32 protein-coding genes and 1 pseudogene (1 of these 33 cut by a window edge) are annotated in these 42,342 nt (G+C 65.3%); 24 read left to right on the top strand and 9 right to left on the bottom strand.

What is annotated here, in order from left to right:
• Nucleotides 1–42: 42 nt before the first annotated feature.
• Complete coding sequence (gene gbdR / locus ACKLLE_RS10505; protein WP_009396911.1) at nt 43–1,146, bottom strand: choline metabolism transcriptional regulator GbdR; 1,104 nt, start codon at nt 1,144–1,146, stop codon at nt 43–45.
• A gap of 398 nt (nt 1,147–1,544) precedes the next feature.
• Nucleotides 1,545–2,921, bottom strand: a complete 1,377-nt coding sequence (locus ACKLLE_RS10500; RefSeq protein ID WP_064301218.1) for an L-serine ammonia-lyase — start codon at nt 2,919–2,921, stop codon at nt 1,545–1,547.
• Between the two features lie 446 nt (nt 2,922–3,367).
• Here ACKLLE_RS10500 and ACKLLE_RS10495 point away from each other — a divergent pair, with 446 nt between their 5' ends.
• From ACKLLE_RS10495 to ACKLLE_RS10480, 4 genes are all read left to right on the top strand, one after another.
• On the top strand, nt 3,368–4,315 hold the full coding sequence (locus ACKLLE_RS10495) for a choline ABC transporter substrate-binding protein (protein WP_009396909.1): 948 nt from the start codon (nt 3,368–3,370) through the stop codon (nt 4,313–4,315).
• Between the two features lie 66 nt (nt 4,316–4,381).
• A complete protein-coding gene (gene choW, locus ACKLLE_RS10490) occupies nt 4,382–5,230 on the top strand; it encodes a choline ABC transporter permease subunit (RefSeq protein ID WP_170395228.1) in 849 nt (282 codons plus the stop codon).
• Nucleotides 5,227–6,402: a choline ABC transporter ATP-binding protein gene (gene choV, locus ACKLLE_RS10485; RefSeq protein WP_009396907.1), complete on the top strand. Its 1,176-nt coding sequence runs from the start codon at nt 5,227–5,229 to the stop codon at nt 6,400–6,402. The genes choW and choV overlap by 4 nt, the downstream gene beginning before the upstream one ends.
• Before the next feature lie 160 nt (nt 6,403–6,562).
• On the top strand, nt 6,563–8,122 hold the full coding sequence (locus ACKLLE_RS10480; RefSeq protein ID WP_420057864.1) for a sensor domain-containing diguanylate cyclase: 1,560 nt from the start codon (nt 6,563–6,565) through the stop codon (nt 8,120–8,122).
• On the opposite strand, the gene ACKLLE_RS10475 is transcribed toward ACKLLE_RS10480, so the two are convergent.
• From ACKLLE_RS10475 to ACKLLE_RS10455, 5 genes are all read right to left on the bottom strand, one after another.
• Nucleotides 8,115–9,197, bottom strand: coding sequence for a M14 family metallopeptidase (locus ACKLLE_RS10475; RefSeq protein WP_420057863.1), 1,083 nt, complete (start codon nt 9,195–9,197; stop codon nt 8,115–8,117). The genes ACKLLE_RS10480 and ACKLLE_RS10475 overlap by 8 nt on opposite strands.
• A 98-nt stretch (nt 9,198–9,295) precedes the next feature.
• Nucleotides 9,296–10,573, bottom strand: coding sequence for an MFS transporter (locus tag ACKLLE_RS10470; protein ID WP_279899097.1), 1,278 nt, complete (start codon nt 10,571–10,573; stop codon nt 9,296–9,298).
• Nucleotides 10,574–10,651: 78 nt separating this feature from the next.
• Nucleotides 10,652–11,572 carry a LysR substrate-binding domain-containing protein gene (locus tag ACKLLE_RS10465; RefSeq protein ID WP_009396902.1) on the bottom strand — a complete coding sequence of 307 codons (921 nt, stop codon included), beginning with the start codon at nt 11,570–11,572 and terminating at the stop codon, nt 10,652–10,654.
• Nucleotides 11,573–11,655: 83 nt separating this feature from the next.
• Nucleotides 11,656–13,017: a DUF1329 domain-containing protein gene (locus ACKLLE_RS10460; RefSeq protein ID WP_064301215.1), complete on the bottom strand. Its 1,362-nt coding sequence runs from the start codon at nt 13,015–13,017 to the stop codon at nt 11,656–11,658.
• Between the two features lie 24 nt (nt 13,018–13,041).
• Complete coding sequence (locus ACKLLE_RS10455) at nt 13,042–14,904, bottom strand: DUF1302 domain-containing protein (protein WP_420057862.1); 1,863 nt, start codon at nt 14,902–14,904, stop codon at nt 13,042–13,044.
• Between the two features lie 252 nt (nt 14,905–15,156).
• Between ACKLLE_RS10455 and ACKLLE_RS10450 the strand changes: the two genes are divergently transcribed.
• Nucleotides 15,157–16,479, top strand: a complete 1,323-nt coding sequence (locus ACKLLE_RS10450) for a CapA family protein (RefSeq protein WP_420057861.1) — start codon at nt 15,157–15,159, stop codon at nt 16,477–16,479.
• A 143-nt stretch (nt 16,480–16,622) separates the two neighbouring features.
• On the opposite strand, the gene ACKLLE_RS10445 is transcribed toward ACKLLE_RS10450, so the two are convergent.
• A complete protein-coding gene (locus ACKLLE_RS10445; RefSeq protein WP_240500589.1) occupies nt 16,623–18,569 on the bottom strand; it encodes a BCCT family transporter in 1,947 nt (648 codons plus the stop codon).
• Nucleotides 18,570–19,052: 483 nt separating this feature from the next.
• Here ACKLLE_RS10445 and betI point away from each other — a divergent pair, with 483 nt between their 5' ends.
• The 7 genes and pseudogenes from betI to trxC all read left to right on the top strand — a co-directional run bounded on the left by betI (nt 19,053) and on the right by trxC (nt 31,146).
• Nucleotides 19,053–19,718 (top strand): transcriptional regulator BetI, encoded by a 666-nt coding sequence (gene betI, locus ACKLLE_RS10440; RefSeq protein ID WP_009396897.1) that lies wholly within the window; start codon nt 19,053–19,055, stop codon nt 19,716–19,718.
• Between the two features lie 29 nt (nt 19,719–19,747).
• Nucleotides 19,748–21,220: a betaine-aldehyde dehydrogenase gene (gene betB / locus ACKLLE_RS10435; RefSeq protein WP_064301210.1), complete on the top strand. Its 1,473-nt coding sequence runs from the start codon at nt 19,748–19,750 to the stop codon at nt 21,218–21,220.
• An 83-nt stretch (nt 21,221–21,303) separates the two neighbouring features.
• Entirely contained in the window at nt 21,304–23,004 is a 1,701-nt protein-coding gene (betA, locus tag ACKLLE_RS10430; protein ID WP_064301209.1) for a choline dehydrogenase, read from the top strand.
• Between the two features lie 275 nt (nt 23,005–23,279).
• The gene (locus ACKLLE_RS10425; protein ID WP_009396890.1) at nt 23,280–25,022 is read left to right on the top strand and encodes a potassium/proton antiporter; all 1,743 of its coding nucleotides are present in this window, start codon (nt 23,280–23,282) and stop codon (nt 25,020–25,022) included.
• Between the two features lie 38 nt (nt 25,023–25,060).
• A complete protein-coding gene (mscK, locus tag ACKLLE_RS10420; protein ID WP_009396888.1) occupies nt 25,061–28,378 on the top strand; it encodes a mechanosensitive channel MscK in 3,318 nt (1,105 codons plus the stop codon).
• A 12-nt stretch (nt 28,379–28,390) separates the two neighbouring features.
• Nucleotides 28,391–29,851 carry a protein adenylyltransferase SelO gene (selO, locus tag ACKLLE_RS10415; protein ID WP_420057860.1) on the top strand — a complete coding sequence of 487 codons (1,461 nt, stop codon included), beginning with the start codon at nt 28,391–28,393 and terminating at the stop codon, nt 29,849–29,851.
• Between the two features lie 861 nt (nt 29,852–30,712).
• Nucleotides 30,713–31,146: pseudogene (gene trxC, locus ACKLLE_RS10410) on the top strand (thioredoxin TrxC).
• Here the strand turns inward: trxC and ACKLLE_RS10405 are convergent.
• Nucleotides 31,143–31,916, bottom strand: a complete 774-nt coding sequence (locus ACKLLE_RS10405; RefSeq protein ID WP_009396882.1) for a ParA family protein — start codon at nt 31,914–31,916, stop codon at nt 31,143–31,145. The pseudogene trxC and the gene ACKLLE_RS10405 sit on opposite strands and share 4 nt — an antisense overlap.
• A 315-nt stretch (nt 31,917–32,231) precedes the next feature.
• On the opposite strand from ACKLLE_RS10405, the gene ACKLLE_RS10400 reads away from it, so the two are divergent.
• The 12 genes in view from ACKLLE_RS10400 to ACKLLE_RS10345 are tightly spaced (at most 10 nt apart) and all read left to right on the top strand, a layout consistent with a single transcriptional unit that may run on beyond the window.
• Nucleotides 32,232–32,945 carry a beta-ketoacyl synthase chain length factor gene (locus ACKLLE_RS10400; RefSeq protein WP_420057858.1) on the top strand — a complete coding sequence of 238 codons (714 nt, stop codon included), beginning with the start codon at nt 32,232–32,234 and terminating at the stop codon, nt 32,943–32,945.
• On the top strand, nt 32,921–33,736 hold the full coding sequence (locus ACKLLE_RS10395; RefSeq protein ID WP_064301204.1) for a lysophospholipid acyltransferase family protein: 816 nt from the start codon (nt 32,921–32,923) through the stop codon (nt 33,734–33,736). The genes ACKLLE_RS10400 and ACKLLE_RS10395 overlap by 25 nt, the downstream gene beginning before the upstream one ends.
• The gene (locus ACKLLE_RS10390; RefSeq protein ID WP_009396876.1) at nt 33,711–33,977 is read left to right on the top strand and encodes a phosphopantetheine-binding protein; all 267 of its coding nucleotides are present in this window, start codon (nt 33,711–33,713) and stop codon (nt 33,975–33,977) included. Before ACKLLE_RS10395 ends, ACKLLE_RS10390 begins: the two co-directional genes overlap by 26 nt.
• 10 nt (nt 33,978–33,987) lie before the next feature.
• On the top strand, nt 33,988–34,242 hold the full coding sequence (locus tag ACKLLE_RS10385) for an acyl carrier protein (RefSeq protein ID WP_009396874.1): 255 nt from the start codon (nt 33,988–33,990) through the stop codon (nt 34,240–34,242).
• Entirely contained in the window at nt 34,239–34,784 is a 546-nt protein-coding gene (locus ACKLLE_RS10380) for a COG4648 family protein (protein ID WP_064301203.1), read from the top strand. Before ACKLLE_RS10385 ends, ACKLLE_RS10380 begins: the two co-directional genes overlap by 4 nt.
• A complete protein-coding gene (locus ACKLLE_RS10375) occupies nt 34,781–36,451 on the top strand; it encodes an ApeI family dehydratase (protein WP_420057856.1) in 1,671 nt (556 codons plus the stop codon). Before ACKLLE_RS10380 ends, ACKLLE_RS10375 begins: the two co-directional genes overlap by 4 nt.
• Entirely contained in the window at nt 36,448–37,182 is a 735-nt protein-coding gene (locus ACKLLE_RS10370) for a glycosyltransferase family 2 protein (RefSeq protein WP_420057854.1), read from the top strand. The genes ACKLLE_RS10375 and ACKLLE_RS10370 overlap by 4 nt, the downstream gene beginning before the upstream one ends.
• Nucleotides 37,179–38,117, top strand: coding sequence for an LpxL/LpxP family acyltransferase (locus ACKLLE_RS10365; protein WP_009396864.1), 939 nt, complete (start codon nt 37,179–37,181; stop codon nt 38,115–38,117). The genes ACKLLE_RS10370 and ACKLLE_RS10365 overlap by 4 nt, the downstream gene beginning before the upstream one ends.
• The gene (locus tag ACKLLE_RS10360) at nt 38,098–39,642 is read left to right on the top strand and encodes an HAL/PAL/TAL family ammonia-lyase (RefSeq protein WP_420057852.1); all 1,545 of its coding nucleotides are present in this window, start codon (nt 38,098–38,100) and stop codon (nt 39,640–39,642) included. Before ACKLLE_RS10365 ends, ACKLLE_RS10360 begins: the two co-directional genes overlap by 20 nt.
• Nucleotides 39,635–40,060, top strand: a complete 426-nt coding sequence (locus ACKLLE_RS10355; RefSeq protein WP_420057850.1) for an acyl-CoA thioesterase — start codon at nt 39,635–39,637, stop codon at nt 40,058–40,060. The genes ACKLLE_RS10360 and ACKLLE_RS10355 overlap by 8 nt, the downstream gene beginning before the upstream one ends.
• A complete protein-coding gene (locus ACKLLE_RS10350) occupies nt 40,057–40,653 on the top strand; it encodes an outer membrane lipoprotein carrier protein LolA (protein WP_420057849.1) in 597 nt (198 codons plus the stop codon). Before ACKLLE_RS10355 ends, ACKLLE_RS10350 begins: the two co-directional genes overlap by 4 nt.
• A protein-coding gene (locus ACKLLE_RS10345) for an MMPL family transporter (protein WP_420057848.1) crosses the window boundary here: on the top strand, nt 40,643–42,342 show its 5' portion. The gene runs 619 nt beyond the window's last position; 1,700 of the gene's 2,319 nt are visible here — the first part of the coding sequence; its start codon is at nt 40,643–40,645; its stop codon lies off the right edge, out of view. Before ACKLLE_RS10350 ends, ACKLLE_RS10345 begins: the two co-directional genes overlap by 11 nt.

Here is a 42,342-nt window from a genome sequence, read left to right as displayed (position 1 = left end):
GTTGCCGGCGATGAGGCCCTCACATCCAGCACAAACCCCCGATCACAACCTCACACTGGCAAACGTCGATTCGTTGCGCGCCTGGCTCAATGCCGCCATCGGCCCTGCCATCGGCGACAGCACCAGGGCCTGCGGAATCGGCATCATCGCCACCTGCTGCGCGGTATTCGAGCCGACACGCTCATCCCGCGGCGGAATGCCGAAGTACTCGCGGTAGCACTTGGAGAAGTGCGGGGTCGAAACGAAGCCACACACCGAGGCCACTTCGATGATCGACATCGGCGTCTGCTTGAGCAGTTGCCGCGCACGGATCAGGCGCAGCTTCAGGTAGTAGCGCGACGGCGAGCAGTGCAGGTACTTCTGGAACAGCCGTTCGAGCTGCCGGCGCGAAACCGACACGTAGACCGCCAGTTCGTCCAGGTCGATCGGCTCTTCCAGGTTGGCTTCCATCAGCGCGACGATTTCCTGCAGCTTCGGCTGGTTGGTACCGAGCATGTGCTTGAGCGGCACGCGCTGGTGGTCCTGCTCGTTGCGGATGCGCTCGTAGACGAACATTTCCGAGATCGCCGCCGACAGCTCGCGACCGTGGTCGCGGCTGATCAGGTGCAGCATCATGTCCAGCGGCGCGGTGCCGCCAGAACTGGTGAAGCGGTTGCGGTCGAGGGTGAACAGGCGGGTGCTCATGCTCACCCGCGGGAAAGCTTCCTGCATCGCCGCCAGGCATTCCCAGTGGACGCTGCAATCGAAACCATCGAGCAGCCCGGCACAGGCCAGTGCCCAGCTGCCGGTGCACACCGCGCCAAGACGCCGCGACTGACGGGCCTGGCCCTGCAGCCAGGTCACATGTTCACGGGTCACGGTGCGCTGGATGCCGATGCCGCCGCAGACGATCACGGTATCCATCGGTGGCGCCTTGTGCATGGCTGCGTCCGGGGTGATCTGCAGGCCATCGCTGGCCCAGACCTGGCCGCCGTCCACGCTCAGGGTGTGCCAGCGGTACAGCTCGCGGCCGGACAGCTGGTTGGCCATGCGCAGCGGCTCCACGGCGGAGGCGAGGGAGATAAGGGTGAAGTTGTCCAGCAGCAGGAAGCCGATGGATTGGGGTGCGCGGGTCTGGGATTGGGTCCCGGCATTGTAAGACGTCATCGCGATCTCTCCTCACACAAAGCAGGTTGCGCCCCAGGCGTGGGCTCATTGTTGTTATGCACCCTGTCGACTCGATTGCAGGGCATGGCTCTGCTCTCGCAAATGCCGTGCCTGAAATTGAATGGCTATTCAATAAATCCTGAAAGCGACCTCGCGACCTGTCTAAAAAGCGGTTTGTATCAATATGAAATCTGCGCGGAAAGGCGCGGGCCAAAGCATGTCGGAATGTTTCGTGAGCAGTTCGGTAGCACCCTGATACGGGATGCCCAGAAACGACACCCGGTAGTGTCACCGCAAGTAGTGTGGGAAATGGTGACAGACGGTATGAGAAGCGTCTGAGCCCACGCGCCAAAAAGCGGCGTGGGCTCGAAGGGATGTGCGAAAAGTGCGCAGCGGAATCAGCACTCGATGGCGCTGACCGCCAGGCCGCCGCGGGAGGTTTCCTTGTACTTGTCGTGCATGTCGGCGCCGGTGTCGCGCATGGTGCGGATCACCCGGTCCAGCGAGATGAAGTGATCGCCGTCGCCACGCAGGGCCATCTGCGCCGCATTGATCGCCTTGACCGCAGCGATCGCGTTGCGCTCGATGCACGGCACCTGGACCAGCCCGCCGACCGGGTCGCAGGTCAGCCCGAGGTTGTGCTCCAGGCCGATTTCCGCAGCGTTTTCCAACTGCTCCGGCGTCGCCCCAAGCACCTCGGCCAGCCCTGCCGCGGCCATGGCGCAGGCCGAACCGACCTCGCCCTGGCAGCCCACTTCGGCACCGGAGATGGACGCATTCTTCTTGCACAGGATGCCCACCGCCGCCGCCCCGAGGAAGAAGTCGACCACGCAGGCTTCACTGACCTTGTCGCTGAAGCGCATGTAGTAGTGCAGCACTGCCGGAATGATCCCGGCCGCGCCATTGGTGGGAGCGGTGACCATGCGCCCGCCGGCGGCGTTCTCTTCGTTGACCGCCAGGGCATAAAGGTTGACCCACTCCATGGCGCTCAGGGTCGAGCCGATCACATTGGGCTTGCCCAGCTCCAGCAGGCTGCGGTGCAGCTTGGCGGCGCGGCGCTTGACATTGAGCCCGCCGGGCAGCGTGCCCTCATATTTCAGGCCGTTCTCGACGCAGTCTTGCATGGCGCGCCAGAGCTTCATCAGGCCGGCGCGGATTTCCGCTTCGCTGCGCCAGACCTTTTCGTTTTCCATCATTAATTGCGACACGCGCATGTCGTTTTGCTTGCAGCGCTCGAGCAGTTCCGCCGCGCTGTTGAAATCGTAGGGCAGCACAGTGTTGTCGCTGTCCAGCACACCGCTCGCCGCCTGCGCCGCATCGACCACGAAGCCGCCGCCGACCGAGTAGTAGGTGTCGCTGTGCAGTTCGCCTTCGGCGTGCTCGGCAACCAGCGTCATGGCATTGGGATGGTAGGGCAGGTTCTCGTCCAGCAGGCGCATGTCGCGGCTCCAGACGAATTCGACCGGGTACCGGCTATCGAGCTGCAAGGTGTCTGTTTCGCGCAGTTCGGCGATGCGCTGGCCGATGGTCGAGGGGTCGATCGAATCGGGCCATTCGCCCATCAGACCCATGATTACCGCGTTGTCGCTGCCGTGGCCGACGCCGGTGGCGGACAGCGAGCCATAAAGCCGTACTTCGATGCGCCGCACCCGCTCCAGCTCGCCCCGTTCACGCAGGCCCTGGACGAACAGGGCGGCGGCGCGCATGGGCCCGACGGTATGGGAACTGGACGGGCCGACGCCGATCTTGAACAGGTCGAACACACTGATGGCCATGGCCACGAACCTCCTGGTTGGGCAGGTGTGCGCCCGCCAGGACACGGGCGCCACAGCTGCTACGCTGACGGGGCGGCAATCCGCCGATTTCGCGCATCATCCGGCTTTTGGCGGCGCCCCTGTCGTCTGCAACCGACCCACTCTTGTCCAGCAACGCCGCCCCCCGGCGGCTGCCGAAAAGCGCCGTTTTTCGCGTCGCTCACGGGCTGAACGGGGGTTTCGCCGGGCCGAATAATCCATAAACGACCTCACCGGCACTGGAAGCGACCCTGCCTGTACTGGTTACGACCCACCCTGTAGGCGTTTGTTTTTCGCTGGTAGATGATCGTTATCGACTCGATTGCACGGCACTCGTCCCGCTGTCGTCCGGCAGCCGGCCCGACCGATGCACCAATAAAGCATGGCGGTCCATGGGACATCCGACAAAAACACTCAGGAGTCCGTAAATGAAAGGTTCACCCTCGCTGTTACTGGCCGCGTTACTGAGCATTCCGGCGCTGGCCCAGGCCGTGGAGCCTGAACAATGTCACACGGTCAACTTTTCCGATGTCGGCTGGACCGACATCACCGTCACCACCGCGGTGACCAGCGCAGTCCTCGAATCCCTCGGCTACAAAACCCGCACCACCATGATCTCCGTCCCGGTGACCTACAAGTCGCTGGCCGACGGCAAGAACATGGACGTGTTCCTCGGCAACTGGATGCCGACCATGGAAAACGACATCAAGCAGTACCGCGATGCCGGCACCGTGGAAACCGTCCGCGCCAACCTGGAGAACGCCAAGTACACCCTCGCGGTGCCGCAGTCGCTCTATGACAAGGGCCTGCACGACTTCGCCGATATCGCCAAATTCAAGAAGGAACTGGACGGCAAGATCTACGGCATCGAGCCCGGCAACGACGGCAACCGCACCATCCAGAGCATGATCGACAAGAACGCCTTCGGCCTGAAGGACGCCGGCTTCAAGGTGGTGGAGTCGAGCGAGGCCGGCATGCTGGCCCAGGTCAGCCGGGCGGAAAAACGTGAAGGCAACATCGTGTTCCTCGGCTGGGAACCGCACCCGATGAATACCCGTTTCAAAATGAAGTACCTCACCGGTGGCGACGACTACTTCGGCCCCGATTTCGGCAAGGCCACCGTCCTCACCAACACCCGCAAGGGCTACGTGCAGGAATGCGCCAACGTCGGCCAGTTGCTGAAGAACCTGTCCTTCACCCTGGACATGGAAAGCACGCTGATGGGCAACGTGCTCGACGACAAGATGAAAGCCGACGCCGCGGCGAAAGCCTGGCTGAAGAAAAATCCTCAGGTGCTCGACACCTGGCTGGCCGGTGTTACCACCGTGGACGGCAAACCCGGCCTGGAAGCCGCCAAGGCCAAACTCACGCAGTAAGCACGTCCCCGCGACGGCCATGACCGGCGCGGGGAGTTTTCGAATCCTTGCAGGTGGACGCTCGCTATCATGCTGATCGATCAAAAAATACCCTTGGGCCAGCACATCGCGGCCTTCGTTGAATGGCTGACCCAACACGGGGCCAATTACTTCGATGCCTTTGCCGCGGCGCTGGAATGGATGATCCACGGCGTGACCGGGGCCCTGACCTGGTTCAATCCCTTCGTCCTGATCGGGCTGATCGCGGTGGGCGCGCACCTGATCCAGCGCAAGTGGGCACTGACTGCCTTCTGCGTCGCGTCCTTCCTGCTGATCCTCAACCTGGGGTACTGGCAGGAAACCATGGAAACCCTGGCCCAGGTGCTGTTCGCCACCCTGGTCTGCGTGGCCATCGGCGTACCGCTGGGCATCCTCGCCGCGCACAAGCCGATGTTCTACACCGCCATGCGCCCGGTCCTCGACCTGATGCAGACGGTCCCCACCTTCGTTTACCTGATCCCGACCCTGACCCTGTTCGGGCTGGGCGTGGTCCCCGGGCTGATCTCCACGGTGGTGTTTGCCATCGCCGCGCCGATCCGCCTCACCTACCTGGGCATCTGCGACGTGCCCCAGGAACTGCTCGACGCCGGCAAGGCCTTCGGCTGCTCGCGCCGGCAACTGCTGTCCCGTATCGAACTGCCCCATGCGATGCCAAGCATCGCGGCCGGTGTCACCCAGTGCATCATGCTGTCGTTGTCGATGGTGGTGATCGCCGCGCTGGTGGGTGCCGACGGCCTGGGCAAACCCGTGGTCAACGCACTGAACACCGCCGATATCGCCCTGGGCTTCGAAGCCGGGCTGGCGATCGTCCTGCTGGCAATCATGCTCGACCGTATCTGCAAACAACCCGATGTACAGGTAAGGGGTGAGGCATGAGCATCATTCGCTTCGAAGACGTAGACGTCATTTTCTCCAATCGACCGCGCGAGGCTCTCAGCCTGCTTGACCAGGGCCTTTCGCGGGAGCAGATCCTCAAGAAAACCGGGCTGGTGGTCGGCGTGGAAAAGGCCAACCTGGATATCAACAAGGGCGAGATCTGCGTGCTGATGGGCCTGTCCGGCTCGGGCAAGTCGAGCCTGCTGCGCTGCATCAACGGCCTCAACACCGTCAGCCGCGGCAAGCTGTTCGTCGAGCATGAAGGCTCGCATATCGATATCGCCCACTGCACCCCGGCAGAACTGAAGATGATGCGCACCAAGCGCATCGCCATGGTGTTCCAGAAGTTCGCCTTGATGCCCTGGCTGACGGTGCGCGAGAACATCAGCTTCGGCCTGGAAATGCAGGGCCGCCCGGAGAAGGAGCGGCGCAAGCTGGTAGACGAGAAGCTGGAGCTGGTGGGCCTGGCGCAGTGGCGCAACAAGAAGCCCGACGAGCTGTCCGGCGGCATGCAGCAGCGCGTCGGCCTGGCCCGTGCGCTGGCCATGGACGCCGACATCCTGCTGATGGACGAACCCTTCTCGGCCCTCGACCCGCTGATCCGCCAGGGCCTGCAGGACGAGTTGCTGGAATTGCAGACCAAACTGAGCAAGACCATCGTCTTCGTCAGCCACGACCTCGACGAAGCGCTGAAACTGGGCAGCCGCATCGCCATCATGAAAGACGGCAAGATCATCCAGTACAGCAAGCCGGAAGAGATCGTGCTCAACCCGGCCGACGACTACGTGCGCACCTTCGTCGCCCACACCAACCCGCTCAACGTGCTCTGCGGCCGCAGCCTGATGCGCAGCCTCGACCAGTGCAAGCGGGTCAACGGCTCGGTATGCATCGACCCGGGCGTGGACTCCTGGCTCGACCTCGCCGACGGCGTGATCAAGGGCGCGCGCCAGGGCGCCAACGGCCTCGACCTGCAGAACTGGGCGCCGGGGCAATCGGTAGAAGCGCTGGGGCGCAAACCGACCCTGGTGCATGCCAACATCGGCATGCGCGATGCCCTGCAGATTCGCTACCAGACCGGCAACAAGCTGGTGCTGCAGGATGACAACAAGGTGGTCGGTATCCTCGGCGACAGCGAGCTGTATCACGCGCTGCTGGGCAAGAACCACGGCTAAAAGAACGCTACGGACCCTGTGGGAGCGGGTTCACCCGCGATTGCAATGGTGAATCCACTACCGTAATCGCGGGTAAACCCGCTCCCACAGGGACCGCGTACATTTCCCCAATCTTGCCTATCCTCAATCGCGTGCCCCCACCCAGGACAACCCGCACGCGATGAACAAACCCACCACCCGGCGTCTCGACCTGCGCTTCCTGATGCTGGCCTTCGCCATCTTCTCGGCCCTCGCCACCCTCGCCAACAGCCTGGTAGTGGCCTACGGCGTGCAACGTGACGCGCTGATCCATGCCACCCTGGAAGCCAACCATGCCTATGCGGCAAAGGTTGCCTCCAGCATCGGCGCCTTCCTCAAGTCGGCCCATGCGCACCTTGGCTACAGCGCCCTGCAACTGGCCGAAGACTTCGACAACCCACGCCTGCTTCACGCCGAAGCCCGCCGCCTGCAAGCCCAGGACGAAGACTTCAATACCGTGGTCATCACCGATGCCGGCGGCAAGGTCCTGCATACCCATCCCGAGAACGTACTGGCCACCGGCAGCAACCTCGACTCCGAGGAGATCCGCCGCGCAGTGGAGCAGCACCGGCCGCTGATCAGCCACGCCTACGTCTCCGCTACCGGCAATCTCATGGTGTTCATCTCGCACCCGGTATTCGCCGCCGACGGCAGCTTCCTCGGCGTGGTCGGCGGCGCCGTGTACATCCGCAAGGACAGCGCCCTGAGCACGGTGGTTTCGCAGCACTTCCACCACGACGGCACCTTCGCCTTCGTCGCCGACAAGCACCGCCGGCTGCTCCATCACCCCACCACCGAACGCATCGGCGAAGTGCTCAAGAGCAGCGCCACGGTGGATGCCGCACTACGCAGCGAGAGCGGCAGCATGGCCGTGGACAACTACCTGGGCGTGCCGATGCTGGCGGGCTACGCACCGGTCGCCAACGCCGATTGGGCGGTAGTGGCCCAGCAGCCCCGGGCCATCGCCCTGTCCACCCTTGGCAAGCTGATGCAGTCGATGTTCCTCGACCTGCTGCCGGCCAGCATCATCGGCCTGCTGCTGTTGTGGATCGGCGCGCGCTGGATCACCCGGCCACTGCAACAGTTGGCAGACAACGCTACCCATCTGTCGCAGCCGCAGACCATCGACGAACTGGGGCGGATCAAGGCCTGGTACAAGGAGCCGGCGGCCATTCGCCAGGCGCTGATCACCAGCGTGCAGCTACTGCACCGCAAGATCGGCCGGCTCAGCGAGGAGGCCCAGAGCGACCCGATGACCGGCCTGGCCAATCGCCGGGCCATGGATGCGGCACTGGACTTGCTGGACCAGTCCGGGCAGCCCTATGCGGCCCTGGCCCTGGATATCGATTTCTTCAAGCGAGTCAACGATACCTATGGTCACGACGCCGGCGACATCGCCTTGAAGCAGGTGGCCGCAATCATCGCCGGGCATTCCCGCTCCGGCGACCTGGCCTGCCGCGCGGGCGGCGAGGAGTTCGTGCTGTTGCTGCCGGAAACCAGCCTCGCCGAGGCCGGTACCATCGCCGAGCGCATCCGCGCCCAGGTCGAAGCCAGCGAAGTCCCTGGCGTCGGCTTTATCACCCTGTCCATCGGCGTTGCCTGTCGCAGCCCGCAGGCCGACAGCGCCGCCGAAGTGCTCAAGCAGGCCGACGACAATCTCTACCGGGCCAAGGAGAGCGGGCGCAACCGGGTGGTCAGCTAGCCAGCCCCGCCAGGGCCTGCCGTGCCACTTCGCGGCCCTGGCGCAATACATCCTCCTTCCATTGCGGCTCATCGACATAGAAGGCATCCCGCAGTTGCTGCTTGATCTCGCGCCGCTGCGCCGCGCCGGCCTGGGGATTGTTGTGCAGCCATTGCTCGGCGCGCAGGGCGTCGAGTACCTGCTCGCCGGGCAGGGTGCCGTACTCCAGGGTCAGCCCGGTGAACTCGGCGGGCGCGCATTCCTCCAGGGCGCTATAGACCATCAGCCCGGTCAGCGGCACCGAAACCGACTGGCCGTCCTGCGACGAGCGCACCGCATCGCCCCACCAGCGCCGCGCCCGTGCCAGCATCGGCGAGTCGCCCGGGCCGGAGTAGATCCGCTCGCCATAACCCTTGGGCCCCAGCCCGGTGTGGATATCCAGCCACACCAGGTGCGCGCAGGCACGACCATGGCGGCGCAGGATTTCGCGCAGGGTGCGGTTGCTCCAGGTGGGCGCGGTGCCGGTGTAGAACAGCCCATCCGGGTGACTGGATTGCCCGCCGGAAATGGCCTTCTGCAAATGCTTGCGCCCCCGCCTCGCCAGCTTCGACAGCAGGCGCAGACGGTTGCCCAGCGACGGCGGCCACTGCCGGGGGATCATCACCGGGTGCAGCGCCGCGTAGTCCGGGTTGGGCGCGCAGGGCTGGCTGAAATCGCGGAAGTTGCGGTTCAGGTCGACGTTTTCGTGGGTCCAGCGGCGCAGCCAGGAAAAGCCCCAGGGATTGGCCGCATGCACGAAGACCACGGCGCAGCGCGCCTCGCCGGCCAGGCGCAGGAAGTCGCGGTCTCGCAGCAGATCGATCTGCACGGCGGAGCCGCAAAAGCCTTCGACCCCGTGGCAGCCGCTGGTTATCAGCAGTACATGTTCTGCATCGGCCGGGCCACTGCGGGCCACATCGACCGCCAGTTCCTCGCCGGCACTGCCGGGCAGCGGATGGGTATAGGACTCCACGGGCAGGTCGAGGGCGGCACAGGCCTGGAGGAAGGTTTGGCGTGCCTGGGCGTAGGTCTGGGAGAAACAGTCAGCGGAGGTCATCGCGGCTCCTGGGGCTTTTCGCGGGATGAGTCTGGCCCGCAGGCCGCCCGTGAAGGCCGGCCCGCAAGCGGGGAAATGGAATCGGGAAAGGCTGGGGATCAGTTCGGCTGCAACGCGGCCTCGATCCGGAGCTCGTTCGCCTGCAACTGCTCGCGGGTGCGTTGCGGCCGCACCAGCCAGAACGCCAGCGCCGTGGACGCGAGAATCGCCACGCCGATCAGCACCAGGGACAGCTCGAAGCCACGGGCAATATCGTCGCCCTGCCCCGCCACCATCTGCCCCACCAGCCAGGGCGCGAGCATGCCGGCGCTGGTCAGGCCGCCGATATGGATCGACAGCATCGAGCCGCGCCGGGCATCAGGGGCGATAAAGGCGACGATGGTGTTGGCAAAGGTCGGCAGCACGTTGATCAGCACCGCCCCGGTGGCATACAGCGCCAGGGTCGCGGGCAGATGGCCGTGGGCCTGGGTCAGGGCAACGAAGGCCAGCCCGGCGCCGAGGCAACACGCCAGCGGCAAGGCCACCATCGCCCGCTGCACCGAGGCGCCCCGGGCCAGCGCGCGCTGGGACAGGGCCGACACCAGCAGGTTGCAGAGGATCACGGCGAGGGTCACCGACATGACCGTGTAGCCCGACTGCATCGGCGCCATGCCCAAGCCCTTTTGCAGGTACAGCGGCACCCAGCTGTAGATCAGCGCATTGGGTAGGTAGCCGACGAAGCCGAGCAGGGTGATGCCGAGGAAGGTGCGGTTCAGCAGCAGCCGCCGATAACCGGGAAGCGGCCCGCTTGCCGGTTGCCGAGCGGCATCGGCATGGCTGCCTTCGCGCCCGAACGCCAGCCACAGCAGCATCCAGGCGAACCCCAGCACCGCCAGGCCGGCATAGGCCAGGCGCCAGCCGACCTGGGCGATCAGGAACGGCAGGCTGACCGCCGCGAAGATCGCGCCGAGCATGATCGACACCTGGATCAGCGAGGCCGGCATTACCCGCTCGGTCGGGCCGAACCATTTGAAACAGGCATGCTGGGTCACCGCCGTACCCGGTCCGGTGCCGGCACCGAGCATCAGGCGGCTGATCACCAGGGCCATGAAGCTGCTGCTGACGCTGACCAGCAGCTGCGACACCATCCACACCAGCGACATGCCCACGAGGATCCAGCGGCTGGGAAAGCGGTTGGCCAGGAAGCCCACGGCTACGCCGGACACCGAATAGAGAAAGAAGAACGCACTGCCGATGAAGCCGAACTCGGCCGGGGTCAGTTTCAGTTCGTCGATAATCTGCGCGCCGGCGAAGGCGAAGATGCTTTTGTCCAGCACGCTGATGACCATCACGCTCATCAGCAGGACCAGCACCAGGTTACGTCGGGAGAACAGCATGCACGGGTTCCTCCATGGGTCAGGCGGGCAGGATGCCGCAGGCGCCGGGCGACGGATAATCATCTATCGGCATGCTTATCAGGGTTGGTTATCGAGGGGCGAGCGCAGGGTGCTCGGGTGCTTGAAGGCGTAGAGGATGTCATCGACCATCATCTGGGTTTCCCGGGTCATCAGTTCCGGCGGGCGGCACACCAGGGAAATGTCGGTGCCCGGCACCCGTTCGGCGATCGACAGCATGTCGAGGTTGCCCGAGACCACCGGCAGGTCGAACACCCGCCGCGACCAGGAACTGACGGCATCGGTGGTGGCCGCCAGCTCGGCGTAAAGCACCACCGAAGCGCACACCAGGATGCGCTGCGGCGGGGTCACCCCGCACTCCTCGAACATGCGCCCGGCCAGCGAGCTTTCCAGGGTATCGGGTAGCAGCCATTCCAGATCCAGCAGCTCGGCCAGCGACCTGGCCTTCGATAACGGATGCCCCTTGCGTACAGCCAGGGTGGTGGGCTGGGCATACAGCTCGTGCCACTCGAAGCCCTCGACACTGCGCGACGGCGGGTGCGACGTCAGGGCCAGGTCAAGCAGGCCCTCGCGCAGCCCTTCGAGGAGCTTGGCCGGACGCAGCTCATGGATCTGCAACTGCACCTTCGGGTAGCGCTTGCGGTAGCTGAGGATGCAGGCAGCGAATTGCTGGCTGGGCGTCACCGGCGACACGCCGATGGTCACCTGGCCGTCCATGGTGCCCTTGAGGGTCTCGATCTCGTCCCGGGCACGGCGCACTTCCTCCACCACCAGGCGCGCGCGGCGCACCAGGTGCTCGCCATAGGACGTGGCGGTAATACCGCGGTTGGAGCGCACCAGCAGCGGTACGCCGAGCTCCGACTCCAGTTCCTTGATGCTCTTGGACAGGGCCGGCTGGGAAATATGCAGCAGGCGCGAGGCCTCCTGGATGCTGCCACTTTCGCAAATGGCGACGATGGCACGCAGTTGATGCAACTTCATAGGCATTCACCAACAACGGAAAAAGGCGCCATACAACAGCGTTCGCGGCGCAAAGCCAAGCCCCGCCGCGATCACCGGTCGCCTTAGCGAATCCCTGTAGCGCGCAGCGCGTTCGGGGTGAAGTCCTTGCTCGACGCGTTCTGCGAAAAGTCGTAGCTGCCCTTCTTCTCCTCGTTCCGCAGCCCCGACACCGTGTAGCGCCCGCTGAGCACGTCGTAGTGGGTTTCGGCGGTCAGCCAGGGGAACTGCTGGTCATAGAAGAACCGCGCATGCCCTTCGGAAACCCGCCACAGGTTGCCACGGCCGTCATAGGCGTCCGCCTCGGCAATCTGCCAACTGTCCTCGTCGATATACAGGTCGCGCTTGCTGTAGATATGCCGGCTGCCGGGCTTGAGGGTGGCAACCACATGCCAGACCCGGTGCAGCTCGTAGCGGGTGTGGTCGGGGTTCAGGTGGCCCGGGCGGATGATGTCGTCGTACTTGAGCTTCGGCGAGTCGAGGGCGTAGCTGTTGTAGGGAATGTAGATTTCCTTCTTGCCCACCAGTTGCCAGTCATAGCGGTCCGGCGCGCCGTTGAACATGTCGAAGTCGTCGTAGGTGCGCATGCCTTCGGCGCCGGGGCTGTCGTAGCCGACCTGCGGGGCACGCCGCACGCGACGCTGGCCGGCGTTGTACATCCAGGCCATGCGCGGCTCGGCGACCTGGTCGAGGGTCTCCAGGACCAGCATCACGCTGCCCGCCCGGCGCGGCGGCGAAAGCACCTCCTGGCGGAAGTAGAACAGGATGTTCTGCATCTTCTGCGGGTCGTAGTCCGTCAGGCCGAAGGGGAAGGCGAACTGTTCCTTCATCATGCTGACGGTGTAGGCACCGTTGTCCTGCGGGTTCATCTGCGCGGTATTGCGCAGGATCGACACACCGCGGTAGCGGGTGATGTGGTTCCAGATCACCTCCAGGCCGTTCTGCGGGATCGGGAACGGGATCGCCATGTTGAAGTCCTTCAAACCGTTGCCGCCCTCGGCCAGGGTGGTACGGGTGGCATTGGCGCGCACCGCCTCGAACACCTTCGGCGGCAAGGTGACGCTGCGGTGCGTGGTGTACACCGGGATGCGGTAGGTGTCGGGGAAGCGCTTGAGCATCGCCAACTGGCCCGGTGTCAGGCGCGCCTGGTACTGCGCGGCATTCTGCGCGGTGATAACGAACAGCGGTTTTTCATTGGCATAGGGGTCGGGGACAAAACCGCCGGCATCCACCGCGCCGGTGCTGGCGGGCAGGCCGCCGCTCCAGGCCGGGATGCTGCCGTCGGCATTGCCGGCCTTCTCGGCCCCGATGGGCGTGAGGTCCTTGCCCAGGCGCGCGGCATCCTGCTCGGACACTGCGGCCATCACCTGGCTGGCCAGCAGGCCCAGGGCCAGGCAACTGCTGCGGATCAACGCTTTGCGATTCATGCTGTGCTCCAGAAACAGGGGGCGTCAGAAGCTGACGCCGAGGCTGACGGCGAGGAAATCGCGGTCGGTATTGGTGTTGAAGTCGCCGCCGAAGTAGTCGGTGTAACTGACGCTCAGGTTGTAGCGGGTCAGGTACTCGGCATCGAGGCCGACGCTGACCGACTTGTCGCCTTCGTTGAAGGTCGGGCCGAAGCCCTCGACGTCATGGGCGAAGGACAGGTTCGGGCGCAGCACCACGCCACCGATCAGGTCGGCATATTCCAGACCGGCGCGCAGGCGGTAGCCCCAGGAGTTGGCGGTGTAGAAGCCCTTGCTGGTGCATTGGTCGGGGTTGACCGGGTTGGCCGTGCGCGTGCACAGGGCATTGCCGGAGATCCCGCCGAGCAGCGGCGCCGTGCCGGCATTGGCCAGTTGGCCATTGCCGTAGACGCTGCTGCGGCCGAAACGCAGGTCGGAACCATCGGTGGGGCCGAGATCGGCGATATGGCTGTAGCCGATCTCGCCGACCAGGGTCAGGCGGTCGGCGCCGATGAAGGTCAACTGGTCGATAGTGCGGGTGAAGGTCACCTGGGCCTGGGTGAACGGCTTGCGCACGTAGCCGTTGATCTGCGAACCATAGACGGAACTGGCGAAGCCGCTGTCGAAGATCGGCAGGCCGGCGTTGACCAGCGGGTTGGTGGCCGCTGCGCCGAGGGTCGCGGCCGCCGATACGTCGCTGGCGTTGAGCGACATCGGCATGTTCGGCCGGTAGCTGATTTCCCCGGCCACCGCCGTGGCGCCCAGCGTGGTGCTGAAGCTCAGGCCGTAAAGGCGGATGTCTTCCGGGTATTCCAGGTAATAGCGCGCAGTGCTGGCACCGCCGCGCCCGGCCAGCCCGCCTACCGGATCGGCCAGCGCACCGCGCCCGACGGTCCAGGTGCTGGTCGGGGTGCGGCTGTGGTAGTTCATGGCGTAGAAGCCGAACTCGGTGTCGTTCAGCTCCGGCACCATCCAGCGCAGGGCCACGCCGAACTGACCACCATCGCGCGCATCCTTGTCGGACAGGCGCGGCACGTAGCCGTAGCCGCCGAGCACACCCGTCCCATCGATATCGCGATCGAAGTCGCTGCCATTGATCGCCATGTTGATATCGCAGCCCTTGGCCGCCACATCGCTGCTGAAGAAGGTGCCGCAGTTGTCGGCGACGCTCTTCTCCCACTTCAACTGATAGAAGGCCTCGATCGACAGGCCATCGGTCAGGCCCTGGTTGAAATACAGCATGCTCACCGGAATCAGCGCTTCCTTGACCTCGGAGCCCGGGCGGCGCAGCGCCGAGACGTCCACCGGATTGATGCTGTTGATGCCGTTCTGGATGAACGTGCTTTCGCCCCAACTCACCACCTGGCGGCCGGCCCGGGCCGTGCCGGGCAGGTCGCCGATGCTGTAGTTGTGGTAGACGAAGGCATCCAGCAACTGCACGCCCGAGGACTTGGCAGCGTTGTCGGTGTGGCTGTCGTCGATATCGTACAGCGGGCGGTGTTCGTCCTTGAGCTCGAAGTCGTACCAGTACTTGCCGCGCAGGAACACGCCGCTGTCGCCGTACTTGAGTTCCAGGTCGTGGATGCCCTTGAAGATCTTCGAGAAGGTTTCGCCCTTCTTGAAATTCAGCCGGCCGTCGTCCGAGGTCTGGGTGGAAGCGCTGCCGCCGTTGCGGCTGCCGATGAAGGCGCGGTCTGGATTGGCCATGGCCCAACTGGCGCCGATGGACAGGGTCGAATCGAAACGACCCTCGATTTCCCCGATGTTGAACGTGGCGGCCTGGGCGCTTGCGGCGCCGAGTGCCAGGCTGACGGCCAAGGGCACTGCACGGGGCCGGATGCCGGCGATGGTGTCTGTTGTTCTTTTCATGGTGCTCTGCGCCTTGAACTGCTGTTCATGTGAAAGCCATCCTCCGGACGCCGCACTGCCTGGCGCCGGGCGGGATGCATGGTAAGCAGCGAGTCACACCCGCGACCTCTGAAAAAAAGTGATGCCCATAGCCAAATGCGCGGGTGATCCGGCATCGATAACCGCAGGCTATGGGGATGCAGAGGATTCAGTACGGAGCAGCGCAGGGCCTGGCCTAGAGTCGGCAGGTTCGTTCCCCATCGAGATTTCCCCATGAAGATTGCCCTGACCGGCGACAGCATCCTGCAGCGCCGCCTGCACAGCCATGCCGACCAGACCCTGAGCCCGCTGTTCGACCTGATCCGCGCGGCCGACGTCAGCTTCACCAACCTGGAAGTGCTGCCCAACGACTTCGCCGGCGACCCGGCGCTGGAAAGCGGCGGCTCGCATTTCGGTGCGCCGGCCTGGGTGTTGGACGAACTGGTCGAGGGCGGCTTCGACCTGTTTTCCACCGCCAACAACCACAGCCTCGACTACGGCATCAGCGGGTTGCACGCGGCCCACGAGCAGTTGCACAAGCGCGAGTTGCTGTTCGCCGGGACCGGGCGCAACCTCGAAGAGGCGCGACGCCCGGTGTACTGCACCAGGCCAGCCGGCACCGTGGCCTTGCTGGCGTGCAGTTCCACCTACGGCAAGGGCCAGGAAGCCAGCGACCAGAGCCGCGACATGCCCGGGCGACCAGGCCTCAACCCGCTGGGCTACGAAACCCTGCACGAGGTGAGCACCGAGCAGATGGAACAGGTGCGCCGGCTGGTCGCCGACCTGGGCCTGGACAAGCTCTACCAAGGCGCGGTGGACCTGGGTTTTGCCCATCCCCTGCCGGATCCGTCGCTGCAGGTCTTCGGCCCGTTCACCCCGCTGCTGTTCCGCGAAGGCGCACGCACCCGCCTTCGCACGCTGGCGCGGAAAAAGGATGTGGACGGCATCCTGCGCTGGGTCGAGGAAGCGCGGCTGACCTCGGATATCGTCATGGTCAGCCTGCACGCCCATGAGCTGGGCTACAACGAACAAGGCGAATGGGACCTGGAAACCCCGGCGGAATTCATCCAGCCGGTGGCGCGCCGGCTGATCGATGCCGGCGTGGACATCGTGGTCGGGCACGGCCCGCATCTGCTGCGGGGCATGGAGCTGTACCAGGGCAAGCCGATCTTCTACAGCCTGGGCAATTTCATCGGGCAGAACGAGCTGGTGGAGCGCTTGCCGGTGGACAGTTATGACCAGTTCCGGGTGGATCGGCAGCAGACGCCGTCGAAGGTGTTTCTCCAGCGCACGCGGAATGACAGCCGGAGTTTTCCGTCGGATGCGCGGTTCTGGGAGACGGTGGTGCCGGTGTGTACGTTCGAAGGGCGGACGCTGACCGGGATCGAGTTGCATCCGGTGAGCCTGGGGCTCGGCGAGGCGATCCACCGCCGGGGACGGCCGCGGCTGGCGCAGGGGGAGCAGGCGCGGGGGATCCTGGAGCGGTTTGCGGCGTTGTCCCGTGGCTATGAAACCCGCCTGGAGATTCAGGGAGACATCGCTCGAGTACAAATCTAAAGAGCGCCGCAGACCCTGTGGGAGCGGGTTTACCCGCGATTGCGATAGTGAATTCACTGACGCAATCGCGGGTGAACCCGCTCCCACAGGGTCTGCGGCGCGGCTGAAAAAAGGCCCTGTCATTACGACAGGGCCTTCCTTGTTCAGCTATACACCCGCCCCAACAACTGCCGGTGGCTCTCGAACTGATCCAGCACATCCCGGGTGATCTGGTCCGGGGTGAAGCCCATCAGGTCGTATTCCTGGCTGCCGTTGTGCAGGTAGACCTCGGCGCGGTAGAAGCGCTGGCGCACTTCGCTTTCACCTTCCACCGGCGCCTCGCTCGGCGCGGCCAGGTAGCCGTCCAGGCTGACTTCATAGACGAACGGATTGCCTTCTTCCATCTCGATGCGCAGGCCCATGGCCGAGCGCGATTGACCGAGGCGGGTCTGCACGTCCAGGCCCATGGCCTTGAGCTGCTCGGCGGCTTCCCTGAGCGCCGGGCTGACCTGCTTGTCCATGAAGCGCTGGACGATCGACTGGGTCGGTTGCAGGTCCAGCTGGCTCAGGCGCTCGCTGAAACCACGCCGGCCGCGGGCGGCCAGCTCGGCCTGCTCCTGCTCGATCTGGCTGTCCTGCTTCATCGCCTTGTACAGGCCGACCATGAACACCACCAGCACCACCGAGAACGGCAGGCCGGCCAGCACCACCATGGTCTGCATGGCTTCGAAGTTGCCGGCGAACAGCAGGCCGATGGTGACCAGGGTGATGATCGCGGACCACAGGATGCGCAACCAGTGCGGTGCGTCTTCATCGACGCTGCCGCCTTTGCACGAGAGGTTGGCCATCATCACCGCGCCCGAGTCGGCCGGGGTGAGGAACAGCACGAAGCCGACGAAGACTGCCACGCCCACGACGATCTTCGCCGCCGGGAAGTGCTCCAGCAGTTGGTAGATCGACATCGACGGCTGTTCCAGAGCCGTGCGGCCGAGTTCCACGGCGCCCTGGTTGATTACCAGGTCCAGCGCGGTGTTACCGAAGATCGACAGCCAGGCCAGGGTGAAGCCCAGCGGAATCAGGAGCACGCCGGCGACCAGCTCGCTGACGGTGCGGCCGCGGGAAATCCGCGCAATGAACATGCCGACGAACGGGCCCCAGGAGATCCACCAGGCCCAATAGAACACGGTCCACAGGCCCAGCCAGCGCTCGGACTTGGCGCCGTCGCCTTCGTAGACATAGAGGTCGAAGGTCTTGAGGACCACGCCGTTGAGGTAGTCACCGATGTTCTGCACGAAGCCGTTGAGCAGGTGCAGGGTCGGGCCGTTGAGCAGAACGAACAGCAGCAGGCCGCTGAACAGGATGATGTTCAGGTTGGACAGGCGGCGAATGCCGTTTTCCACACCGGATACCGCGGCGATGGTGGCCACGGTGCTCATCACCAGGATCACGATCAGCAGGTTGGTGTTGTTGTGCTCCATCCCGAACAGGTATTCCAGCCCGGAGGACACCTGCATCGAACCGATACCGAGGTTGGTCACCAGGCCCAGCAGGGTCACGAACATGCCGAAGATGTCCACCGTGTGGCCGGCGGCACCCTTGACCCAGCGCTCGCCCAGCAGCGGGTAAAGCGCCGAGCGCAGGGCCAGCGGCTGGTTGTGGCGGTAGGCGAAGTAAGCCACGGCCAGGCCGACCAGGGCGTAGATCGCCCAGCCATGCAGGCCCCAGTGCAGGAAGGTCAGCTGCAGGCCTTCGCGGGCCGATTGCAGGCTGGCCGGCGCGCCTTCAGGCGGATTGAAGTAATGGTCCAGCGGTTCGGAGGCGCCGAAGTACAGCAGCGAGATACCGATGCCCGAGGAAAACAGCATGCCGGCCCAGGCGCCGTAGCTGAAGTCCGGCTTGTCGTCCTTGCCGCCGAGCTTGAGCTTGCCGTAGCGGGAAAAGGCGATGGCGATGACGAACAGCAGGTAACCGCCGATCACCAGCATGTAGTACCAGCCAAAGCTGCGCGACAACCAGGCCTGGGCCTGGCCGAGCACGCTACCGGCGGTTTCCGGGGCAGCGATAAGCAAGGCGGTCAAGCAAAGGATCAGCAGCGTCGAGGTGAAAAACACCACGCTGTTGACCCGGACCCTCTCGGCGGGGGTCTTGATCAGGGAGGCAGAACTCATTGCACGGATGCTCCAAGGCGGTGCGTAGGAAAAAGGGACAACGACCCGTCACCCGGGCAATTGGTGCAATAGCCCCATCGCCGCAGGTGATATAAAAGCACCTTGAAAAACCGTGATCCCAATACGAATGCGCTGGAAACCCGCTGCAAAACCCCGGCTCGAGGGTTGTGCCTCCTGGCTTGCTCGGCCTGGGGCGAAGCGGTCCAACGGTGCGTCTGTGCGCGTGAAACACCTTGTTTTGCGGGGGTACACGTCTTTTCGGGGGTGCCAATTCGCAACTTCTGACCGGCCCTAAACCCTGTCAATGGTACGAATTGTCGCAGAGCTTATTCTTTGTTGATTGAACGTTCAATCAAAACAAAATAGACTGGCCTTCGCCGAGTCAGCCGCCTGTCGTCTGCTCGCAGGCCTGAGGAGATTTGCCAGATGCCCAAGGTCGGTATGCAACCCATTCGCCGCCAGCAGTTGATCGATGCCACGTTGACGGCTATCGACCAGGCCGGCATGGGTGATGCCAGCATTGCGCTGATCGCCCGTTTGGCCGGTGTGTCGAATGGCATCATCAGTCACTACTTTCGGGACAAGAACGGCCTGATCGCAGCGACCATGCAGCACTTGATGACGGTATTGAGCGAGGGCGTCGCCGCCCGTCGCCAGGCACTTACGGACAACAGCCCGCGCGCCCACCTGCAGGTGATCATCGAAGGCAACTTCGACGCCAGCCAGGTCAACGGCCCGGCAATGAAAACCTGGCTGGCCTTCTGGGCCACCAGCATGCACCAGCCGTCCTTGCACAGGTTGCAGCGGATCAACGATCACCGCCTGTATTCCAACCTGTGCTGCCAGTTCCGCCGGGTTCTGCCGCTGCCCGAAGCACGCAGCGCGGCCCGCGGCCTGGCAGCCTTGATCGACGGTTTGTGGCTGCGCGGGGCGCTGTCGGGAGACAGCTTCGATACCCACCAGGCGCAGCAGATCGCTTACGAATACATGGATCTACAACTGGCGAAACAGACGAGCCCGGACACCCAGAACCAGGCCTCTGAAACCCCGCGCACAGCGCCCCGCACGAAATCGGGAGCTATCGCCGGCTAGCCAAATCACATTGCACTTGCGAGGACACTATGGCCCGTTTCGAAACGCAAAAACTCTACATTGACGGTGGTTATGTCGACGCTGGCAGCGATGCCACCTTCGAAGCCATCAACCCGGCCAACGGCGAAGTCCTCGCCCACGTGCAACGCGCCACCCAGGCCGACGTCGAGCGCGCCGTGGAAAGCGCCGAGCGCGGCCAGAAAGTCTGGGCCGCGATGACCGCCATGCAGCGTTCGCGCATCCTGCGCCGCGCCGTCGACATCCTGCGCGAGCGCAACGACGAGCTGGCCGCCCTGGAAACCCTGGACACCGGCAAGTCCTACTCGGAAACCCGCTACGTCGACATCGTCACCGGCGCCGACGTGCTGGAGTACTACGCTGGCCTGATCCCGGCCATCGAAGGCGAGCAGATTCCGCTGCGCGACTCCTCGTTCGTCTACACCCGCCGCGAGCCGCTGGGCGTCACCGTCGGTATCGGCGCGTGGAACTACCCGATCCAGATCGCCCTGTGGAAATCCGCCCCGGCCCTGGCCGCCGGCAACGCGATGATCTTCAAGCCGAGCGAAGTCACCTCGCTGACCACCCTGAAACTGGCCGAAATCTACACCGAAGCCGGCCTGCCGGACGGCGTATTCAACGTCCTGACCGGCAGCGGCCGCGAAGTCGGCACCTGGCTGACCGAGCACCCGCGCATCGAGAAGGTTTCCTTCACCGGCGGCACCACCACCGGCAAGAAGGTCATGGCCAGCGCCTCCAGCTCGTCGCTGAAGGAAGTGACCATGGAACTGGGCGGCAAGTCGCCGCTGATCATCTGCGACGACGCCGACCTCGATCGTGCCGCCGACATCGCGATGATGGCCAACTTCTACAGCTCCGGTCAGGTCTGCACCAACGGCACCCGCGTATTCGTTCCAGCATCGATGAAGGCCGCTTTCGAAGCGAAGATCGTCGAACGCGTCGCGCGCATCCGCGTTGGCAACCCGGAAGACGAAAACACCAACTTCGGCCCGCTGGTCAGCTTCCCGCACATGGAAAGCGTCCTGTCGTACATCGCCAAGGGCAAGGAAGAAGGTGCCCGCGTCCTGTGCGGCGGCGAGCGCCTGACCGAGGGTGAGTTCGCCAAGGGCGCATTCGTTGCGCCGACCGTATTCACCGACTGCCGCGACGACATGACCATCGTCAAGGAAGAGATCTTCGGCCCGGTGATGAGCATCCTCAGCTACGAAACCGAAGAAGAAGTGATCCGCCGCGCCAACGACACCGAATACGGCCTGGCCGCCGGCGTCTGCACCAACGACATCAGCCGCGCGCACCGCATCATCCACCAGCTGGAAGCCGGTATCTGCTGGATCAACGCCTGGGGCGAATCGCCGGCGGAAATGCCGGTCGGTGGCTACAAGCAATCCGGCGTCGGTCGCGAAAACGGTGTCAGCTCGCTGGCCCAGTACACCCGCATCAAGTCGGTCCAGGTCGAGCTGGGCAACTACAACTCGGTCTTCTAAGCCGAGCTTCGTAGCCGCGCCCGGTCCCTGCCGACCGGGCGCCTCCCCGCTTTCCCACCCGCTTGCTCAAGAGGGAACAGAACATGTCCGCCCATATTTTCGACTACATCATCGTCGGTGCCGGCTCGGCCGGTAACACCCTGGCTGCGCGCCTGACCGAAGACCCGGGCGTTACCGTCCTGCTGCTGGAAGCCGGCGGCCCGGACTACCGCGCCGACTTCCGTACGCAGATGCCCGCCGCCCTGGCCTTCCCGCTGCAGGGCCGCCGCTACAACTGGGCCTACGAGACCGATCCGGAGCCGCACATGAACGGCCGCCGCATGGAATGCGGTCGCGGCAAGGGCCTCGGTGGCTCCTCGCTGATCAACGGCATGTGCTACATCCGTGGCAACGCCATGGACTTCGATGGCTGGGCAAAACTGCCAGGCCTGGAAGACTGGACCTACCTCGACTGCCTGCCGTATTTCCGCAAGGCGGAAACCCGTGACATCGGCCCCAACGACTACCACGGCGGCGACGGTCCGGTCAGCGTGGCAACGCCGAAAGCCGGCAACAACCCGCTGTTCCACGCCATGGTCGAAGCCGGCGTGCAGGCTGGTTATCCGCGCACCGAAGACCTCAACGGCTATCAACAGGAAGGCTTCGGTCCGATGGACCGCAGCGTCACCAAGAACGGCCGCCGTTCCAGCACTGCCCGCGGCTACCTGGACCCTGCCAAGAAGCGCCCGACCCTGACCATCGTCACCCACGCCCTGACCGACCGCGTGCTGTTCGAAGGCAAGCGCGCCGTGGGCGTGACCTACCTGGTCGGCTCCAGCGAAGAACGCGTGGAAGCCCGCGCGCGCAAGGAAGTCATCGTCTGCAGCGGCGCCATCGCTTCGCCGCAACTGCTGCAACGTTCCGGTGTAGGCCCGCGCGAACTGCTGGAGAGCCTGGACATCCCGGTAGTGCACGAACTGCCGGGCGTCGGCGAAAACCTCCAGGACCACCTGGAGCTGTACCTGCAATACGCCTGCACCCAGCCGGTGTCGCTGTACCCGTCGCTGCTGTGGTGGAACCAGCCGGCCATCGGTGCCGAATGGCTGTTCAACGGCACCGGTATCGGCGCCAGCAACCAGTTTGAGGCTGGCGGCTTCATCCGTACCCGTCCGGAATTCGAATGGCCGAACATCCAGTACCACTTCCTGCCGGTCGCGATTAACTACAACGGCTCCAATGGCGTGAAGGAGCATGGCTTCCAGGCGCACATGGGCTCAATGCGTTCGCCGAGCCGCGGCCGCATCAAGCTGAAATCCCGCGACCCGCGCCAGCACCCGAGCATCCTGTTCAACTACATGGCCACCGAGCAGGACTGGCAGGAGTTCCGGGACGGCATCCGCCTGACCCGCGAAATCATGGCCCAGCCGGCGCTGGACGCCTACCGCGGCCGCGAGATCAGCCCGGGTGAGCACGTGCAGACGGACGAAGAGCTGGACAAGTTCATCCGCGAGCACGCCGAAACCGCGTTCCACCCGTCCTGCTCGTGCAAGATGGGCGAGGATGACATGGCGGTGGTCGATGGCCAGGGCCGGGTGCACGGCATGGAAGGCCTGCGGGTGGTCGATGCGTCGATCATGCCGATCATCATCACCGGCAACCTCAATGCGACCACGATCATGATCGCCGAGAAAATCGCCGACAAGATCCGCAATCGCCAGCCGCTGCCGCGCAGTACCGCCAAGTACTATGTGGCGAACGGCGCGCCGGTCAAAGGCAAGGCCCTGCGTGAAGTGAAGCAGGCCTAATCGCACTCTCGGGCTTCACTGGCCACTGTGGGAGCGGGTTGACCCGCGATGACGTCGGTGAATTCACCACCGCAATCGCGGGTGAACCCGCTCCCACAGGGTCGGTGGTGAACCTGATACCAGGCAACACCCGAAGGCACCTTCAACGGTGCCTTTTGTACATCTGCGGAAACGCTTTACAGCCCGCCAATTCATCAGGTTAGAATCGGTTGGCACGCGACCTGCTTATCAAGCCAGGTCCTCTTTTTCCCGCGATGTCCCCCGGAGTACTGCCTTTGGATGCGAGCACCATCAACAGCCTGTTCCTTATCGGCGCATTGCTGGTGGGTGCAAGTATTCTGGTCAGCTCCCTGTCCTCACGCCTGGGCATCCCGATCCTCGTCATCATCCTCGCGGTCGGCATGGTCGCCGGGGTCGATGGCGGCGGCATCATCTTCAACAACTATCCGGTCGCCTACCTGGTCGGCAACCTCGCCCTCGCCGTGATCCTGCTCGACGGCGGCCTGCGCACACGGGTCGCGAGTTTCCGCGTGGCGCTGTGGCCGGCGCTGTCGCTGGCGACGGTGGGCGTGCTCATCACCACGGGCCTGACCGGCATGGCCGCCGCCTGGCTGTTCGACCTGAACCTGATGCAGGGCCTGCTGATCGGCGCCATCGTCGGCTCCACCGACGCCGCCGCAGTGTTCTCCTTGCTCGGCGGCAAGGGCCTGAACGAGCGGGTCACCGCCAGCCTGGAAATCGAATCCGGCAGCAACGACCCGATGGCGGTGTTCCTCACCGTGACCCTGATCGACATGATCGCCAGCGGCCAGACCGGCCTGCACTGGAGCCTGCTGTGGCACCTGGTGCGCGAGTTCGGCATCGGCGGCGTGCTCGGCCTCGGCGGCGGCTGGCTGATGCTGCAACTGGTCAACCGCATGAACCTGGCCGGGGGGCTCTATCCAATCCTGGTGATCGCCGGTGGCCTGGTGGTTTTCGCCCTGACCAACGCCCTGCACGGCAGCGGCTTCCTCGCCGTCTACCTGTTCGGCCTGGTGCTGGGCAACCGCCCGATCCGCAGCCGCCACGGCATCCTGCACATGCTCGACGGCATGGCCTGGCTGGCGCAGATCGGCATGTTCCTGGTCCTCGGCCTGCTGGTCACCCCGCACGACCTGCTGCCGATCGCCCTGCCGGCCCTGGCCCTGGCGCTGTGGATGATCCTGATCGCCCGGCCGCTGTCGGTGGTTGCCGGCCTGCTGCCGTTCAAGGCCTTCCATGGCCGGGAAAAGGCCTTTATTTCGTGGGTCGGCCTGCGCGGGGCGGTACCGATCATTCTCGCCGTGTTCCCGCTGATGGCCGGCCTGCCCCAGGCCCAGCTGTACTTCAACCTGGCGTTCTTCATCGTGCTGGTCTCGCTGCTGGTGCAGGGCACCAGCCTGCCGTGGGTCGCGCGCCTGCTTAAAGTGACCGTGCCACCGGATCCGGCGCCGATCTCCCGTTCCGCCCTGGAAGTCCACATCACCAGCGAGTGGGAGCTGTTCGTCTACCGCCTCGGCGCGGAGAAGTGGTGCATCGGTGCCGCCCTGCGCGAGCTGAAGATGCCGGAAGGCACCCGGATCGCCGCACTGTTCCGCGGCCAGCAACTGCTCCATCCGTCGGGTAGTACGGTGCTGGAAGTCGGCGACTTGCTCTGCGTGATCGGCCACGAACACGACCTGCCGGCCCTCGGCAAGCTGTTCAGCCAGGCGCCGCAACGCGGCCTGGACCTGCGTTTCTTCGGCGACTTCGTGCTCGAAGGCGACGCAGAACTGGGGGCCGTGGCCGCATTGTACGGCCTGCAGCTCGACGGCCAGGACCCGCATATGCCGCTGGCACGCTTCATCCAGCAGAAGGTTGGCGGTGCACCGGTGATCGGTGACCAGATCGAGTGGAACAACACCACCTGGACCGTTGCCCTCATGGACGGGAACAAGATCCAGAAAGTGGGGATCAAATTCCCCGAAGGAAGCCGCCCCGGCCCGGGTCTGTTCCTCTAAACTCCAATTTCCAGTCCGGCTGTACGAATTTTCTGCCTATGTCACTGCGCACTGTTATCGGCGCGGCCCTTCTCGGGCTGTGCCTGTCGTTCACCTCCGCCTTTGCCGCGGAGCCACCCAGCACCGAGAGCGTCCAGCAAAGCCTGGACAAGATCGCCGACCGCAAGCTGCCGGAAGCCGATCAGAAGGCGCTGCAACAGGTGCTGGAGCAGACCCTCGCCTTCCTCGCCAGCCGCGACGACTACAGCAAGCGCCTGGCCGCACTCAAGCAACAGCTCGCCGACGCGCCCAGGCTGACCACCGAGAGCCAGCGCGAACTGGCCCGCCTGTCCGCCACCAAGCCAGTGCCGGTAGCCCAGCGCTATGCCAACCAGACGGTGCCGCAACTTGAGCAACTGCTCTCCGAGCGCACCACCGAACAGGGCGAGCTGCAGAAATCCCTGTCCGAAGCCAACAGCCTGATCATCAACTCCCAGACCCGGCCCGAGCGCGCCCAGTCCGAGATCAGCCTCAACCAGACCCGCAGCCAGCAGATCAACAGTACCCTCAAGCAGGGCAAGGACGGCGGCAAGAACCTGTCGGCCGACCAGCGCAACCAGCTCAACGCCGAACTGGCCTCGCTCAACGCCCTGACCCTGCTGCGCCGCCAGGAACTGGCCGGCAACAGCCTGCTGCAAGACCTCGGCAACGCCCAGCATGACCTGCTGATGGAGCGCGCCGCGCGCCTGGAGCAGGAAATCCAGGACCTGCAGACCCTCATCAATGAAAAGCGCCTGGCCCAGTCGCAGAAGACGGTCACCGAACAGTCCCTCGAAGCGCAAAAGGCCGGCGGCAGCACCCTGCTCGCCACGGAAAGCGCGACCAACCTCAAGCTCTCCGACTACCTGCTGCGCAGCACCGACCGCCTCAACGAAGTCACCCAGCAGAACCTCAAGGCCAAGCAGCAACTGGACAGCCTGACCCAGGCCGACCAGGCCCTGGACGAGCAGATCAACGTGCTCAAGGGCAGCCTGCTGCTGTCGAAGATCCTCTACAAGCAGAAGCAGGCGCTGCCGCACCTCAAGCTCGACCGCGACCTGGCCGACCAGATCGCCGACATCCGCCTGTACCAGTTCGAGGTCAACCAGCAGCGCGAGCAGATCAGCAGCCCGAGCCAGTACGTCGACAAGCTTCTGGAAAACCAGACCGCCGACCAGGTCACCCCGGAACTGCGCAAGGCCCTGCTGGAAGTGGCGATCACCCGGGTCGACCTGCTGGAGCGCCTGAACCGCGAGCTGAGCGCGGTGCTCAACGAGTCCATTACCCTGCAACTGAACCAGAAGCAGTTGGTCAGCACCGCCCTGAACCTGCGCGCCACCCTCGACGAACAGATGTTCTGGATCCCCAGCAACAAACCGCTGGACGTCGAATGGCTGCGTACCCTGCCCGAGCGCTTCCAGAAACAGGTCACCAGCCTGCCCTGGGGTTCGGGCATCGCCGAACTGGCCGACGGCCTGCTGGAACGGCCGTTGCTGTTCCTGCCGCTGCTGCTGATGATCGGCGGCCTGCTGTGGCGCCGTAACTACCTCTACGAACAACTGCGCAAGGTCCATGGCGATGTCGGCCACTTCAAGCGCGACAGCCAGTGGCACACGCCCCAGGCGATCCTGATCAACATCCTCCTGGCCCTGCCGCTGGCCCTGCTCCTGGCCCTGTGCAGCTACGCCCTGCAGATCGATGCGCGGGGCCAGAACGCCAATCTCGGCGCTGCGCTGTGGGAAATCGCCCAGGCCTGGCTGGTGTTCTACACCGCGTACCGGGTCCTGGCCCCGGGCGGGGTGGCCGAGCTGCATTTCCGCTGGCAGAAACCCCAGGTCGAATTCCTCAGGCGCTGGATCCGTCGCCTGGGCGCGGTGGTGCTGGCACTGGTCGGCGTGGTCGCGGTGGCCGAACACCAGCCATCGGCGCTGGCCGACGACGTGCTCGGCATCGGCGTGGTGCTGACCTGCTACGCCCTGATGGCCTGGCTGCTCAGCCGCCTGCTGCTGAGCAGCCCGACCCATCGCAACACCTCGCTGTTCCGCAAGGCCGTGGGCGTGGCCTTCACCGCCCTGCCCATCGCCCTGTTCGTCGCCGTGTGCTTCGGCTACTACTACACCGCGCTGAAACTCACCGACCGGCTGATCGACACCCTCTACCTGCTGATGTTCTGGCTGGTGATCGAGGCCACCTTCGTCCGCGGCCTGTCCGTGGCGGCGCGGCGCCTGGCCTACCAGCGCGCCCTGGCCAAGCGCCAGGCGGCCAAGGAAGGGCTGGACGGCGAAGTGCCGGTGGAAGAGCCGACCCTGGACATCGAGCAGGTCAACCAGCAGTCCCTGCGCCTGATCCGCCTGGCCTTGCTCGGTGGCTTCCTGGTCGCCCTGTACTGGGTCTGGTCCGACCTGATCAGCGTGTTCTCCTACCTCAACAACTTCACCCTGTACGAATACACCAGCGGCACCGGTGCCACCGCGAGCATGGTGCCGATCAGCCTCGGCGACCTGCTCGGCGCGCTGGTCATCGTCGGCATCACCCTGGCCCTGGCGCGCAACCTGCCGGGCCTGCTGGAAGTGCTGGTGCTGTCGAAACTGGACCTGGCCCAGGGCAGCGCCTACGCCACCACCACCCTGCTCTCCTACGTGATCGTCGGCGTCGGCTTCGTCTCCACGCTGTCGACGCTCGGGGTCAGCTGGGACAAGTTGCAATGGCTGGTGGCGGCGCTGTCGGTAGGCCTGGGCTTCGGCATGCAGGAAATCTTCGCCAACTTCATCTCCGGCATCATGATCCTGTTCGAGCGCCCGGTGCGTATCGGCGACACCATCACCATCGGCAACCTGTCCGGCACGGTGAGCAAGATCCGCATCCGCGCCACCACCATCACCGACTTCGACCGCAAGGACATCATCGTCCCGAACAAGACCTTCATCACCGGCCAGTTGATCAACTGGTCGCTGACCGACACGGTCACCCGGGTTACGCTCAAGCTCGGCATCGACTACGGCTCGGACCTCGATCTGGTGCGCGACCTGCTGCTCAAGGGGGCCCGGGAAAACCCGCGGGTGCTCAAGGACCCGGAGCCGATCGTGTACTTCCTGAATTTCGGCGAAAGCTCGCTGGACCACGAACTGCGCATGCACGTGCGCGACCTTGGCGACCGCAACCCGACGCTGGACGAACTGAACCGCTATATCAACCGCGAGTTCAAAGCCCACAACATCAAGATTTCCGTGCGCCAGGTGGAGGTGTTCCTGATGGACACCTCGGGCAACAAGAAACAGCTGATCCCGATGGAGCAGCCGGTCGAGCAGCCAAAACCCGACGATACGTCCAAGCCGTAAAGGAGTCGCCTCGTGAAAGGCCTCGACGAACTGACCTTCGACAACCGCTTCGCCCGCCTGGGCGATGCGTTTTCCACCCAGGTGCTGCCGGAGCCGATCGACGATCCGCGGCTGGTGGTGGTCAGCGAGGCGGCCATGACCCTGCTCGACCTCGAGCCCACCGAAGCGCACTCGCCGGTGTTCGCCGAGCTGTTTGGCGGGCACAAGCTCTGGTCCGAGGCCGATCCCCGGGCCATGGTGTACTCCGGGCATCAGTTCGGCTCGTACAACCCACGGCTGGGCGACGGCCGCGGCTTGCTGCTGGGCGAAGTGCGCAATGACGCCGGCCAGCACTGGGACCTGCACCTCAAGGGCGCGGGCCAGACGCCCTACTCGCGCATGGGTGATGGCCGCGCGGTGTTGCGCTCGTCGATCCGTGAATTCCTCGCCTCCGAAGCCCTGCATGCCTTGGGCATCCCCAGCAGCCGCGCGCTGTGCGTGATCGGCTCGAACACGCCGGTGTGGCGCGAAACCAAGGAAAGCGCGGCCATGCTCCTGCGCCTGGCACCGAGCCATATCCGTTTCGGCCATTTCGAATACTTCTACTACACCCGCCAGCCGGAGCAGCAGCGCCAGCTCGCCGAGCATGTATTGGACCTGCACTACCCGGAGTGCAAGACGGCGGACGAGCCCTACCTGGCCATGTTCCGCAGCATCGTCGAGCGCAATGCCGAACTGATCGGCAAATGGCAGGCCTATGGGTTCTGCCATGGGGTGATGAACACCGACAACATGTCGATCCTTGGCATCACCTTCGACTTCGGGCCGTTTGCCTTCCTCGATGATTTCGATGCCGGGTTCATCTGCAACCACTCCGACGACCAGGGGCGCTACAGCTACAGCAACCAGGTGCCGATCGCCCACTGGAACCTCAGCGCCCTGGCCCAGGCGCTGACGCCGTTCATCAGTGTCGAGGCCTTGCAGGAGGCGCTGGGGTTGTTCCTGCCGCTGTATGAAGCCCACTACCTCGACCTGATGCGCCGCCGGCTCGGCCTGACCACGGCGGAAGAAGGCGACAAGGTGCTGATCCAGCGCCTGCTCAGCCTGATGCAGCCGGGCGCGGTGGACTACAGCCTGTTCTTCCGCAAGCTCGGGGATCAGCCGGTGGACCAGGCGCTGGGGGTGGTGCGGAGTGATTTCGTCGATCTGGCGGGCTTCGACAATTGGTCGCAGGACTATCTGGCACGGGTGCAGCGCGAGCCGGGCAATGCCGAAGGGCGGCGGGAGCGGATGCATGCGGTGAACCCGCTGTATGTACTGCGCAACTACCTGGCGCAGCGGGCCATCGAAGCGGCACAGGGTGGCGACTACTCCGAAGTGCGACGCCTGCATGCGGTGCTGGCCCGGCCGTTCGAAGAACAGCCGGGGATGGAAGCCTATGCCGAACGGCCACCGGAGTGGGGCAAGCACCTGGAGATCAGTTGTTCTTCCTGAGCACGCGGACCCTGTGGGAGCGGGTTCACCCGCGATTGCTGTAGTGAATCCACCATCGTAATCGCGGGTAAACCCGCTCCCACAGGGTATCGAGTCAGCCTTGGGTACTGCGGCTTTCTCCTAGACCGGCACAGTCACCGGTGATTCCGACATGGCAACCGTCAGCAATGCCTTGGAGATTTTCATATCCAGCAGGGCATTGATCAGCAGTGCCTGATGCCGGGTGGTCTTGGGTTCGGGAAGGGATGAGGCGGCGGTGATCGCCTTTTTCAGATGTTCAGCGGCCCTGCGAACGGCTTCCTCATGGGAGAGACCAGGGCCGACGCAAAGGACTGGGGGTGGGTCGGGGACTAGCTTTCATGAAGCTCCGTATCAGGTGGAGCCGCCACGAATTTGCTGTCAAACAAAAGGGTGGCAGCTGTACGCGGGTTGACAGACCAGGGATACGGAGAACCCGGCGCACCAAAAGGTGCCCACGCGCACAGCTGCCGAAAATCAGCTGTGCACCGTATCTGGCCGGCCTGTCAAAGCCGATCGTTGAGATCAACGACCGCCGAAGACTAGGCAGCGATTCCATGGGGCGCAACAGGCTGGCAGGGCGAAGCAGTATGCTTGGGAAATTGCCTACAAAAAAGTCGGAAATCGAGGAAGTTCGCTGGTCATATTTGACATTTTTGTGCAGGACTTCAGGTTGTGCAGGGTCCTTTCGGGCCTCATCGCTGGCAAGCCAGCTCCCACAGGTTCCGTGTGCACCGCCAACCCTGTGGGAGCTGGCTTGCCAGCGATGAGGCCCGCAGAGCATTGAAAACTCCAGATCCCACCGCCACATACCCAACAACACCCGCCCCCGGACCCAATCCCATGACCGACCCACTGCTGATCCCCGCCCCCACTGCAACGGCCTCAACCGCCTGCCCGCCGACCGCCTGGGCGACACGCCGAAATGCGGGCGTTGCAAGCAACCCGTCCTGCTGGACAAACCCTTCGAGCTGAAGCAAGCCGACTACGCCAGCCAGATCAAGGGCGACCTGCCCCTGCTGATCGATGTCTGGGCCGATTGGTGCGGGCCGTGCAAGTCCTTTGCGCCGGTCTTCGAGCAGGCCGCACGGCAACTGTCCGGACGCTGCCGGCTGGCGAAGCTGGACAGTGAGGCCAACCGCGATTTGGCCGGCCAGTTGAATATCCGCTCGATCCCCAGCCTGATCCTGTTCAAGAACGGCCGGGAAGTGGCGCGGCAAAGCGGCGCATTCCCACTCCAACACCTGCTGGAGTGGTTGCGCAGCCAAGGGATCTAGGCGTTCTCTTCCAGCAACGAGTGCAACTCGACGAACTGCTGGGTCAGCTTGTGCCGCGGTTCCAGGTGGATCAGCGGCAGGCAGGCCTGGTGTGACTCGCGCATCTTCACCGAGCTGTTGAGGTACACCGGCAGTACCGGCAGCCCCTCTTCCACCAGTTCGTCGAGCATCTGCTGCGGCAGGCTGGCCCGGGGCTGGAACTGGTTGACCACGATGCCCTCGACCTGCAGCTCTTCGTTGTGGTCTTCCTTGAGGTCTTCGATTTCCGAGAGCAGGCCGTACAGCGCCTGGCGCGAGAAGCTGTCGCAATCGAAGGGAATCAACACGCGATCGGCCGCGATCAGCGCCGATACCGCATAGAAATTCAGGGCCGGCGGGGTATCCAGGTAGATCCGGTCGTAGTCTTCGCTCAATTCATCGAGCAGTTTGCGCAGCTTGTTGATCTTGTGCTTGGCCTCCAGCTTGGGCTGCAGGTCTGCCAGCTCCGCCGTGGCGGTGACCACATGCAGGTTGTCGAACGGCGTCTCGTAGATATCCACCTTGTTCTTCTTGGCGAACGGCCCGGACGACAGGCTCTGCTTGAAGAAGTCGGCGATACCCATGGGGATATCCTCGCCGGTCAGGCCGGTGAGGTAGTGGGTGGAGTTGCCCTGGGCATCCAGGTCGATCAACAGGGTCCGATAGCCTTCACTGGCACTGACCGCCGCAAGGTTGCAAGCGATGCTGGACTTGCCGACGCCGCCTTTCTGATTGAACACCACGCGCCGCATGGAAAGACCTCCGTGTTTCAAAGAATGACCGAGTATGTGTCCGACCTGCAGGATTGACCAGTATTGAACCGCTCAAGATCCGGCAAAGGCGACCGACAACAGCTCCGGGCCGTCTGTCGGGAAAAGGCGGCCCAAGGAAATAAGCGGCGCTATTCGAGGTCTGTTCCAGTCACTTGGTTCCGTAATCAATAGCAATACATTGTTTACGACGGCCCCCTTGCACCGGGATAATGCCCGCCACTCGGCGATTTCGCCCGCAGGCCGTTGCTCCGAGTCCCCCTCGGCATGGAAGTCCCTCAGGGCGAGATACACACCTTGATCACATTCAACATCAGTCAGTGGCGCGCCTGGGCGCCCGGCCTCCAGTCGGCTGCGCATTGGCAGCAATGGAGCCATGGCGAACGCGCGATCGATGCCGGCGAGGCGTCGCCGGATGTCTCGTTCCTGCCCGCCATGCAGCGCCGCCGCCTCAGCCGCCTGGCGCGCATGGCCTTCGCCGTGGGCTGGCCGCTGGCCGAAGGCCTCGCGCCACTGCCCCTGGTGTTCGTTTCCCGGCATGGCGAAACCCCGCGCACCCTGGAGATCCTCAGCGACCTTGCGGCCGCCCAGCCCTTGTCGCCGACCCAGTTCAGCCTTTCGGTGCACAACGCCGTCATCGGCCTGTGGTCGATCCTGCGTGGCGAAACCGCCGAAATGACGGCCATCGCCGCCGAAGGCGACGGTTTCGAACAGGCCGTGGTGGAAGCGGCCGGCCTGCTCCACGATGGCGCCCCGGCGGTGCTGCTGATCGTCGCCGAGGAACACCCGCCTGCTGCCTACAGCCCCTGGATCACCGACGTGCCTTGCGACTACGCCCTCGGCCTGCTGTTGACCCCCGGCGACCAATGGCGCCTGTCCCTGGAGGGCGACAAGGCCGCTCCGGCCAGCGAACCCCATGCCTTGAGCTGGCTGCGCAACCTGCTCGCCAACCGTTCGACCTTTACCCACACCCTGAAGGACCGCACATGGAACTGGCAACGCAAGACCTGAGCCGCTCGCGCCGCGACGCCTGGCTCTGGCGCCTGCTGGCCACCGCCTTGAGCTTCCTGCTGTTCGGCCTCGGCGGCCTGTGCCTGCGCCTGCTGGTCTTTCCCCTGCTGGCCTGCCTGCCCGGCGATCGCCTGCGCCATCGGCAACGGGCAAGGCACACCATCAGCTGGCTGTTCTGGCGCTTCATCCGCTTCATGGCCGCCTGCGGCGTGCTCACCTACGAAGTGCGGGGCGCCGAGCGCCTGGGCCGGCCGGGGCAGATGATCATCGCCAACCATCCGTCGCTGATCGACGTCGTGTTCCTCATCGGCCTGGTCCGCCAGAGCAACTGCGTGGTCAAGCAGAGCCTGTTCGGCAACCCGTTCACCCGCGGCCCGGTGAGTTCGGCGCAGTACATCAGCAACGACGGCAGCATGGACATGCTCGACGCCGCCGTGGCCTCCCTGCAGGGCGGCCAGACCCTGGTGATCTTCCCCGAAGGCACCCGCACCGACCCGGGCCAGGCGCCGTCCTTCCACCGCGGCGCAGCGGCCATCGCCCTGCGCGGTGCGCGGGTGATCACGCCGGTGACCATCACGGTCAACCCGACCACCCTGACCAAGTGCGAGCCCTGGTACCGCATCCCGGACCGTCGCGTGCACTTCACCCTGCGCGTCGGCGCCGACATCGACCCGCAGGTCTTCGCCAGCCAGGGCCCGGCCCCGCAGGCCTCGCGCAAACTCAACGACCACTTGCACCAGTACTTCATCAAGGAGCTCGCCGCAGATGAGCAATCCCCAACTCAACCATGACATCAAGGACCTGATCATCGAGGCCCTGGGCCTGGAAGATATCAGCGCGGACGATATCGGCGACGAGCAGACCCTGTTCGGCGAAGGCCTGGGCCTCGACTCGGTGGACGCCCTGGAGCTCGGCCTGGCGATCCAGAAACGCTACGGCATCAAGATCGACGCCGACGCCAAGGACACCCGCTCGCACTTCACCAACGTGGCGACCCTCGCCGCCTTCGTTACCGCCAAACAGGCTGCCTGAGACACGTACCATGCAAACCCGCGAAGACATCTTCAACACCCTGCGCGACGCCCTTGTCGAACTGTTCGAACTGGACGCCGGGCGCGTCACCCTCGACGCCAACCTCTATGAAGACCTGGAAATCGACAGCATCGACGCGGTCGACCTGATCGACCACATCAAGCGCCAGACCGGCAAGAAAATCGCCGCCGACGAATTCAAGGCCGTGCGTACCGTCAACGACGTGGTCGAAGCGGTGTTCCGCCTGGTCAACACCGCGGCATGAAACGCCTGGTCGGGCTCGGGCTGGTCGTGGCCGGCCTGGGGTACCCGTTCGCAGTGCACTTCGGCATGGCGCATTTCGCGCCCTGGCAGTTCGGCCTGTTGCTGGGGAGCCTGTGGCTGGCCCGCGCCCTGACCCAGCCGCACAATCCCGGCGGCCGCTGGATGGCCCTGGTGGCCATCGCCTTCTGCGCATTGCTGGCGGTGCTGGACGATCCCGCGCTGCTGCGCTGGTACCCGGTGCTGATCAGCGCCTTCATGCTGGCCCTGTTCGGCGCCAGCCTGAAATTCGGCCCGCCGGTGGCCGAACGCCTGGCGCGGCTGAGCGACCCGGAGCTGCCGGAAAAGGCCGTGCGCTACACGCGCCAGGTGACCCAGGTGTGGAGCGGCTTTTTCCTGGTCAACGGCCTGGTCGCCGCCGCCCTGACCCTGTGGGCGCCGCTGGCCTGGTGGACCCTTTACAACGGCCTGATCGCGTACTGCGCGATGGGCCTGCTGTTCGCCATCGAATGGCTGGTTAGACAACGCGTGCGAGGACGCTCATGAAATGGATAAACCTTGAGCAGATGCTGTGGCCGACCGAGGGCGCACGCCTGGTCAGCCACGCCCCGGCGCTGGATCATCGGCAACTGGCCGGGCAGGCCCTGCAACTGGCCTCCGGCCTGCAGGCACGCGGGGTAAAGCGCCTGGCGGTCTATCTGGAAGACGCCGCCGAACTGGCCGTGGCCCTGCTCGGCGCCTGGCGTGCCGGCGTCGAGGTACTGCTGCCCGCCGACCTGCAAGCCCAGACCCGCCAGCGCTGGAACGCCGAAGTGGACCTGTGGCTGAGCGAGCAGGACCAACGCCCCGCCGAACTGTTCGCCGCCGCCCTGGCCCCGGCCGACCTGGACCTCGACACCTGCCGCCTGAGCCTGTGCACCTCCGGCTCCAGCGGTGCGCCCAAGCGCATCGACAAGTGCCTGCGCCAGCTCGCCAACGAGGTCAACAACCTTGAAGCGCTGTGGGGCGCCGGGCTGGGCGAGGCCTGCATCATCGGCAGCGTCGCCACCCAGCATATCTACGGCCTGCTGTTCCGCGTGCTGTGGCCGCTGTGCGCCGGACGCAGCTTCGTCCGCCGCCAGTTGCCCTTCCCCGAGGATCTGCAGCGGGCCAGCCGCGAGCACCCGGCGTTCGCCTGGGTCGCCAGCCCGGCGCTGCTCAAGCGCATGGGCGATAACCTCGATTGGCCGGCGCTGAGCACCGTGCGCCAGGTGTTTTCCTCCGGCGGCGAACTGCCCGCCGAGGCCGCCCGCGAACTGCACCAGCGCCTGGGCCAATGGCCGACGGAAATCCTCGGCAGTTCGGAAACCGGCGGCATTGCCTGGCGCCAGGGCGAAAGCCTGTGGCAGCCCTTCGCCGGCATCCGCCTGAGCCAGAACGACGACGGCGCCCTGTGCATCGCGTCGCCGTACCTGCCTGCGGGGCATACCGAGGAAAGCGCCGATGCGGTCAGCTTCGATGGCCATGGCCGCTTCCGCCTGCTCGGCCGCCTCGACCGCATCGTCAAGCTGGAAGAGAAGCGCATCGCCCTGCCGATGCTGGAACAGGCGCTGCTCCAGCACCCTTGGGTCGAGGACGCCCGCCTTGGCGTGATCCACGGCAACCGCGCCTCCATCGGCGCCTTGCTGCAACTCGGCGCCAAGGGCATGCATGCCCTGCGCAACCAGGGCCGCCGGGCGGTGACCGACGCCCTGCGCCAGCACCTCGCCGGCCATTGCGAACCGCTGGCCCTGCCCCGCCGCTGGCGCCTGCTGCGGCAACTGCCCTACACCGCACAGGGCAAGCTGCCGCAAGCGCTGGTCGATAACCTGCTGATGGCGCCGCGCCCGTCGAGACCGGAGGTGGTCGGCGAACGGCAGGTGGACGGCGAACTGCACCTGGACCTGGTGGTTCCCGCCGACCTCGCCTATTTCAACGGCCACTTTCCCAAAACCCCGGTACTCCCCGGCGTGGTCCAGGTGGACTGGGCCATCGCCCTCGGCCAGCCGCTGCTCGACGCGCCACGGCGCTTCGCCGGCATGGAAGTGCTGAAATTCCAGCAACTGGTGCGCCCCGGTGACCAGGTACTGCTGACCCTGCGTTTCGATGCCGAGCGCAGCAAGCTGTATTTCGCCTACAGCTGCGCCGGCGCGCCCTGCTCCAGCGGGCGGATCGTCCTGGAGGCGGGCCAATGATCAAGCCTTGCGCGGTCATCCCGGTCTACAACCACGAGCTGGCGGTGCCTGCGGTGGTCGCCGACCTGCGCGCCGCCGGCCTGCCCTGCGTGCTGGTGGACGACGCCAGCAGCCCGTCCTGCGCGGCGGTACTGCGCCAGCTGGCGCAGCAGCCGGACACCTGGCTGGTGCAACTGCCGGTCAACCAGGGCAAGGGCGGCGCCGTCATGGCCGGCCTGCGCGAGGCAGCGCGGCAGGGGTTCAGCCACGCCTTGCAGGTGGACGCCGACGGCCAGCACGACCTGGCCGATGTCAGCCGCTTCCTCGAACACGCCCGCGCCCATCCCGAGGCGCTGATCTGCGGTTATCCACAGTACGACGCCAGCGTGCCGAAAGGCCGCCTGTACGCCCGTTACCTGACCCATGTGTGGGTGTGGATCAACAGCCTGTCGCTGAAGATTCCCGATTCCATGTGCGGCTTCCGCGTCTACCCGCTGCCGCCGGTGCTGGCCCTGATCGACAGCGTGAACCTCGGCAAGCGCATGGACTTCGACCCCGAGGTGCTGGTGCGCCTGTCGTGGCGCAACCAGCCGATGCGCTGGCTGCCGACCAAGGTGCATTACCCGCAGGACGGCCTCTCGCATTTCCGCCTGTTCCACGACAATGCGCTGATCTCGAAGATGCACACCAAGCTGTTCTTCGGCATGTTGCTGCGCGCCCCGGCGATCCTCTGGCGGCGGCTGACGGCATGAACCAGCAGGAAAAACACTGGGCGGCCCACGAAGAACGCGGCAGCTTCCTGCTGATGAAGCTCACCGCCTTCGGCGTCCGGCTGCTCGGCCGCCGGCTGCTGAGCCCGGTGCTGTACGGCATCGTCCTGTACTTCTTCCTTTTCGGCCGGCGTGCCCGCGAGGCGGCGCGGACCTACCAGCACAACCTCGCCGAGTGGAGCGGCCAGCCAGCGTTGCGCCCCACCACCGCTCGCGTGTTCGGCCAGTTCATGGCCTTCGCCGACGCGCTGCTGGACAAGCTCGATGTGTGGAACGGCAGGCTCGGCCTGGACCGGATCGAGATCAACGACCCCGGCCAGCTGCACGGCCAGTTGCGCGCCGAGCGCGGTCAGATGCTGGTGGGCGCGCACCTGGGCAACCTCGAAGTGTGCCGGGCCCTGGCCGAAATGGGCCAGCAGGTGACCATGAACGTGCTGGTCCATACCCGCCACGCCGAGCGCTTCAACCGCCTGCTGGGCGAGGCCGGGGCCACGCACCTGCGCCTGATCCAGGTCAGCGAGCTGGACCCGGCGACCATGCTCCAGCTCAGCCAGCGCCTGGAGCGCGGCGAATGGCTGGCGATCGCCGGCGACCGCGTACCGCTGCATGGCGGGCGCACCGTGACCGTGGACTTTCTCGGTCATCCGGCGAAGTTCCCGCAAGGCCCGTGGCTGCTGGCCGGGCTGCTCAAATGCCCGGTCAACCTGCTGTTCTGCCTGAAACGCCAGGGCCGCTACCAGGTGACCCTCGAACCCTTCGCCGCCGCCGTGGAATGGCGCCGCAGCCAGCGCGACCAGGTGATCGCCGAACATGCCGCGCGCTACGCCGAGCGGCTCGGCCATTACTGCCTGCAAGCCCCGCAGCAATGGTTCAACTTCTACCCCTTCTGGAAGACCGATGACGATGCAACCGCGTGAGTCCGTTACCTTCGGCGAGTCGCCGCTCTCGATCGAAGCCATCCATGCCCTGGCCCACGGCAAGGCCGCAACCCGCCTGCAGGACGATGCCGACTACCGCGCGCGCATCGCCCGGGGTGCGCAGTTCCTCGATACGCTGCTGGACAAGGAAGGGGTGATCTACGGGGTGACCACCGGCTACGGCGACTCCTGCGTGGTCGCGGTGCCGCTGGAGCATGTCGAGGCGCTGCCCAGGCACTTGTTCACTTTCCACGGTTGCGGCCTGGGCCGGGTCTTCGATGCCCCGTCCACCCGCGCCCTGCTGGCGGCGCGCTTGCAGTCGCTGTGCCACGGGGTGTCCGGGGTGCGGGTCGAGTTGCTGGAGCGCCTGCATGCCTTTATCGCCCACGACATCCTGCCGGTGGTTCCTGAAGAAGGCTCGGTGGGCGCCAGCGGTGACCTGACGCCGCTGTCCTACGTGGCTGCGACCCTGTCCGGCGAGCGCGAAGTGCTGTACCGCGGCGAACGCCGCCCGTCTGTCGACGTGCACCGTGAACTGGGCTGGGCACCGCTGGTGCTGCGGCCGAAGGAAGCCCTGGCATTGATGAACGGCACCGCCGTAATGACCGGCCTGGCCTGCCTGGCCTGGACCCGCGCCGACTACCTGCTCAAGCTCGCCACCCGCATCACCGCGCTCAACGTGGTTGCCCTGCAAGGCAACCCGGAGCACTTCGACGAGCGCCTGTTCGCCGCCAAGCCACACCCGGGCCAGACCCAGGTTGCCGCCTGGCTGCGCCAGGACCTGGCGATCGACGCGCCGACCGCGCCGCTGCACCGCCTGCAGGACCGCTACTCGCTGCGCTGCGCGCCGCACGTGCTCGGGGTACTGGCCGACAGCCTGGGCTGGCTGCGCGGTTTCATCGAGACCGAGCTGAACAGCGCCAACGACAACCCGATCATCGACGGCGATGCCGAGCGCGTCCTGCATGGCGGGCACTTCTACGGCGGGCATATCGCCTTTGCCATGGACAGCCTGAAGAACCTGGTGGCCAACGTTGCCGACCTGCTCGACCGCCAGCTCGCCCTGCTGGTAGACGTGCGCTACAACCACGGCCTGCCGAGCAACCTGTCCGGCGCCCCGGCCGACCGCGCCATGATCAACCATGGCTTCAAGGCCGTGCAGATCGGCGCCAGCGCCTGGACCGCCGAAGCCCTGAAAAATACCCTGCCGGCCAGCGTGTTCTCGCGCTCCACCGAATGCCACAACCAGGACAAGGTCAGCATGGGCACCATCGCCGCCCGCGATGCCCTGCGCGTACTGGAGCTGACCGAACAGGTCGCCGCCGCCACCCTGCTGGCCGCCAACCAGGGCGTCTGGCTGCGCAGCCGCGAGGCCGATGCCCGCCCGCTGCCGCCGGCGCTGGACCAGATGCACCGCGCCCTGCTCGACGACTTCGCCCCGGTGATCGAGGACCGCGCCCTGGAAAGCGACCTGCGCCACTGCCTGCAACGCATCGCCCAGCAACACTGGAGGCTCCATGCGTAGTCAGGGTGTTCTCCACGTCGATAGCGAAGTGCTGGTGCCGTTCTTCGATGTCGACAGCATGCTGGTGGTCTGGCACGGGCACTACGTGAAGTACCTGGAAGTGGCGCGCTGCGCCCTGCTCGATCATCTGGGCCATAACTACGTGCAGATGCAGGACTCCGGCTACGCCTGGCCGGTGATCGACCTGCAACTGCGCTACATGCGCGGCGCCACCTTCGGCCAGCGCCTGAAGGTGCGGGCCAGCCTGGTGGAGTGGGAAAACCGCCTGAAGATCAACTACCTGATCAGCGACGCCGTCACCGGCGAGCGCATGACCCGGGCCAGCACGGTGCAGGTGGCCGTGCATATCGCCAGCCGCGAGATGCAGCTGGCCTCGCCGCAGGTGATGCTCGACGCCGTGCAGAGGGTGCTGCCATGAAACGCAACCGCCTGCTGCTGGCCCTCGGCCTGATGCTGTGCTGCGGCCTCGCCCATGCCTTCGGCCTGGAAGACCTGCGCAAGCAGTTGAGCGAGCCGGAGGTGATCAAGGGCCCGTTCATCCAGGAAAAGCACCTGCGCGCCCTGCCCCAGCCGCTGGTCAGCACTGGCCAGTTCGTGCTGGCCCGCGACCACGGCCTGCTGTGGTTGCTGCAAAGCCCGCTGAAACAGGATTACCGCCTCAATGCCTCCGGCATAGCCCGTCGCGATGCCGCCGGCTGGCAGGTCATCCCCACGCGCACGGCCGGCACCGAGCAGAACAAGCTGTTCTTCGCGGTGCTGCAGGGCGACAGCAGCGGCCTGGAGCGCGACTTCGAACTGGCCCTGCACGGCGACGCCAAGGCCTGGCAACTGCGCCTGACCCCACGTTCGCTGGTGCTCAAGCAGATCTTTACCGGCATCGAGATCCACGGCGGCCAGTTCGTCGACCGTATCGAGCTGCTGGAAACCCAAGGCGACAGCACCGTGCTGCGCATGCCGTCCAGCACCAGCACCACGCTGACCGACGCGGAGCGCCACGACCTTGTCGATTGAGCGCCTGCTGCCGCGTCTGTTCCTGTTCTTGCTGGTCGGGGTCATGGCCCTGGCCGGCTGGCAGTGGACGCGCGGCCCGGCCTTGTCGGCGGACCTGATGACCCTGGTCCCGGGTGCCACCGAAGACCCGCTGGTCAAGCGCGCCGAGCAGCGCATGCAGGAGCCGCTGAACCGGGAAATGCTGGTGCTGGTGGGGCACGCCGAACGTGACAAGGCCATCGCTTTGGCCGAGCAACTGGGCAAGGAATGGCAGGCCAGCGGCCTGTTCGAAAAGGTCCAGTGGAGCCTGCAAACCGACCTGCAGGCGGTACGCGAACAACTGCTGCAAGGGCGCCTGGCGATGCTCGCCAAGGCCGACCGCGATAGCTTGGTCGAAACCCCTGACGCCTTTATCCAGCAACGCCTGCAAAGCCTGTTCGATCCCTTCGCCGGTTTCAGCCTGGTGTCCAGCCAGGACGATTGGCTGGGCCTGACCGGACGCATCCAGAACAGCCAGCCGCGCCCGGCTGCCGTGGAGCTGGATACCGCCAGCGGCGTGCTGCTGGCCAAGGCCGACGACAGATACTGGGTGCTGCTGCGCGCCCGCACCGAGGGCAATGCCTTCGACATGAAGCTGCCGCTGCGGGTCGCCGAGCTGTTGCAGCAGTCCCGTGACCAGGCCGCCGCGCAGGGCGCACAACTGCTCGCGGCCAGCGGCCTGCTCTACGCCGCCGACGGCCAGCGCCAGGCCAGCCGGGAAATGACCTGGATCGGCGGCGGCGCGACGCTGGGCATCCTGCTCCTGCTGCTCCTCGCCTTCCGCAGGTTCCGCGTGCTGCTGGCCTTCGTCCCGGTGCTGGTGGGCATGCTGTTCGGCGCCACCGCCTGCATCGCCTTGTTCGGCCAGATGCATGTAATGACCCTGGTGCTGGGCTCCAGCCTGATCGGCGTGGCGGTGGACTACCCGCTGCATTTCCTCTCGAAAAGCTGGAGCCTGCGCCCGTGGAACACCTGGCAAGCGGTGCGCAAGACCCTGCCGGGCCTGAGCCTGAGCCTGGCCACCAGCTGCATCGGCTACCTGGCCCTTGGCTTCACACCGTTCCCGGCCCTGACCCAGATCGCCGCGTTCTCCGCCGCCGGGCTGATCGGCGCCTACCTGGGGTCGGTGTGCCTGCTGCCGGCGCTGTTGAAGAACATCGACCTGCAACCGGCGCAATGGCCGCTGCGCATCGCCGAAACCCTGGTAGACCTGCGCCTGCGCTTGCTGCGCCGGGTGCCGACGCCGGTGCTGAGCGTGCTGCTCCTGGCGTTTTGCGCCGGCGGCCTGTGGCACCTGGAAAACCGCAACGATATCCGCCAGTGGGTCGGCAGCTCGCCGGTGCTGCTGGACGAGGCCAAGGCGGTGGCGCGGATCACCGGTTACCAGCCCACCAGCCAGTTCTACCTGGTGCGTGGCGCGGACGAAACGCAGTTACTGGAGCGCCTTGCCAGCCTCGGCCAACGCCTCGATGCCCAGGTCGCCAGTGGTCAGCTCAAGGGCTACATGGCGCTCAACCAGTTGCTCGCCAGCAGTGCCGAGCAGGCCCGCTTGCGCCAGGCGCTGGAGGCCCTGCCGCAACACTGGCAGCCGCTGCTGGCCAGCGGTGTCCCGGAGGCAGCGCTGCAAGCCGAGCTGACCCGCCTGCGCGCCCTGCCGGTGCTCGATATAGA

The organism is Pseudomonas bharatica (assembly GCF_048586865.1).
In the GTDB taxonomy this organism is placed as follows: Bacteria; Pseudomonadota; Gammaproteobacteria; order Pseudomonadales; family Pseudomonadaceae; genus Aquipseudomonas; species Aquipseudomonas bharatica.
This window is presented reverse-complemented; position numbering and strand designations above follow the sequence as displayed.

Coding starts and splice junctions, on each gene's coding strand:
- ACKLLE_RS10370 (WP_420057854.1), top strand. CDS start 36,448: ATGATCAAGCCTTGCGCGGTCATCCCGGTCTACAACCACGAGCTGGCG.
- ACKLLE_RS10355 (WP_420057850.1), top strand. CDS start 39,635: ATGCGTAGTCAGGGTGTTCTCCACGTCGATAGCGAAGTGCTGGTGCCG.
- ACKLLE_RS10385 (WP_009396874.1), top strand. CDS start 33,988: ATGCAAACCCGCGAAGACATCTTCAACACCCTGCGCGACGCCCTTGTC.
- ACKLLE_RS10350 (WP_420057849.1), top strand. CDS start 40,057: ATGAAACGCAACCGCCTGCTGCTGGCCCTCGGCCTGATGCTGTGCTGC.
- ACKLLE_RS10380 (WP_064301203.1), top strand. CDS start 34,239: ATGAAACGCCTGGTCGGGCTCGGGCTGGTCGTGGCCGGCCTGGGGTAC.
- ACKLLE_RS10375 (WP_420057856.1), top strand. CDS start 34,781: ATGAAATGGATAAACCTTGAGCAGATGCTGTGGCCGACCGAGGGCGCA.
- ACKLLE_RS10470 (WP_279899097.1), bottom strand. CDS start 10,573: ATGCTGTTCTCCCGACGTAACCTGGTGCTGGTCCTGCTGATGAGCGTG.
- ACKLLE_RS10405 (WP_009396882.1), bottom strand. CDS start 31,916: ATGCGGCGCGTGGTGTTCAATCAGAAAGGCGGCGTCGGCAAGTCCAGC.
- mscK (WP_009396888.1), top strand. CDS start 25,061: ATGTCACTGCGCACTGTTATCGGCGCGGCCCTTCTCGGGCTGTGCCTG.
- gbdR (WP_009396911.1), bottom strand. CDS start 1,146: ATGACGTCTTACAATGCCGGGACCCAATCCCAGACCCGCGCACCCCAA.
- choV (WP_009396907.1), top strand. CDS start 5,227: ATGAGCATCATTCGCTTCGAAGACGTAGACGTCATTTTCTCCAATCGA.
- ACKLLE_RS10460 (WP_064301215.1), bottom strand. CDS start 13,017: ATGAATCGCAAAGCGTTGATCCGCAGCAGTTGCCTGGCCCTGGGCCTG.
- ACKLLE_RS10395 (WP_064301204.1), top strand. CDS start 32,921: ATGGAACTGGCAACGCAAGACCTGAGCCGCTCGCGCCGCGACGCCTGG.
- ACKLLE_RS10500 (WP_064301218.1), bottom strand. CDS start 2,921: ATGGCCATCAGTGTGTTCGACCTGTTCAAGATCGGCGTCGGCCCGTCC.
- ACKLLE_RS10450 (WP_420057861.1), top strand. CDS start 15,157: ATGAAGATTGCCCTGACCGGCGACAGCATCCTGCAGCGCCGCCTGCAC.
- ACKLLE_RS10360 (WP_420057852.1), top strand. CDS start 38,098: ATGACGATGCAACCGCGTGAGTCCGTTACCTTCGGCGAGTCGCCGCTC.
- ACKLLE_RS10465 (WP_009396902.1), bottom strand. CDS start 11,572: ATGAAGTTGCATCAACTGCGTGCCATCGTCGCCATTTGCGAAAGTGGC.
- ACKLLE_RS10475 (WP_420057863.1), bottom strand. CDS start 9,197: ATGACCTCCGCTGACTGTTTCTCCCAGACCTACGCCCAGGCACGCCAA.
- ACKLLE_RS10390 (WP_009396876.1), top strand. CDS start 33,711: ATGAGCAATCCCCAACTCAACCATGACATCAAGGACCTGATCATCGAG.
- ACKLLE_RS10455 (WP_420057862.1), bottom strand. CDS start 14,904: ATGAAAAGAACAACAGACACCATCGCCGGCATCCGGCCCCGTGCAGTG.
- ACKLLE_RS10480 (WP_420057864.1), top strand. CDS start 6,563: ATGAACAAACCCACCACCCGGCGTCTCGACCTGCGCTTCCTGATGCTG.
- betB (WP_064301210.1), top strand. CDS start 19,748: ATGGCCCGTTTCGAAACGCAAAAACTCTACATTGACGGTGGTTATGTC.
- ACKLLE_RS10495 (WP_009396909.1), top strand. CDS start 3,368: ATGAAAGGTTCACCCTCGCTGTTACTGGCCGCGTTACTGAGCATTCCG.
- ACKLLE_RS10365 (WP_009396864.1), top strand. CDS start 37,179: ATGAACCAGCAGGAAAAACACTGGGCGGCCCACGAAGAACGCGGCAGC.
- betI (WP_009396897.1), top strand. CDS start 19,053: ATGCCCAAGGTCGGTATGCAACCCATTCGCCGCCAGCAGTTGATCGAT.
- betA (WP_064301209.1), top strand. CDS start 21,304: ATGTCCGCCCATATTTTCGACTACATCATCGTCGGTGCCGGCTCGGCC.